We start from the raw sequence: 56794 nt of genomic DNA, 5'->3' as shown, positions 1-56794 counted from the left end.
GGGGTGTGCCGGCCGTCGTGACCACCCACCGGACCGGTGTTCCAGGTGCCGGTGTGACCGCCCTCGTCGTACAGCATCTGCAGCCCGTACTGGACGAGCCCGCGCATCTCCTCCGCCGTCTGGAACCGGTCGTCCGGCTCCTTGGCGAGGGAGCGCATCACCAGTCCGTCGAGCTCCGGCGGGCAGCCGTCGGAGGTCCGGGACGGCGGCACCGGCATGTCCTGCACGTGCTGGTAGACCACCGACAGCGGGGTCTCGCCGACGAACGGCGGGCGCAGCGCGAGGAGTTCGTAGAGCAGGCAGCCGGTGGCGTACAGGTCGGAGCGGTGGTCGACGGCCTTGCCGAGCGCCTGTTCCGGCGACAGGTACTGGGGAGTTCCCATGACCATGCCGGTCTGCGTCATCGTCGTGGACGCGCCGTGCAGCGCGCGGGCGATGCCGAAGTCCATGACCTTCACGGCGCCGTTGTGCGTGATGATGACGTTGGCCGGCTTGATGTCGCGGTGCACGATGCCGTGCTGGTGCGAGTAGGCCAGCGCCTCCAGGACCCCGGAGACGATGATGAGCGCCTGTTCGGGGCCGGGCGCCTCGGCGTTGAGCAGCAGGTCGCGGATGGTGCGGCCCTCGACCAGTTCCATCACGATGTACGGGACGGACTGGCCGCCGACGACGTCCTCGCCCGAGTCGTAAACAGCCACGATGGCATGGTGGTTGAGGCCGGCGACCGACTGGGCCTCACGCGTGAAGCGGGCCTTGGAGACCGGGTCCTCGGCGAGGTCGGCGCGCAGCAGTTTGACCGCGACCGTCCGGCCGAGCCGGACGTCCTCGGCCGCGAACACCTCCGCCATGCCGCCCCGGCCGAGCCGGTGGGTCAGCCGGTACCGGCCGTCGCCGACCAGACCGCCGTTGCCCCAGTTCTCCGGTGTCTCCGACATGCCGCCGCCACTCGCCTCGGGGTCGGACGGGCCCTGGGCGCGCTGCGTCTGTGCCATCAGTCCTCGCCGTCGTTTCTTCCCGCGGTCTGCGCGGTGGTTGTCACGGTCTTCCGTCGGGTCACGCTACAGGCTCCGCGCGAGGCGGCGGCCCCCCTTGGATTTCGAGTGGACCGGTCATGAAACCGGTCGCGGGTCCCTCCGTGCAAATTCCGTGTACCGGGGGTACGACACCGGTAACGCTTGCGCGACGCTTCTTTCGCGTAGGGTCACGGAACGGGCACCGAGCTTGACGTGTCGGTGCCCTGGGGCAGACTTGGCCGGGAATGAGCCAGTCGATCAGTAATCAGCCAGTCGCCCGGTCGGAAGCGCGCCGGTCGGAGGCGGGCGGGGAACGCGGGAGCGGGGCCCTGGTCGGCCGCCGCGACGCCGATGGGGGACGCAGAACATGAGCCAGGACGGCCAGAGCCGGTACGCGGGGCGATCGGTGGCCGGTGGCCGCTACCAGCTGCGTGATCTGCTCGGCGAGGGCGGCATGGCCTCGGTGCACCTCGCCTACGACTCCGTGCTCGACCGGCAGGTCGCCATCAAGACGCTGCACACCGAACTCGGCCGGGAACAGGCCTTCCGTGAGCGGTTCCGGCGCGAGGCGCAGGCCGTGGCGAAGCTCACGCACACCAACATCGTCTCCGTCTTCGACACCGGCGAGGACACCTCCCTCGGTGACGGCCCCGGCGGCACGGGCGCGCCCACGCCGTACATCGTCATGGAGTACGTCGAGGGCCGCCCCCTCGGCTCGGTCCTGGAGTCGGACATCCGGCAGTACGGCGCGATGCCTGCGGACCGGGCGCTGAAGGTCACCGCGGACGTGCTGGCGGCGCTGGAGATCAGCCACGAGATGGGGCTGGTGCACCGGGACATCAAGCCGGGCAACGTGATGGTGACCAAGCGCGGCGTGGTGAAGGTGATGGACTTCGGCATCGCCCGCGCCATGCAGTCCGGCGTGACGTCCATGACGCAGACCGGCATGGTCGTCGGCACCCCGCAGTACCTCTCGCCCGAACAGGCCCTCGGCCGTGGGGTGGACGCGCGCAGCGACCTGTACTCGGTCGGCATCATGCTCTTCCAACTGGTCACCGGGCGGCTGCCGTTCGACGCGGACTCACCGCTGGCGATCGCGTACGCGCATGTCCAGGAGGAGCCGGTGGCTCCCTCGTCGATCAACCGCTCGCTGCCGCCGGCGGTGGACGCGCTGGTCGCCCGCGCGCTGAAGAAGAATCCCAACGAGCGCTTCCCCAGCGCCGAGGCGATGCGCGACGAGTGCCTGCGGGTGGCGGCGGCGGTCAGCCAACCCGCGCCCAACATCGTCGCGGGCACGCAGGCGCAGTCCGGGGCGGGCGTCGGGGCCGCGGTGTTCCCGCCGGTCGACCGGTCGGCGCCGAACGGTCCGACGGGGCCGGTGCAGACGCCGTACCAGCCGATGCCCCCGTCGACGCCCCAGCCGAACCCGTACGGGGGCCCGGCGCCGGTGCCGGGCCCGCACTCCCCGGCGTACGGCTATCCGCAGCAGGGGGGCTACGGCACCCCGCCGCAGCAGGCCGGGTACGCGCCGCAGCAGGGCGCCTCGACGCCGCCGCCGTACACGCTCCAGCCGCAGGGTCCGGCGTCCGGGTCCGGTGGCGCCGGGGGCCCCAACGGTTCCGGCGGCTCGGGGACCAAGGGCAACCGGGGTGTGATCATCGGGTCGGTGGTCGTGGCGGTGGTCGCCGTCCTCGGCCTGGTGACCGCGCTGATCGTCTCCAACGACGACGGGAACGACAGCCGGGCCGACCGCGCCCGTGCCTCGGCCTCCCAGAAGGCTTCGCGGCAGTCCGGGCACAAGGGCCCGGACATGACGAAGACGATCGAGAAGACGAAGTGCACGGAGCCGGACACGTCGTACACCGACGCGGACCAGATCACCGTCCCGAGCTTCCAGTTCAAGAACCTCACGTCGGTGAAGGACTGCCTCCAGGCGGCCGGCTGGCAGTACGACGTCGTCCGCACCGACGAGAACACCTACGGCGAGGACACGGTCATGGACCAGTACCCCGCCGCCGACACGGACGTCGATCCCAAGAACATGCCCAAGATCAAGCTGACGGTCTCCACGGGCGACCCGGCGTAGCCGACGCGTCACGGCGGGGCCGCCCCGCGCAGCCCGACGCGTCACGGCGGGCCTGATTCGACCGTCGGCGTCACGGTGGGGCCTCGCACGGCCGACCCCCCGGGGCCTTGGGGCTCCCAGGGGGTCGGTGACAGAGGGGAAAGGGCGAAAGGGTCGACGGGGCAGAAAAAGCCGACGGGCGGATCAGAGGTACGGTCCGCCGGAGCGGCCGCCCTGTCGGGGGTCCTCCTCGCCCTCCCCGCCCATGCCCGGCGGCAACGCCCGCCGCATCTGCTCCAACTGCGCCCGCGCGGCCATCTGCTGTGCGAACAGCGTGGTCTGGATGCCGTGGAACAGCCCTTCCAGCCATCCCACCAACTGCGCCTGCGCGATGCGCAGTTCCGCGTCGCTCGGCGTCACCTGGTCCGTGAACGGCAGGGACAGCCGCTCCAGCTCCTCCACCAGTTCGGGGGCGAGCCCGTCCTCCAGCTCCTTCACCGAACTGGCGTGGATCTCCCGCAGCCGCTGCCTGCTGGCCTCGTCCAGAGGAGCCGCCCGCACCTCCTCCAGCAACTGCTTGATCATGCTCCCGATGCGCATGACCTTGGCCGGCTGCTCGACCATCTCCGTCACCGGGATCTCGCGGGAGTCGTCGTCCCCGGTGCCGCCGAGTGCCATGCCGTCCTGGCCGACAACCAGGATCGGGGGGTTCTCCGGCGACCGTTCGTTCCTCGGCATCTCCATGACGCCATTGTCTCGCACCTCGCCGTCACCCCATCGTGCCGCCCCCGGCTCCCGGCCCGCCCCGGCGGGACCGCTGCCCGAACGGGCGGCGCCGGCGTGCCGTACCGCACGGCCCGTGTGACGCTGAGGGCATCCGATCTTTCTGCCCGACGAGCACGGGAGGGGGCGGGGCGGGTGACTCCGTGGCCACACAGCCGGCCGGCATCTCGCGCACGGCAGCACTGCGGCCACTCTCCGCTCCGCGCCCTGCGCACGGCGGCTCTGCCTCTCGCCCTCACGACGGGCGCACTCCTCGCCGCGCAGCCCGCCTGCGCCACCCCGCCCGCACCCCACCAGCGCCACCAGCACACGGCCCCGCTCACCGCCACGCCCCGGGAACCCGGGCAGTCCGGCGAGTCAGGGGAGCCCGGGACGTCGGACGCCACTCCGCCCCGCCCGCGTCCCGGTCGCCAGGCCCCCGCCCGGCCCCGGCCCCCGGCACCGGAGCCCGCCGCCCCACCGGGTTCCGTGCCTCCCGGCCGGGCCGACCGCCCCGACCGGCCTGACCGACCCGACCGGCCGGCCGGTCACGACCGTCCGGACCGCCCCGGCGGACCGTCGCGGGACACGGACGGGCCCCGGCCCGGCGCCCCGGACGGGACCAGCGCCCCGGAGCCCTCCGCGCCCGGCCCCCGCCCCACCGGCTCCGCGAGCGCGGTCACCGGCTCACCGTCCCCCGGGACCCCCGCTTCTCCCGAGACCCCCGGCACGCGGGAGTCCGACGACGCCGCGGGCAAGGAGCGCCCCCCTCACACCGACGCCCCCGACGGCGTCGGCCCCGGCCTCGGCCCCGGCGATCAGGCCGCTGGTACCGGTGCCGGGGAACCGAGCCGCCCCGCCGGGACCGCCGCGACCGGCGAGACCGCTGCCGACGATCCGGCCCTCGCCGCCGAGCCGCCGCTCGCCGTGCCCCGACGGTCCACCGCCGCGCCCGTGACGCGGATCCTGCCGCTGGGCGGCGGACTGGTCCTCGTCGGCCTGGGCCTCGCCCTCGCCCTGCTCGCCCTCCGCGTCCGCCGTGCCCCGGCCTGAGTCACGGCGCCGGCGACCGAGTCACTGCGCCGGCGGCGTCACAACACCGGCCGCCTCACGGCGCCACCAGCAGCACCTTGCCGATGTGTCCGCTCTCCTCCAGCACCCGGTGCCCCTCGGCCGCGTCGTGCATCGGCAGCTCCCGGTCGACGACCGGCCGTACGTGGCCGTCGGCGATCAGCGGCCACACGTGCTCCCGTACGGCCGCCACGATCGCCGCCTTCTCGGCCGGCGGCCGGGCCCGCAGCGAGGTCGCGCTGACCGCGGCCCGCTTGCCGAGCAGCGTGCCGATGTTCAGCTCGCCCTTCGTGCCGCCCTGCATGCCGATGATCGCGAGCCGCCCGTTGACCGCGAGGGCGTCCACGTTGCGCGCCAGGTACTTGGCGCCCATGTTGTCGAGGATGACGTCGGCCCCGGCCCCGTCGGTGGCACCCCGTACCTCCTCGACGAAGTCCTGCTCGCGGTAGTTGATCAGTACGTCGGCGCCCAGGTCCGCGCAGAAGTCGAGCTTCTCCTTGGTGCCCGCGGTCACCGCGACCCGCGCGCCGACCGCCTTGGCGAGCTGGATCGCCATGGTGCCGATGCCGCTGGAGCCGCCGTGCACGAGCAGTGTCTCGCCGGGGCGCAGATGCGCCACCATGAACACGTTGGACCAGACGGTGCAGGTCACCTCGGGCAGCGCGGCCGCCTGCCGCAGCTCCAGGCCCTCGGGCACGGGCAGCAGCTGGCCGACCGGGACGGCGACCTTCTCGGCGTAGCCACCGCCCCCGAGCAGCGCGCACACCTCGTCGCCGACGGCCCGGCCGGACACGCCGGGGCCGAGCGCGGCGATCCGCCCCGCGCACTCCAGGCCCGGGTACGCGGGGGCACCGGGCGGCGGCGGGTAGAAACCCTGCCGCTGCATCAGGTCCGCGCGGTTGACGGCGGTGGCCACCACCTCGAGGAGGACTTCGCCCTCGCCGGGTACGGGATCGGGGACCTCCGCCCACACCAGCGCCTCGGGTCCACCGGGTTCGGGAATCGTGATCGCATGCATGGCGCCGACGCTACTCCGCGCGCCCCCGCCCGCATCCGCGCCCCGCGCCGTCCTCCCCCTCCACCGACCCGCAGGCCGCCCGCGCCGGCTCACCGGACGGGCGGTCCGTCCCGCGGACCACCGCCGTCGGTCAGGTCGACCTCGGTCCCGGGGCGCTCGTCCACGGGCGGTTCGTCGACCGGCTCAGCCGCGACGCGGGCCAGTGGCGGATCGCCCACCGGGCCGCCGTCCACGACTCCGCCACCTTCACCTGCCCCTACGGGTTCGTGCCGGTGGACGAAAACGTCGTCCACCGGTTTCCGCGCGAGTACGCCCCGCTGTCGGACGTGCTCGAGGTCAGTGGCTTCGAGACCGGGGAGTGCCCCACCCGGGCCTTGCAACCGCACGCACCGGACCCCGCTCGGGTCGGTCGAAGACGCACCGCGCCTCCCAGCCGGCCTGATCCAAAAAAACGAAAGACCCTAGTCCTGCGACATCCGGCGCAGGTCGGGGGCCACCCGGTTGCCGGAGGAGGAGGCCCGGACGATGGCGATCAGCCGGTCGGTGAGCTGGAGCGTGCCGATGGACGGGTCGTCGTAGCCGAGCACCCGGTGCCCGCGGATGACGCTCACCACCAGGTCGTCCGTCTCCCGCACCTTCCGGCCCACCTCGGCCTTTATGACGGGCCGTTCGATCATGTCCAGGCCGGTGCCCTGCTGGATGAGGTCCTCCATGACCACACCGGCGGCGGGGCTGAGCACCGAGAGCCCGAGCAGCCGGCCGGCGGCGCTGGCGCTGGTGATGACGGCGTCCGCCCCGGACTGGCGCAGCAGCGGCGCGTTCTCCTCCTCCCGCACCGCGGCCACGATCTTCGCGCCGCGGTTGATCTGGCGGGCGGTGAGCGCGACGAGGACGGCCGTGTCGTCGCGCTGCGTGGCGATGATGATCTGGCGGGCGCGGTGGGCCTCGGCCCGTCGCAGCACGTCGCTGCGGGTGGCGTCGCCGATCACGCCCGCGTAGCCGTCGGCGGTGGCCGCGTCGACGGCCTTGACGCTGGGATCGACCACGACGACCTGGTCCTTGCCCAGGCCCGTGGCGCACACGGTCTGGATCGCAGAGCGTCCTTTGGTGCCGAAGCCGATCACGACGGTGTGGTCCCTCAAGGCCGCCCTCCAGCGGTTCTGCCGGAACTCTTCCCGGGTGCGCTCGGTGAGCACCTCGAGAGTGGTGCCGACCAGGATGATCAGGAACAGCACGCGCAGCGGCGTGATGACGAGGATGTTGGCGAGCCGGGCCGCGTCGCCGGCCGGGGTGATGTCCCCGTAGCCGGTGGTGGAGAGGGTGACGGTGGCGTAGTAGAAGGAGTCGAGCAGATCTACGCCGTCCCCGACGTTGTCGTGGTAGCCGTCCCGATCGAGCCAGACGGTCAGCGCGGTGACGACGAGAACGAGCAGCGCCATCAGCAGCCGCTTGCCGACCTGGCGGATCGGGCGGTCCACGACCCGCCGCGGCAGCCGCACCCGTGCGGTCGCGAGATGCTCGTCCGGCTGGCGGGCGATGGCGTCCCGGCCCGGAAGTTTCACGTGAAACACTCCCCGTTCACTGCCCGTGAGGTGAGGTCCTCGGTCGGCCCGGGTCGGGCCTCAGGCGAGACATACCCCGATTCCCGCCAGCGCCCAGGGTAGATCCACCAGTTCGAGCTCCGCGCCCGGCCCCGTGCCACCGGGCGGTACGACCACCAGCGCGTCGGCGGCGGCGATGCCGCGCAGCATCGCCGGGCCGTTGAAGCGCAGCGGCACCGCGTACTCGCCGCGGACGGTGACGGGCACCAGACGGGTGTCGTGCGGGTGCCCTTGCACGGCCTCCCGGACGGGCAGCGTGTACGGCTCCGGGGCCGTCCGTCCGGCGAGGACCCGCAGCAACGGTTCGGCGAGCGTGCACAGGCCGGAGACCGCCGCGAGGGGGTTGCCGGGCAGGCCGACGAGGTGCCGTCCCTCGTCGAGGCGGGCCAGCAGCATCGGGTGGCCGGGTCGCACCCGGACGCCGTCGACGAGGAGTTCGGCGCCGATCGCGGCCAGGGTGGGGTGGACGTGGTCGACCGGGCCGGAGGCGGTGCCGCCGGTGGTGACGATCAGATCGGCGACGGAGCGGGTGACCGCCTTGCGCAACGCCTTCTCGTCGTCGGCGATCCGGCGCACGGCCACGATCTCGGCGCCGAGCGCGCGCAGCCAGGGCGGGAGCATGGGGCCGAGCGCGTCACGGATGAGCCCGTCCTTCGGCAGCCCCTCGGTGAGCAGTTCGTCGCCGAGAACGAGGACCTCGGCGCGCGGGGGCGGCAGCACGGCGAGGGTGTCGTACCCGGCCGCCGCGGCGAGGCCGAGCACGGCGGGGGTCACCACGGTGCCGGCCGGAAGCAGGTGGTCGCCGCTGCGGCACTCCTGGCCGCGCGAGCGGATGTCCTGTCCGTGGGCCGGGTCGCGGGAGGCGTGCAGGCGTCCCTTGTCGTCGAGGCGACCGTGCTCGCTGCGCAGGATCGCGGTGGTGTCCGGTGGGACGCGGGCGCCGGTCGCGATGCGGACCGCCTCGCCGTCGTCCAGCGGGCCGAGGCCCGCATGACCCGCGAGGACGCCCTCCTCCCGGACGTCCCAGGGGCCGGGGCCCGCGACCGCCCAGCCGTCCATGGCGGAGGTGTCGAAGGAGGGCAGGTCGGTGAGGGCGGGCAGCGGAGCGGCGAGGACAAGGCCGAGGGCGGCGTCCAGCGGCCTGGTGACGGGGGTCCGCGCGGGCACGGAGCGGGCGGCGCGTTCGGCCAGGGCGCGGGCGCGCGGCCAGGGGATCGCCTGGTGGTGGCGGTGCGCGGCGGGTGAACTCCCGGTGCCGGACGGGAAGCGGCGGGGGCCGGGGTCCGCGGGAGCGGCGGGCGACGAGGGCGACAGGGGTGAAGACGGTGACGAGGGTGACTGGTGGGACTCGTCACGGACGAGGGCAAGGGCCTCCTCGATGTCGGGGTCCTGCGGCAGGGCCGGACGGGTGCGGGCACCGCCGAGGCGGGCCTCGCCGTCGCCGCGTGCCATGGCCAAGGCCTCCTCCACGTACCGTTCGCCGCCGTTCCCGGTCCCCGGACCGCGCCCGGTCATCCGGCGTCCGGCCCGGTGCCGTCGCGGTCGCCGACCGGTCCGCCGCCCGTGGCCGCCCCGGGGGCCCCGGTGGCGGTGGGGGCGGTGTCGGCGGCGGTCGGGCCCGCGTCACCCGCGGCGGGCGCGGTTCCGGTGGCGGCGGGGACGCCGCCGGTGGCTGCGCCCGCGTCCTCGTCGACCCAGCGCAGGGCGAGGGCCGCGGCCTTGCGGGCCGCCTCGGCGACCGCCTCCGGGCCGCCACCGGCGCGTCCGGCCGCGTACCCCGCGAGGAAGGTGGTCAGCGGGGCCGCCGGCCGGGCCACGCCGTGCGCGGCGTCACGGGCGAGGTCGAGCAGGACGCCGGTGTCGACGTCGAGTTCGATGCCCAGTTCGTCCTTGACTGCGGTGATCCATTCATCCAACACGTGCCCATGCTCCCTGATCCGTGCTCTGGCGGCGGCGATGTCGTCCCAGGTGTCGCAGTCGAAGGACGCGACGGGGTCGCCGGCGCGGGTGAGGCGTAGCGCACCGGTCAGCCGGCGCAGCGACAGCCCGGCGAGAGCGCCGTGACCGCCGGGTTCGCCCGGCCCGCCGCGACCACCGGGGGGCTCGCCGTGACCGCCGGCGCCGTGCGGTCCGCCGTGGCCACCGCGGTCGGTGTGCTCGGTGTGCTCGGTGGCGAGCCGGTCGAGTGCGCGGCGCAGGGCGTCGGCACGGTACGCGGCCACCAGTGGCTGGTCGCGGCCCTCGGCATCGCTGAGCAGCGCGCCCTCGGCGCCGCTCGCGGCCAGGGCGGCCGTCAGCCGCCGTACCGTCGCCATGCCGAGGAACGGCAGGTCGGCGGAGAGGACGACGACGACCGGGGCCGTGGTGTGCCGCAGTCCCGCGTCGAGCGCGGCGACGGGGCCGCCGCCGGGCGGCTCCTCGCACGCCCAGCGCACCGGACGGGCGGTCGGGCGGGGGTCGGCCACCACCACGGTGACGGCCGCGTCGGCGCAGGCGGACAGTACGCGGTCGAGCAGCGCCCGACCGCCGACGCGGACGCCCGGCTTGTCGGCCCCGCCGAGCCGCCGGGCGGCGCCCCCGGCGAGCACGACGGCGTCGAAGGCGCCGGCAGCGTCCGCTGCGGGCTGCTGGTACGCGGTCACCCCAGGAGTATGGGCTCCCGCACCCCAGGTGGTGTCGCGGGGGCACTCGCTCGTACGCCCGTGTCCGCGCTCAGAGGGTGCGCAGAAGCACCGCGGGCTGCTCCACGCAGTCCGCCACGTACCGCAGGAAACCGCCCGCCGTGCCGCCGTCGCACACCCGGTGGTCGAAGGTGAACGAGAGCTGGACGACCTGCCGGACCGCCAGTTCGCCTTCGTGCACCCACGGTTTGGGGACGATGCGGCCGACGCCGAGCATCGCGGCCTCGGGATGGTTGATGATCGGCGTGGAGCCGTCGACACCGAACACGCCGTAGTTGTTCAGCGTGAAGGTGCCGCCGGTGAGGTCCGCGGGGGTCAGGGTGCCGGCCCGCGCGGCCTCCGTGAGCCGGGCGAACTCGGCGGTGAGCGACTCCGCGTCGCGCGCGTGCGCGTCCCGGACGACGGGGACGACGAGTCCGCGTTCGGTCTGCGCGGCGAACCCGAGGTGCACCTCGTCGAGCCGGACGACCTCCCTGGCCTCCAGGTCCACCGTCGAATTGAGGTCGGGGAACCGGGCGAGCGCCGCCGTGCAGATCCGCGCGAGCAGCGCGAGGAGGGAGATCTTCGGCCCCCCGGAGGCGTTCATCGCCGTACGGGCGCGCAGCAGTTCGGTGGCGTCGGCGTCCACCCAGCAGGTGGCGTCGGGGATCTCCCGGCGGCTCCGGGACAGCTTGTCCGCGACGACGCCGCGGACACCGCGCAGCGGGATCCGGGTGCCGTGCACGACGCCCTCGTCCGGCACGGGGGCGGGAACGGGTGCGGGTACGGGAGTGCGGCCGCGGGCGGCGTCCGCGCGGAGCGCGTCCTCGACGTCCACCCGCAGGATCAGCCCGTCGGGCCCGGACCCCGACAGCCTCCGCAGGTCCACCCCGTTCTCCCGGGCCAGCCGCCGCACGAGCGGCGAGATGACGGCGACGGGGCCGCTCTCGTCCCGGACGGGAGCGGCGGGGACGACGGAGGAAACGGAGTCGACGGGGGCGACGGGGGACCCAGCCTCCTCGCCGGATGCGGAGGCGTGACCGGCCCCGGCACCGACCCGCTCGGTCCGCTCGGCCTGCTCGGCCCGCTCGGCCCGCTCGGTCGGTGCATTCGCCGTATCCGACGCAGCCGACGCGTCTCGCCCAGTCGGCCCGGCGGCCGGGCGCACCCGGCGGCGCCGGGACGGTGCCTCGCTCGTGCCGTAGCCGACCAGGACGTTGCCCGAGGCCGACCCGTTGCCCGCCGAGGTCCCGGACTCGCCGACGGCGACCGTGATCAGCGGGGCGCCCACCGGCAGTTCCGTGCCCTCCTCGCCGAAGCGGGCGGTGACCACGCCGCCGTAGGGGCAGGGCACGTCGACCATCGCCTTGGCCGTCTCGACCTCGACGACGGGCTGGTCCACGGCGACGACGTCGCCGACCTCGACCAGCCAGCGGACGATCTCCGCCTCCGTCAGCCCCTCGCCGAGATCCGGCAACCGGAACTCCAGCACCTGCGCCATCAGTTCTCCGCCTCCCACTGCAGCCGCCCGACCGCGTCCAGGATCCGGTCGACGCCGGGCAGATGGTGCCGCTCCAGCATCGGCGGCGGATACGGGACGTCGAACCCGGCGACGCGCAGCACCGGCGCCTCCAGGTGGTGGAAGCAGCGCTCGGTCACCCGGGCCGCGATCTCCCCGCCGGGTCCGCCGAACCCGGTCGACTCGTGCACCACGACCGCGCGCCCGGTGCGCCGCACCGACGCGCAGACCGTCTCGTCGTCGAACGGCACCAGCGAGCGCAGGTCGACGACCTCCAGGTCCCACCCCTCCTCCCGGGCCGCCTCGGCCGCCTCCAGGCAGACGGGCAGCGACGGACCGTACGTCAGGAGCGTGGCGCTGCCGCCCCGGCGCCGCACCACCGCGCGTCCGACGGGTTCGACGGCCGGTGGGTCCTCCGGGTTCCAGGTGTCCTTGGACCAGTACAGCCGCTTGGGTTCGAGGAAGACGACGGGGTCGTCGGAGGCGATCGCCGCGCGCAGCATGCCGTAGGCGTCGGCGATCGTGGCGGGGGTGTACACGTGCAGTCCCGGGGTCGCCATGTAGTACGCCTCGGAGGAGTCGCTGTGGTGTTCGACGCCGCCGATCCCGCCGCCGTAGGGGATGCGGATGGTCAGCGGCATCGGCATCGCGCCGCGGGTGCGGTTGCGCATCTTGGCGACGTGGCTGACGAGCTGCTCGAACGAGGGGTAGGCGAACGCGTCGAACTGCATCTCCACCACCGGCCGCAGCCCGTACATGGCCATGCCGACGGCGGTGCCGAGGATGCCGGCCTCGGCCAGCGGGGTGTCCGTGCAGCGGTCCTCGCCGAACTCGGCGGCCAGTCCGTCGGTGATCCGGAAGACGCCGCCGAGCGTGCCCACGTCCTCCCCCATGACGTGCACAGCCGGATCGGCGGCCATCGCGTCGCGCAGCGCGCGCGTGAGCGCCTGCGCCATGGTGGCGGGCCGGGCGGCGACAGTGGTCATCGGCCGGCCTCTTCCGCCTCGGCCGCCAGCTCCGCCCGCAGCTGCTCCGCCTGCTCTCGCAGTTGGGCGGTGGACCCGGCGTGGACGTGGGCGAACAGGTCGTCCGGGCGCAGGGCGGGGTCCTCGTTCATGCGGGCGCGCAGGTCCGCCGCCATGGTCTCGGCCGCGTCCCGCGCGGCCGTCCTGGTGTCGTCGTCGAGCAGCCCGCGGTGCGTCAGTTCCTCCTCCAGGAGCGCGATCGGGTCGTGCGCGCGCCAGGTCTCGACCTCCGCGTCGGAGCGGTAGCGCCCGGCGTCGTCGGCGTTGGTGTGCGCGTCGACGCGGTAGGTGACCGCCTCCACCAGCGTGGGCCCGCCGCCCTCGCGCGCACGGCGCACGGCGCCGGAGAGGACCTCGTGCACGGCCGCCGCGTCGTTGCCGTCGACCAGGCGGCCCGGCATCCCGTACCCGACGGCCTTGTGGGCCAGGGACGGGGCGGCGGTCTGCTTGGCGAGCGGCACGGAGATCGCGAAGCCGTTGTTCTGCACGAGGAAGACCACCGGCGCCTGCCAGACGGCGGCGAAGTTCATCGCCTCGTGGAAGTCGCCCTCGCTGGTGCCGCCGTCGCCGACCAGGGCGAGCGCCACCACGTCGTCACCCTTGAGGCGGGCGGCGTGGGCGAGCCCGACCGCGTGCGGGAGCTGGGTCGCCAGCGGCGTGCTCAGCGGGGCGACACGGTGTTCGTAGGGGTCGTAGCCGGTGTGCCAGTCGCCGCGCAGCAGGGTCAGCGCCTGCACCGGGTCGACGCCGCGGGAGACGACGGCGAGCGTGTCCCGATAGCTGGGGAAGAGCCAGTCGCGGTCCTGAAGAACGGCCGCGGCCACCACCTCGCACGCCTCCTGTCCGGTGCTGGAGGGGTAGACGGCGAGCCGCCCCTGCTTGGTGAGCGCCGTCGCCTGCGCGTTGAAACGGCGGCCGGCGACGAGCCGCCGGTACAGGCGGAGCAGCAGGTCGGGATCGGCGCTCCCGGCCGCCTCGGTGCCCAGGACGCGGTACGGCCGCGCGTCGGGCAGCAGCGGCGCCGGGTCCGTACGGGGCTGCCAGGCGGGCGGCGGGGTCGGCCGGTAGGCCCCCCGCTGCTCCATGACCGTCATGACGGCACCTCCTCGTGGGAGTGGCTACGCGGCGCGCCACGGTTGTGACGCGCCTCACCTACCGATTGTTCGGTCGTCGGCACATTTTGGCTACAGGGGCCTTCAGGCTGTGGACAAACGGTTCTGCACAGCCTGTGATGGGGGCAGGACGTCCATCGCGGAGAGGCGGGGGTGCATGTCATCTGAACAAATGGCCGACGGGGCCGGCCTCCGGGCCGATCCGCAGGCCCTCTCCGAGGCGGCCGGGCCCGACCTGCCCGCCCGTCCGCTGGACGCGGTGGACCGCGACATCCTGCAGATCCTCCAGGCCGACGGCCGCGCCTCGATACGGTCGGTGGCCGAACGCGTGCACGTCTCGCGCGCCAACGCCTACGCGCGCATCAACCGGCTCCTCGACGACGGCGTGATCCGCGGCTTCGGGGCGCGCGTCGACCACGAACGCGCCGGGCACGGGACGTCCGCCTACATCACGCTGCGGATCGTGCAGAACTCCTGGCGCACGGTCCGCGAGCAGTTGCGGCTGCTGCCGGGCGCCTCGCACATCGCCCTGGTGGGCGGGGACTTCGACGTCCTGCTCCTCGTCCACACCTCCGACAACCGGGCGCTGCGCGAGCTGGTGCTGACCCGGCTGCAGGCGATCCCGGAGGTGCTCGGCACGCGCACCCTGCTGGTGTTCGAGGAGGAGGACCTGGAACCGCAGAGCTGAGGGCCGTGCGCGCCGCACACGAGGACCGGCCCGCCCGCCGCCTCAGCCCTTGCCGTCCCGGCCCCGCCTCAGCCCTGCCTCAGCCCCGCGAACGCCATCCGGACCACCGCGTCGACGATCTCCCGCTCGGCGGCGCCGCTGCCGCGCCCGTCCGGCCGGTACCACTCGACGATCGAGTTGATCATCCCGAAGAGCAGCCGCGTCGCCAGCCGTACCTCCACGTCCCCGCGCACGTCCCCGTCGGCCGCCGCCGCCCTGAGCAGCTCGGCCACCCGGTGGTCGAACTCGCGCCGGCGCTCCAGCGCCCACCGCTCGGTGCCGGTGTTGCCACGCACCCTCAGCAGCAGTGTCACGTACGGCAGTTCGGTGGTGAGCACCACCACCGTGCGCCGCACCACGTACTCCAGACGCTCCACCGCGCGCCCCTCGCACGCGGGGGGCTCGTCGAGGATCCCGAAGAGGCCGTCCAGCGCCCGGCTCACGGCCCGGCGCAGCAGCTCCTCCTTGCCGCTGACGTGGTGGTATATCGACGACTTGGAGATACCGGCCGCCTTGGAGAGGTGTTCCATGGAGGTGCCGTCGTAGCCGCGCTCGTTGAAGACCCGCACGGCCACCGAGAGCAGGCTCTGCGGGGTGTACGTGTCGCGCCGGGCCGTGGTCATGAGGTGCCCTCCCGCTTCTCGGAGGCGTACGCGTGGCGGTAGAGCGCGAGGGACGGCGCGTAACGACCGGAGGGGTCGCGCAGATGCAGGTCGTCGAGGAGGGCGTACGCCCAGTTGCGGCCGAGCCGACGGCTCCATTCGAAGGGCCCGAGCGGATAGTTGACGCCCAGGCGCATCGCGGTGTCGATGTCCTCCTCGGTGGCCACGCCCTTGGCGACGGCGTCGTGCGCGAGGTCGACGATCCGCGCCACCGTACGGGCGACGATCATGCCGGGGGCGTCCCCGATGACGCTGACGTCCTTGCCGAGCGCCTGGAAGAGCCCGGTGGCGCCGGCGAGCGTGGCCCGGGCGGTGTCCTGGGAGGCGGACAGGGCGATGCGGCCGGCCTTGCGGTAGTCCAGGGCGAGGTCGAAGTAGACGACGTCCCGGAACTCCACGGAGGTCTGCCCGTCGGCCAGGGCGAGCTGGCCGCCGCCGGGCAGCACGATCCGGCTGCCCTGGTCCTCGTCCTCCTCGCGCACCGGGATGCCCGCCTCGCGGATCAGCGTGAGCAACTCGGCGGCGGGGCCCAGGTCGCCCTCGACCACGACGTACGCGGGCGGCTCCGCCTTCTCCGCGGTGTGCGGTTCGGGGCGTTCGGCGGCGCCGGTCCCGTCGGAGTAGTCGTACCAGCCGTGACCGCTCTTGCGGCCGAGCCTGCCGGACTCCACCAGCCGCCGCTGGGCGAGGGACGGCGTGAAGCGCACGTCCCGGAAGAAGGACCGCCACACGGAGTGCGTCACCGACTCGTTGACGTCCTGGCCGATGAGGTCGGTCAGTTCGAACGCGCCCATCCGGAAGCCGCCGCACTCGCGCAGCACCGCGTCGATCGTGGCCGGGTCGGCCGCCTGGGACTCCAGGACGGCGAACGCCTCGGCGTAGAAGGGGCGCGCGATGCGGTTGACGATGAAGCCGGGGGTGTCGGCGCAGGCCACCGGCGTCTTGCCCCAGGCGCGCGCGATCCCGTACGCCCGCGTGGCCGAGGTGACGTCGGTGGCGTACCCGGAGACGACCTCGACCAGGGGCAGCAGCGGGGCCGGGTTGAAGAAGTGCAGCCCGACGAGGCGGCCGGGGTGGCGCAGGGCGCCGCCGACGGCCGTGACGGAGAGGGAGGAGGTGTTGGTGGCCAGCAGGCACTCGTCGTCGACGACGTCCTCGAGGGCGCGGAACAGCTCCTGCTTGGCCTCCAGACGCTCCACCACCGCCTCGACGACGAGGGAGCAGTCGGCGAGTTCGGCCGGTCCGGCGGCGGGCCGCAGCCGGGCGACGGCCGCGTCCCGGTCGGCGGCGGACATCCGTTCCTTCGCCACGAGCCGGTCCAGCCGGGCGGCGAGCGCGGCGGCCGCCTCCTCGGCCCGGCCCGGGAGTGCGTCGTACAGCCGTACGACATGGCCCGCGACCAGCGCCACCTGGGCGATGCCCTGGCCCATGGTGCCGGTGCCGACGACGGCCACGGGGCTGCTGAGGTCGAGTCCTGTCATGCGCGCGATCCTCCCGCACGGGGTTGTCCACAGATGCGGCGGACCCCCTTGTCCCGACCGATCGTTCGGTTACTCTAGCCGTGTCCCCCCGTTCCTGCCCAGGTGAGGAGTTGATTCCCCGATGGCCGCCGAACCCGTCGCGCACCGGCTGATCACACAGCACCGTCCCACGCTCGACAAGGCGCTCGAAGCGATCCGCACCCGCGCGTACTGGTCCCCGCACCCCGAGCACCCCAAGGCCTACGGGGAGAACGGCAGCCTGGACGCGGCGGCGGGCAGGGCCGCCTTCGACGCCCTGCGCGGCACCCGGCTCGACCTCGGCCAGCCCGGCACGGACGACTGGGTCGGCGGCGAGGTCTCCCCCTACGGCATCGAGCTGGGCGTGACGTACCCGCACCCGGACGTGGACGTGCTGCTGCCCGCCATGCGGGCGGGACAGCGGGCCTGGCGGGACGCGGGTCCGGAGGTCCGCGCGGTGGTCTGCCTGGAGATCCTCAAGCGGATCAGCGACCGCACCCACGCGTTCGCGCACGCGGTCATGCACACCTCCGGGCAGGCGTATCTGATGGCGCTCCAGGCGGGCGGCCCGCACGCCCAGGACCGGGGCCTGGAGGCGGTCGCGTACGCCTACGCGGAGCAGACCCGCACCCCGGACAGCGCGGAGTGGACCAAGCCCCAGGGCAAGCGGGACCCGCTGGTGCTCACCAAGACGTTCCGGGCCGTGCCGCGCGGCATCGCCCTGGTCATCGGCTGCAACACCTTCCCCACCTGGAACGGCTACCCGGGCCTGTTCGCCTCCCTGGCCACCGGCAACGCGGTGCTGGTCAAGCCGCACCCGCGCGCGGTGCTGCCGCTGGCGCTGACCGTCCAGGCCGCCCGCGAGGCGCTCGCCGAGGCCGGTTTCGACCCCAACCTGGTCGCGCTGGCCGCCGAGCGCCCCGGCGAGGGCCTGGCGAAGACGCTCGCCACCCGCCCCGAGGTCAGGATCATCGACTACACCGGATCGACGTCCTTCGGCGACTGGCTTGAGACCCACGCCCGCCAGGCGCAGGTCTACACGGAGAAGGCCGGCGTCAACACGGTCCTCGTGCACTCCACCGACGACTACCGGGGCATGCTCGCCAACCTGGCGTTCTCGCTGTCCCTGTACAGCGGCCAGATGTGCACCACCCCGCAGAACCTGCTGATCCCCCGCGAGGGCATCACCACCGACGCCGGGCCGAAGACGTACGACGAGGTCGCCGCGGACGTGGCGAAGGCGGTCGAGGGCCTGCTGGGCGACGACACCCGGGCGAACGCGCTGCTCGGCGCGCTCGTCAACCCCGACGTCAGGGCCCGGCTGGAGGCCGCCCCCGGCCTCGGCGAGGTCGCCCTCGCCTCGCGCGAGGTGGCCCACCCCGACTTCCCCGACGCGGTGGTCCGCACCCCGGTGCTGGTCAAGCTGGACGGCGCCAAGCCGGACGCCGAGGCCGCGTACCTCAGCGAGTGCTTCGGCCCGGTCTCCTTCGCCGTCGCCGTCGACTCCACGGCCGACGCGCTCGAACTGCTGCGGCGCACGATCCGCGACAAGGGCGCGATGACGGTCGGCGCGTACACCACGTCACCGGAGGTCGAGGAGGCCGTCGAGGAGGTCTGTCTGGAGGAGTGCGCCCAGCTCTCCCTCAACCTGACCGGCGGCGTCTACGTCAACCAGACCGCCGCGTTCTCCGACTTCCACGGCTCCGGCGGCAACCCGGCGGCCAACGCGGCCCTGTGCGACGCGGCGTTCGTCGCGAACCGGTTCCGGGTGGTGGAGGTCCGGCGCCCCGCTTGAGAGGCGCGGGGAACCGCGCGGCAAGCCACGACGAACCCGCACCCGCCGACGAACGCCGAACCCCCCGAGCTGAACGGCGCCCGGGGGGGCAAAGGGGCCCAGCCCCTGAAGGCCGGGAAGGGAAGGGGCGGCGGGGGCGACCGAAAGCCCCCGCCGCCCCCACCTCACTCGCCCCCTTCGCCCCCCGCACTCCAGTGGAACAACGCCATCCCCACACTGGTCGCGAGGTTGTAACTCGACACCTGCGCCCGCATCGGCAACGCCACCAACCGGTCCGCCCGCGCTCGCAGCACCTCCGAGAGCCCGCTGCGCTCGGAGCCGAACGCGAGCAACGCGTCGTCCGGCAGCGTCACCCGACGGATGTCCTCCCCCTCGGGATCCAGCGCGTACACCGGCCCCGCCGGCAGCTCCGCGACGTCCATCCGCTCCACGGCCGTCGCGAAGTGCAGCCCCGCCCCGCCCCGCACCACCGCCGGATGCCAGGGGTCCAACGTGCCGGTCGTGACGACCCCGGTCGCCCCGAACCCCGCCGCGAGCCGGATGACGGCGCCGGCGTTCCCGAGGTTGCGCGGATCGTCGAGCACGACGACCGGCGCCCGCCGCGGGGCGTGCGCCAGCGCCCGCAGATTCGCCTCGCGCGCCGGGCGGTCCGCGAGAGCGGCCACCCCCGTGGGATGCGGCCGGGCGACGAGCGCCCGGTAGGCCGGCTCCGGCACCTCGGTCAGCAGCGCCGCCAGCGTCTCCCGTACGTCCGGCGCCAGTTCGTCGGCGAGCGCGAGGGCCGCCGCCCGGTCGACGGCGACCGCCACGGGCACGCGGGCGCCGAAACGCAGCGCGTGCTTGAGCGCGTGGAAGCCGTCGAGCAGCACGGCGCCGTCGGCACCCCGGCGCCAGAGCCGCACGGCCTCCTCGGCACCGTACGGCGCGGCGGCCGCCCCAAAACCGTACGACGGACCGCTTGACGAGGCCGCAGCCTCGGGGTGGTTCATGCCGTCGAGCCTACGTGCGTCTCGGCACCCTGCTCCGCCGCGCGCTGCCGGGGCACGGCCGCCCCGGCCTCCCTGCGGCCGAGGCGGGCGGACAGCGCCCACCGCCCCCGCAGCGCCCACCCGCCGACGCGCCGCAGGAAGGACGTCGGCAGGAACACCGCGTCCGCGGCGATCATCGCCAGCGAGAAGAACGGCAGCCCGAGCAGCACGGCGATCGCCGCGTGCTCGGTCATCATGAGCACCAGCAGCCCGTTCTTGACCCGCCGGTCGAGCAGGGTGAACGGGAACGCGACCTGGGCGATCACCGTGCCGTAGGTCACCAGCATGACCATCACCCCGCCGGCCGCCAGTACCTGCGAGAGCTCGGGCCAGGGCGAGAAGTAGTCCAGGTGCAGCGGGTAGTAGACGGCGGTGCCGTCCTGCCAGCGCGAGCCCTGGATCTTGTACCAGCCGGCGGTCGAGTAGATCAGACACGCCTCGACCATGATCACGAGCAGCGCGGCGTTGTGCGCGAGGTTGGCGACGACGTCCAGCAGGATGCGCGGCTCGCCGTGCGGCGCCCGGCGGCCGACGTACCACCACAGTCCCTGTACGGCCCACAGCCCCCAGAACACGACCGCCCAGCCGACGGTGAGCTTCCCGGCAGCGCTCGCCACGGCGAGCGCGAGACCCAGTACGGCCCACAGGGCGGGGCCGGCCCGGTCCGCCGCCGGTGCCTCGCCCCGCGCGCGGGCGGCGCGGGCCCGCCGCTCCCGGCGCGCGTCCAGGGACCACACCTGGGCGCACCGCGTGAACACCAGGTAGATCGACATGAGGTGGACGACGTTGTCGCCGCCGTCGCCCATGAAAACGCTGCGGTTCTGCAGCGACAGCACGCCCACCATGAACAGCACGGACGCCGCGCGGGTGCGCAGGCCCAGCAGCAGGGCGACGCTGGACAGCGCGGCCAGCGCGTAGACGAGCTCGAACCAGGCGCGGCCGTCGGCCCAGATCAGCACGGTGAAGGCATGGTTCTGCGCGATCAGCCGCTCGGCCAGCTCCTGGCTCCAGGGCCCGTCGGGCCCGTACAGCTCGTCCCGGTGCGGGAACTCGCGCAGCAGGAACAGCAGCCAGGTGAAGGAGAACCCGATCCGGACGACCGCGCTCTGGTACGGGCCGAACGAGGTCGCGGTGGTCCGGGCGATCCCCCGCGCGAGGGAGGCGGACAGCCGGCGCCCCGGCGCGGGCGCACCGTGCACGGTGCCGGGCGCCCTGTCCTGCTCGCGGCTCACGGTCTCGCGGGCCGTTCCGTGGCCGGCCGTGTCGTCGCGGGCCATCAGGCGTCCGCCCCCGTCCCGACGTCGTTTCGTTCCTGGACAGCGTCCACCAGGGGAGCACCCGGTAGACCGGGGCGTCGGAGACCTTCTCCGCACTCCACGAGGGCGGCTGGACGTTGCTCGTACTGGACCGCAACTGGACACGCTCGACGGTGCCCTCGCGGACCTCCGCCGACAACCGGTCCACGCGGCGCGCGACGATACGGCGCAGATAGCTCTCGGAGAGCTCGCCGCGCAGACCGGACGGGCGGTTCGCGTTGTCGTGCGAGGAGGAGTAGAAGTCCCAGGCCCGCCGCAGTTCGTTCTGCTGGGTGTGGCTCGGCAGCGGATTGTGGCGGATGTCGGCTCCGTCGAGCGCGGAGAGGTCGTACCAGCCGGTGGTGCGCACGCCGCCCTCGCCGGTACGGAGGTCGACGCGGACCTGGACGTCGATGTTCTGCTGCAGCGGGTTGGGCGCGAACAGCTTCCAGTTCTGCTCGAACTCGGGGTAGATCCAGTCGTCCACGGCCCGGCCGTGCTGCTTGGTCAGCGTGTTGGAGGGCGCGACGTGCAGGAACACCATGCCCAGGTGCACGAGCGCACCGACCGCGACGACGGCGAGCGCGAGCGCGGCGGCTATCTGGTAGCGCAACGAGAGCGCGGTGATCCCGGCGGGGGCGTGGTCGGGGACGTCGGAAGCGCCGACGGGCGGACCGTCCGCCGACGGAGGCGTCCCGTCAGGGGCATCGGCCGACGGAGGCGGGCCCTCGGAAGCGCCCCCCGACGGAGGCGGGCCGTCGGAGGCGTCGGAGCCATCGGAGGCGTCGGCCGACGGGAGTGGATGGTCGTCGGGGGTGGCCGCCGCCCGCCGTGGGTGCGCGCCCTCGTCGTACCTGTCCATTCCGCCCCGTCTCCCCAGCAGTCGTGTCCCGCCGGGCGCCGGTGCCACCGGCGCCCGCCCGTTCGCACCGGAACGGTACTCAGCCCCACCCGTCCCGCACAGCTCCGGGGACTGGGCGGTCACCGCGGGCGACGCCGGGAGCGTCCGCGGGAAGGTTCCGGTCGGTCTACAGCACGAAGCCCGGCTCACCCTTGTCGTCCACGACCGGGCGGCCGCCCGCCGCCCACGCCTGCATGCCGCCGTCGACGTTGACCGCGTCCACGCCCTGCTGGGCGAGGTACATGGTGACCTGGGCCGAGCGTCCGCCCGAGCGGCAGATCACGTGGATCCGGCCGTCCTGCGGCGCGGCCTCGGTGAGTTCGCCGTAGCGGGCCACGAAGTCGCTGAGGGGGATGTGCAGCGCCCCGGCGGCATGACCCGCCTGCCACTCGTCGTCCTCGCGGACGTCCAGCAGGAAGTCGTCGTCCTTGAGGTCCGCGACCTCGACCGTGGGTACACCAGATCCGAAAGGCATGGCCCCGACGCTACCGGACCGGTCCGCCGGGCGTACGGCGTCCCCCGAGGGGCGCCGTACGGGCTCAGTCGCGCCAGCGGGCCAGTTCGGTCTCGCGCTCGGCGACCTGGGCCAGGAGCTGTTCGGCGACCTCGTCGAGGAGGCGGTCGGGGTCGTCGGGGGCGATCTTCAGCATCGACCCGATCGCGCTCTCCTCCAGCTCGCGCGCGACCACCGTGAGCAGCTCCTTGCGCTGGGCGAGCCACTCCAGCCGGGCGTACAGCTCCTCGCTGCGGCTCGGTCCGCGCTCCGCGGGGGCCGGGCCGGCCGCCCACTCCTCGGCGAGCTCCCGCAGCTGTGCCTCGTCGCCGCGGGCGTACGCGGCGTTGACCCGGGTGAGGAACTCCTCGCGGCGCTTGCGCTCGTCGTCCTCCTGGGCGAGGTCGGGGTGCGCCTTGCGGGCGAGTTCGCGGTACCGCCGGCGGGCCTCCTCGCTGGGGCGGACCCGCTCGGGCGGCCGTACGGGCTGGTCGGTGAGCATCGCGGCGGCCTCGGGGAAGAGGCCGTCGCCGTCCATCCAGCCGTGGAACAGTTCCTCGACGCCGGGCATGGGCATGACCCGGGCGCGTGCCTCGTCGGCGGCGCGACGGTCCTCGGGGTCACCGGTGCGGGCCGCCTTGGCCTCGGCGATCTCGGCGTCGAGTTCGTCGAGGCGGGTGTACATCGGGCCGAGCTTCTGGTGGTGCAGCCGGGAGAAGTTCTCGACCTCGATGCGGAAGGTGTCGACGGCGATCTCGTACTCGATCAGGGCGTTCTCCGCCGCCCTGACGGCCCGCTCGAGCCGGTCCTCCGGGCGCGGTTCGGACGAACCGTCAGCCGACGGTTCGGATGCGGTGGGCTCGGCTTCGGGCGTCGTCACCCACCCAGCGTAAGACACGACCGGCCCCGGCCCGCCAAAAGAACGGCACCCACGCGGCGGGGCCACACATCGGCACCGCCCCGCGCGCCCGGAAGGGGCGCGGGGAACTGCGCGACCAGCCACGACGTACCCGCGCCCGCCACGCGGCCGGCGTTCCCGAGCCCTCGGGCGCCAGGGCGCGGCCCCGCGCCGGCGACGGGCGGCTCCGCACCTGTCCTCGCCGGGGATCACGGGAGAGACCTCAGGGCGGGAAACCGCGCGAAACGGGGCGGAGCCCCGCCGGGTCAGACACCCCGCTCCGCCGGCACGCGGCCGGCTGCCACCGCCGCCACCAGTGCCGCGTGGCCCCGTTCCACCCCGTCCGCGTAGGCGACGGCGAACGCGGCCAGCGCCTCGTCCAGTTCCTCGTTCTTGCCGCAGTACCCCGCGATCAGCCGCGGGTCCGCGCTGTGCGTGTGGGCGCGGGCCAGCAGCGCGCCGGTCATCCGTCCGTAGTCGTCGAGCTGGTCCGCGGCGAGCGCCGCGGGATCCACGCTGCCCTTGCGGTTGCGGAACTGCCGCACCTGGAACGGCCGCCCCTCCACCGTCGTCCAGCCCAGCAGAATGTCGCTGACGACCTGCATCCGCTTCTGCCCGAGCACCACCCGCCGCCCCTCGTGCGGCACCTCCGGCACGGCGTGCCCGGCCGCCGTCAGGTGCGGCAGGAGCACCGAGGGGCGCGCCTCCTTCACCTGGAGCACCAGCGGCTCGCCCCGGTGGTCCAGGAGCAGCACGACGTAGGACCGCGTGCCCACGCTGCCCGTACCGACGACGCGGAACGCCACGTCGTGGACCGCGTACCGGGCGAGCAGCGGCAGCCGGTCCTCCGGCAGCGTCGTCAGGTACTCCGCCAGCGACGCCGCCACGGCCGCCGCCTCCGCGTCGGGCACCCGGCGCAGCACCGGCAGCGCCTCGGTGAAGCGCCGGCCGCCGTCCCCGTCGTCCTCGGTGGACTTCGCGGCGAACCGGCCGCTGGTGTTGGCGCGGGCCTTCTTCGCGACCCGTTCCAGGGTGCCGAGCAGGTCGTGCGCGTCGGTGTGGGAGACGAGCTCCTCGTCGGCGATGGCGTTCCAGGCGTCCAGCACCGGCATCTTCGCCAGCAGCCGCATGGTGCGCCGGTAGGCGACCGCCGCGTCCCGCGCGGCCGCGGCGCACGCGTCCTCGTCGGCGCCGGCCTCGCGTCCGGCGAGCACCAGCGAGGTGACGAGCCGCTTGAGGTCCCACTCCCAGGGGCCGAACGCCGTCTCGTCGAAGTCGTTGAGGTCGATGACGAGTCCGCCGCGCGCGTCGGCGTACAGGCCGAAGTTGGCCGCGTGGGCGTCGCCGCAGATCTGGGCGCCGATGCCGGTGGCCGGGGTGCGGGCGAGGTCGTGGGCCATCAGACCCGCCGAGCCGCGCAGGAAGGCGAACGGCGACGCCGTCATCCTGCCGACCCGTATCGGGGTGAGCTCGGGAATCCGGTCGCGCCCCGACTCCTCCACGGCGCTCACCGCGTCCGGCCGGTCCGGGTGGGCCTCGTACGCGGCGTGGGCGGCGCGCGGCACCCGGTCGCGCAGCGCCTTGCCCTCCTTCTTGGGCGACCCCGGCGCGGACCGCGGGGCGAACCCGCGCACCGAGGGGATCCGAACCGACCCGGCCGGCGCAGCCGTCACGCCGGCCTCGGCCGCCCCGGCCTCCGCGCCCGCCGTCTCCACTTCACTACCGGTCATCCCGACCGCCTCCACCACGAACACCGAATCGACGCGGCGACCGTACAACCGGGGTCACGCTCCCGCGTCACGCCCGCGCTCGAGATCCCCGCCCGCCGCCGTCCACCACGGCTTGCTGCTGAGACATTACTCACAGCACCCGCCCGACCCACCCCCGGGACCGCGCACTCGCGCACTCGCCGCACCGGAGAAGGTGCGGACACGACGAAGCGGGCGGCATCCTGAGGATGCCGCCCGCTTCGTATGGTGCGCGAGGGGGGAGTTGAACCCCCACGCCCTTTCGGGCACTGGAACCTGAATCCAGCGCGTCTGCCTATTCCGCCACCCGCGCATTGGGTGTTGCCTTCGGGCTGCGGCCTTTTCGTGGCGCCGCGCCGTCCGACATGCAGAAGATTAGCACGCCGTCGAGGGTGCGTTCACCTCGCTTTCCCCGCCCCCGAAGGCCTCTGGCGGACGCCCCCGGGAGCCCGCCCCGCACCCGTTCGGGACGCCCCCGCGCCGTCCCGGCGGGCCCGTTCCGCGCCGCCGTGTCCGGTCCGTCCCGGCTCCCCTCCGCCCGCTTCCGTGTCAACGCGTCCCGTTTCACGTATCAACCTCGTACCGGTCCCGCGCATCTCCACAGAAGCCGGGCGAGCTCCACAGCCGGGTGCGGGACACTGGTCTCCGGCCGCCTCTACGATCCCCCTGCGGGACACCGCCCGTGAGGAGTTCGAAGAGGGGCCGTACCGGGAATCCGGTCCACCGGGACCTCGGACGTCGCGACATCCTTCGACCGGGCCGACAGGGGGAACCAGCCGATTTCCCGGCGCGTGGATACGATCAGTAAGCAGTACGAGCAACACGGGCGGCGCGAGCCGCACCGGCGGTACCCGGCAGCACAGAGCGGCAACGACGGAGGAGGTGCCCCATGGGAGTCCTGAAGAAGTTCGAGCAGCGTCTCGAAGGTCTGGTCAACGGCACCTTCGCCAAGGTGTTCAAGTCGGAGGTCCAGCCGGTCGAGATCGCGGGCGCGCTGCAGCGCGAGTGCGACAACAACGCGACCATCTGGAACCGCGACCGCACGGTCGTCCCCAACGACTTCATCGTGGAGCTGAGCGCGCCGGACTACGAGCGCCTCAGCCCCTACTCGGGCCAGCTCGGCGACGAGCTGGCCGGCATGGTCCGCGACTACGCCAAGCAGCAGCGCTACACCTTCATGGGCACGATCAAGGTGCACCTGGAGAAGGCCGAGGACCTGGACACCGGTCTGTACCGGGTCCGCAGCCGCACCCTCGCCTCCTCCACCGACCAGCAGGCCCCCGGCGGCGGACCCGCCCCGGCCGCACGGCCGGGCGGCGCCCCGGGCGGCGGCTACGGCTATCCGCCGGCCGTCGCGCCCGCCGCGGCACCCCCGATGCCGTCCGCGCCGCCGCCCGGCGGCCGTCCCGGCGCCGCGCCCTACGGCTCCCGGCCGCCGTCCGCTCCCGCGGGCGGCGGGCGGACCCGCCACTGGATCGAGATCAACGGCACCCGCCATCAGATCTCCCGCCCGACGCTGGTGCTGGGCCGCAGCACCGACGCCGACGTGCGGATCGACGACCCCGGCGTGTCCCGCCGGCACTGCGAGATCCGGACCGGAACGCCCTCGACGATCCAGGATCTCGGGTCCACCAACGGCATCGTGGTGGACGGACAGCACACCACCCGCGCTACGCTCCGCGACGGCTCGCGGATCGTCGTGGGCAGCACCACCATCATTTACCGGCAAGCCGAAGGGTGAAGCGGGGGCAATGTCAGAGCTGACCCTCACGGTCATGCGGCTGGGTTTCCTGGCCGTACTGTGGCTGTTCGTGATCGTGGCCGTGCAGGTCATCCGCAGCGACCTGTTCGGTACGCGCGTCACCCAGCGGGGGTCGCGCCGGGAGGCCGGGCGCCAGCCGCAGCAACAGGCCCAGCGCCAGGCGGCGGCACCTCCGCCGCAGCGCCAGCAGTCGGGCGGCGGCGGCCGACAGCGCCGCGGCGCCCCGACCAAGCTGGTCGTCTCCGAGGGCACCCTCACGGGCACCACGGTCGCCCTCCAGGGGCAGACCATCACCCTCGGCCGGGCACACGACTCCACGATCGTGCTGGACGACGACTACGCCTCCAGCCGGCACGCGAGGATCTACCCGGACCGGGACGGCCAGTGGATCGTCGAGGACCTGGGCTCCACCAACGGCACCTATCTCGACCGGACCCGGCTGACGACTCCCACACCGATTCCGCTGGGCGCGCCGATCCGCATCGGCAAGACCGTCATCGAGCTGCGGAAGTAGTGCTACGTCATGAATGAGCGCGAGCCGAGCGAGCGTGCGGGGGCGGGCCGCGAACCGGTCCCCGGCGCGCTCCCGACCGGAGGGTGGGCACAGTGCGGATGTACCCGGAGCCGACGGGTGAGGTGCGCATGAGTCTGTCACTGCGCTTCGCCGCCGGATCGCACAAGGGCATGATCCGGGAGGGCAACGAGGACTCCGGATACGCCGGTCCCCGCCTGCTCGCCATCGCGGACGGCATGGGCGGCCAGGCCGCCGGCGAGGTCGCCTCCTCCGAGGTGATCTCCACCATCGTCGCCCTGGACGACGACGTCCCCGGCTCGGACATCCTCACCTCGCTGGGCACCTATGTGCAGCGCGCCAACGACCAGCTGCGCGCCATGGTCGAGGAGGACCCCCAGCTCGAGGGCATGGGCACCACGCTGACCGCGCTGCTGTGGACCGGGCAGCGGCTCGGCATGGTGCACGTCGGCGACTCCCGCGCCTACCTGCTGCGCGACGGCGTGCTGACCCAGATCACGCAGGACCACACCTGGGTGCAGCGCCTGGTCGACGAGGGCCGCATCACCGAGGAGGAGGCGACCACGCACCCGCAGCGGTCGCTGCTGATGCGTGCGCTGGGCAGCAGCGAGCACGTCGAGCCGGACCTGTCCGTCCGTGAGGTGCGGGCCGGCGACCGCTATCTGATCTGCTCCGACGGGCTGTCCGGCGTCGTCTCGCACCAGACGATGGAGGACACCCTCGCCAGCTACCAGGGCCCTCAGGAGACCGTGCAGGAGCTGATCCAGCTCGCGCTGCGCGGCGGCGGCCCCGACAACATCACCGTGATCATCGCCGACGTCCTCGACCTGGACGCGGGCGACACCCTCGCCGGGCAGCTCTCGGACACGCCGGTCGTGGTCGGCGCCGTCGCCGAGAACCAGGCCAACGCGCAGGACAACGGCATGATGCAGACCCCCGCCGGCCGCGCCGCCGGTCTGGGCAGGCAGGGCAGGGGCCAGGGCGGCGGCGAGTTCGGCCCGCCCGGCAGCGGCGACACCACCGGCTACGTGCCCGCGGGCAGCTTCGGCGACTACAGCGACGAGGACTTCGAGAAGCCCCGCAAGGGCCGCAGGTGGCTCAAGCGGAGCGTCTACTCCCTGCTGGTGCTCGCCGTGCTCGGCGGCAGCGCGTACGGCGGCTACCGCTGGACGCAGACGCAGTACTACGTCGGCGCCAACGGCGACCACGTGGCGCTGTACCGCGGCATCAGCCAGGACCTCGCCTGGGTGAACCTGTCCAAGGTGAACAAGGACCACCCCGAGATCGAACTCAAGTACCTGCCGCCGTACCAGCAGACGCAGGTGAAGGCGACGATCGCCGAAGGCGGTCTGTCGGACGCCCGTTCGAAGATCGACGAGCTGGCGGTCCAGGCCACGGCGTGCGAGAAGCAGGCCGCGCGCGAGGACGCCGAGAGCAAGAACAAGACCAAGCCCGACAGCGACAAGGGAACCGACGGCAGCAAGGGAACCAGCACGCACTCTCCGGCGTCCAACGCCTCGCCCGATCCGTCGAGCACCGCGTCGTCGGACAAGTCCAAGACCACACCCACTGCCAACCCCGGCCCCAGCCTCTCGGCGGAGGAGCAGAAGGTCGTCTCGCTGTGCGGTAAGCAGTAGGCAAGCCGTGAGGGGCCCTGTCACACGATGAGCAGTACTACCAACACGTCGACGCACCACACGTCCACGATCGGCTCGATCGGCACGCCGAGCCGCCGCAACACCGAACTGGCGCTGCTGCTGTTCGCGGTCGCCATCCCGGTGTTCGCCTACGCCAACGTCGGTCTCGCCATCAACGACCAGGTGCCGCCCGGCCTGCTCGCCTACGGCCTCGGCCTCGGTCTGCTGGCCGGCGTCGGCCATCTGGCGGTGCGCAAGTTCGCCCCGTACGCGGACCCGCTGATGCTGCCGGTGGCCACGCTCCTCAACGGGCTCGGCCTGGTCGTCATCTGGCGTCTGGACCAGTCCAAGCGGCTGCAGGCACTGCCCACCTTCGTGTCCGCGGCCCCCAGACAGCTCCTCTACACGGCCCTGGGCATCGCCCTGTTCGTGGCCGTGCTGGTCTTCCTCAAGGACCACCGCGTCCTGCAGCGCTACACCTACATCTCCATGGTGGGCGCGCTGGTCCTGCTGGTGCTGCCGCTCGTCCCGGGCCTCGGCGCCAACGTCTACGGCGCGAAGATCTGGATCTCCATCCCGGGCCTGGGCACCCTCCAGCCCGGCGAGTTCGCCAAGATCGTGCTGTCGATCTTCTTCGCCGGCTACCTGATGGTGAAGCGGGACGCGCTCGCCCTGGCCAGCCGCCGTTTCATGGGCCTGTACCTGCCCCGCGGCCGTGACCTCGGCCCGATCGTCGTCGTCTGGATCATCTCCATCCTGGTCCTGGTCTTCGAGACCGACCTCGGTTCCTCGCTGCTGTTCTTCGGCATGTTCGTCGTCATGCTGTACGTGGCCACCGAGCGCACCAGCTGGATCGTCTTCGGCCTGCTGATGTCCGCCGTCGGCGCGGTCGGCGTCGCCTCCTTCGAGCCGCACGTCCAGCAGCGCGTCCAGGCCTGGCTGAACCCGCTGCACGAGTACAAGCTCAGCCAGCAGGGCGTGGTCGGCCACTCCGAGCAGTCCATGGAGGCCCTGTGGGCCTTCGGCTCCGGCGGCACGCTGGGCACCGGGCTCGGCCAGGGCAACTCGGACCTGATCAAGTTCGCCGCCAACTCCGACTTCATCCTCGCCACCTTCGGCGAGGAGATGGGGCTGGCCGGCCTCATGGCGATCCTGCTGCTCTACGGGCTGATCGTGGAGCGCGGCGTGCGGACCGCCCTGGCCGCCCGCGACCCGTTCGGCAAGCTGCTCGCCGTCGGCCTGTCCGGCGCCTTCGCGCTGCAGGTCTTCGTCGTCGCCGGCGGTGTCATGGGGCTCATCCCGCTGACCGGTATGACGATGCCCTTCCTGGCCTACGGAGGTTCCTCCGTCATCGCCAACTGGGCCCTGATCGGCATCCTGCTGCGCATCAGCGACACCGCGCGCCGCCCGGCCCCGGCCCCCGCCCCCAACCCCGACGCCGAGATGACCCAGGTGGTCCGCCCGTGAACAAGCCCCTGCGCCGTATCGCGATCTTCTGCGGGTTGCTGATCCTCACGCTGCTTCTCCGCGACAACTGGCTCCAGTACGTCAAGGCCGACAGCCTCAAGGACGACACCCTCAACCGCCGGGTGGCCATTGCCCGGTACGCCACCCCGCGCGGCAACATCATCGTCGGGGGCTCCCCGATCACCGGGTCGGCCAAGACCTCGGGGGACAGCTACAACGACTTCGAGTACAAGCGCACGTACAAGAACGGCGCCATGTGGTCGCCCGTGACCGGCTTCGCCTCGCAGGCGTTCGGCGCCACGCAGCTGGAGTCCATCGACGACGACTGGCTCACCGGCGACGACGACCGGCTCTTCTTCCGCAACACGCTCGACATGATCACGGGCAAGAAGAAGCAGGGCGGCAACGTCGTCACCACCCTCAACGCCGCCGCGCAGAAGGCCGCCTACCAGGGCCTCTCGAAGGTCGGCGGCAAGGGCGCCGCCGTCGCCCTGGACCCGGAGACCGGCGCGATCCTCGCCCTGGCGTCCTACCCGTCGTACGACCCCTCGTCCTTCGCCGGCAACCGCGACTCCGACAGCAAGGCGTGGAGCAAGCTGCTGAAGAAGAACAACCCGGCCGAGCCGATGCTCAACCGGGCGCTGCGCGAGACCTACCCGCCGGGTTCGACCTTCAAGGTGGTCACCGCCGCCGCCGCGCTGGAGAACGGGCTGTACGACTCCGCGGACCAGAAGACCGACTCGCCGCTGCCGTACACCCTGCCGGACACCAGGACCGAGCTGAAGAACGAGGGCAGCATCCCCTGCAAGGACGCCACCATGCGCGTCGCGCTGCAGTACTCCTGCAACACCGTCTTCGGCAAGATCGGTGTCGACCTCGGCAAGGACAAGATGGCGAGCGAGGCCGAGAAGTTCGGCTTCAACGAGGAGCAGTTCACGCCGACCCGCTCCAACGCCTCCGTCTTCCCCACCAAGATGGACCGGCCGCAGACCGCGCTCAGCTCGATCGGCCAGTTCGAGACGGCCGCGACCCCGCTGCAGATGGCCATGGTCGCCTCCGCGGTCGCCAACGACGGCAAGCTGATGAAGCCGTACATGGTCGACAAGCTGCAGGCGCCCAACCTGGACGTGATGTCGCAGACCGACCCGGAGGAGATGAGCCGGCCGCTCAGCGAGAAGAACGCCCAGGTCCTGCAGTCGATGATGGAGACCGTCGTCGAGAAGGGCACCGGCACCAACGCGAAGATCGACGGCGCCACCGTCGGCGGCAAGACCGGTACCGCGCAGCACGGCGTCGACAACAGCGAGAAGCCGTACGCCTGGTTCATCTCGTACGCCAAGATGCCCGACGGCAGCAAGCCGGTCGCCGTGGCCGTCGTGGTCGAGGACGAGGACGCCAACCGTGACGACATCTCCGGTGGCGGTCTGGCCGCGCCGATCGCGAAGAATGTGATGCAGGCGGTCATCAACAGCAAGAAGTGACCCCCGTCACGTCCCCTTCACATCGGCGCACGTTGCGATACCGGTCCGGTATCGGGTGCCGGGAGTGGCCAGGTCACACAGAGCGAGCCGGGTACCGTAGGCCCGGCAGCACACCGCCTCACCGCACGCGGGTGTGGTCGGGACCGACGGAGAGGGCTGGTAGGTAACCATGGAAGAGCCGCGTCGCCTCGGCGGCCGGTACGAGCTGGGCCAGGTGCTCGGCCGTGGTGGCATGGCCGAGGTCTACCTCGCGCACGACACCCGGCTCGGCCGCACCGTGGCGGTGAAGACGCTGCGGGCGGACCTCGCGCGCGATCCGTCGTTCCAGGCCCGGTTCCGCCGGGAGGCCCAGTCGGCCGCCTCGCTCAACCATCCCGCGATCGTCGCGGTCTACGACACGGGCGAGGACTACGTCGACCAGGTCTCGATCCCGTACATCGTCATGGAGTACGTCGACGGTTCGACCCTGCGTGAACTGCTGCACAGCGGGCGCAAGCTGCTGCCCGAGCGGTCCATGGAGATGACCATCGGCATCCTCCAGGGCCTGGAGTACGCCCACCGCAACGGCATCGTGCACCGCGACATCAAGCCCGCCAACGTCATGCTCACCCGGACCGGCCAGGTCAAGGTGATGGACTTCGGCATCGCCCGCGCGATGGGCGACTCCGGCATGACGATGACGCAGACCGCGGCCGTCATCGGCACCGCCCAGTACCTCTCCCCGGAGCAGGCCAAGGGCGAGCAGGTCGACGCGCGCTCCGACCTGTACTCCACCGGCTGTCTGCTCTACGAGCTGCTCACGGTCCGTCCGCCGTTCGTCGGCGACTCCCCGGTCGCGGTCGCCTACCAGCACGTGCGCGAGGAGCCGCAGGCGCCGAGCGTCTTCGACCCCGAGATCACGCCCGAGATGGACGCGATCGTGCTGCGGGCCCTGATGAAGGACCCCGACTACCGCTACCAGTCGGCCGACGAGATGCGCGCCGACATCGAGGCCTGCCTCGACGGCCAGCCCGTCGCGGCCACCGCCACGATGGGCTCGGTCGGCTACGCCGGCTACGGCGACGACCAGGCCACCACCGCCCTGCGCACGGACCAGGCCCCCGCGACGACGATGCTGCCGCCGGTCAACCCGGACGACGGCGGCTACGGCTACGACGACCGCCCCGACCGGCGCCGCCAGAAGAAGTCGAACACCTCGACGATCCTGCTGGTCGTGGCCGGTGTGCTGGTGCTGATCGGCGCGATCCTCATCGGCAAGTACCTGTTCACCGGTGACGGCGCGAACGACGACAGCGTGACCGTTCCGAACTTCGTCGGGCAGACGCTCGGTGACGCCCGGCGGCAGGCCGACAACACCGATCTGAAGCTGGCCACCACCAAGAAACCCTGCGACGACCAGCCCAAGGGCAACATCTGCTCGCAGAGCCCGGACCCCAAGTCGGACGCCAAGAAGGGCGACACCATCGACGTGGTGGTCTCCACGGGCGCGCCCAAGGTGGCGGTGCCGAGCGTGGTCGGCGACGACCTCGACGAGGCCACGACGAAGCTCGAGGGCGACAAGTACCAGTTCAACGTGAAGACGAAGACCAAGGAGTCCTCCGAGCAGCCGAACACGGTCCTCGACCAGGACCCGGCCCTCGGCACCGAGGTGCAGAAGGGCTCCACGATCACCCTGACGGTCGCCAAGGCCGAGTCGAAGTCCACGGTCCCGGACGTCACCGGCCAGAGCTGTGACGCGGCCAAGCAGCAGCTCCAGGACAACGACCTCACCGGCAACTGCACCGAGGTCGATACCGACGACCCCTCGAAGGTCGGCAAGGTGATCCAGACCTCGCCGCAGGCGGGTTCGCAGGCCGACAAGGGGTCGACGGTCACCGTCCAGATCGGCAAGGCGAAGAAGCAGGAACAGGTCCAGGTGCCGAACATCCTGGGGAAGAAGCTGAGGGACGCCAAGGCGGCTCTGCAGGGCGCCGGTCTGACGGTGGGGACGGTCACCGGCTCCCAGGACGACAACTCGTTCGTGTTCCAGTCCGACCCCGGCCAGGGCAACACCGTCGACAAGGGCTCGGTCGTCAACCTGACCACCGCCGGAGGCGGCGGGGGCGGGGGCAACAACGGCGGCGGTGACAACGGCGGCGGGAACGGCGGCTTCTTCGGCGGAGCCACCGGCACGGCGTTCCGCACGGAGGACTGACCTCCCTCCGGCTCCGCACCACGAGGAAGGCCCTGGCACCCGCTCCCGGGTGCCAGGGCCTTCCTGTGTCGCCTGTTGCCGGAGGCCGGTGGAGGTGGCTCAGCTCAGTCGAGTTCCTTCGGCGGGGTGCGGTCGGCGTCGACCTTGTCCACGCGGATCAGCTTGCCCCAGACCACGTAGCGGTACCGGGAGGTGTAGACCGGGGTGCAGGTGGTCAGCGTGATGTAGTGGCCCGGCTTTTTCACGCCCGCCTGCTCCGGCACGGAGCCGAGGACCTTGACGTTGTACTTCGACGTCTCGGGCAGGATCGCGAAGACCTTGTAGACGTACCAGTCGTCCTTCGTCTCGAAGACGACCGGGTCGCCCTTCTCCACCTTGTCTATGTTGTGGAACTTCGCCCCGTGCCCGTCCCGGTGCGCGGCCAGCGTGAAGTTGCCGGTCTTGTCGGTGGTCGGCAGGGTCGCCTTGACGGGGTCCGTGTAGTAGCCGGCCACACCGCCGTTGAGGATGTCCGTGGCCGTGCCCCTGCGGACCAGCACCTCGCCGTTCTTCATCGACGGCACGTGCAGGAACCCGATGCCGTCCCCGGTGTCCAGGGCGCCCGGTCCCTTGCCGCCGGGCTCGGAGGCCTCCCAGTTGTGGCGGACCTTGTCGGCACGCCTGTCCGCCTGACGGTCCGCTATCACATTGGTCCACCACAGCGAGTAGACGACGAACAGGCCGAGCACCAGGCCGCCGGTGATGAGGAGTTCACCGAACACGCCGACCGCGGTGGCGATCGGTCCGCCCCCGCGCCGGCGGCGCCGGTCACCGCCCCCCGTACCGGAGTTCGCGTCCGGGGCCGGGTCCGGTCCGGTTGACGGCACGTCGGTCCCCTCGTCGCGGCCGGTCGTCGTTCCCACTGCATCCGCCCCGTCTGTTCCGTCTGTTCCGTCTGCGTACGTCCTGCTGGCGCGCACACGCTACTGGACGGGCCGCCGCCGACGGACGAGCCGACCGACGAACTACTGCACGAGCGCGTCCGGCTTGCCGTCGCCGCGCGGCCGTTCCTCGACCATCTTTCCCCAGACCACCAGGCGGTACTTGCTGGTGAACTCCGGTGTGCACGTGGTCAGTGTGATGTAGCGGCCCGGCCCGGTGAAACCCGAACCCGCGGGGACGGGGTCGAGGACCGCGGTGTTCGAGGGGGAGGTCACCGGGAGCACCGAGGCCATCTTGTACACGAAGTAGGTGTCCTGCGTCTCCACCACGATCGGGTCGCCCGGCTTGAGGCGGTTGATGTAGCGGAACGGTTCACCGTGGGTGTTGCGGTGGGCGGCGAGCCCGAAGTTGCCGGTCTTCGCGTCGGGCATCGCGGTCTTCAGCGTGCCCTCGCCGTAGTGGCCGACCATGCCCTTGTCCAGCACGTTCGTCTTGCTGGTGCCCTCGGCGATGGGGGCGACGACGTCCAGCCTGGGGATGTGCAGGATGGCGAAGCCCTGGCCGGGCTCGAACTCGCCGGGGGCGCGCTTGCCGCTGGCCCAGTCCTGCTGGAGGTGTTTCGCGGCGCTGCCCGCCTCCTTGTGCGCGCGCACGTTCGACCACCAGAGCTGGTAGGTGACGAACAGCAGCATCAGCACGCCGGCGGTGATGAACAGCTCGCCCACGGCCCGGCTCACCACCACGGCCGGTCCCGGCCGCCGTGCCCGCGCGGCGCGGCGCGACTCGACCCGGGAGCGCGGTGCGGCACCCTCGCCCTCGCCTCCGCCGTCGCGGCTCGCGACCGGCTGCCCGGCGGTGCCGTGCCCCGGGCGTCGGCCGTGCCGCTTCGCCGCCTTGCGCCGCTCCGCCCGGGTTCCGACGGGGGTACCGCCGACCACGGCGGCCCTGCGTCGCGCCTCGGCGACGGCGGAGGGCCCCAACGCCATGGTCTCGTCGCTTCCACCGGCCGTCCGGAGGCTCTCCCCGGCCGCCGTCGACGTCCCCGCCGTCCCAGGGGCCTCGGGAGCCCCCGGCGTCCCGTCCGGTGCCCGCACGTGGGCGTTCACGGGCGACTCCGGCGGGCCGTCCACCGGCCGCCCGTGCCGCGCGGGGCGACTGCGCGGGGCGCCCCCGGCCGCGGGACCACCCCGCCGGGCCCCGTACGCGGCATCGGCGGCTCCGGGGACGCCGTGTGCGCCGTAGGCGGCCGACGTGTCGTAGGCGGCCGACGGATCGAAGGGCATCGCGTTTCCGGGGGCGCCGGGCGCGCCGCCTGGGGAGACGGCCTGCTGCTCGGCGGGCAGCGGGCCGCCGTACGCGGCCGGGGCGTCCCGGCGCGGCGAGCCTCCGTGGCCGGCGCCGGTGTACCCCGCCGGGTCCGGATACTCGGCGGCCCTGCCGTGCGCGGCCGGCCCCGGGACGCCGGATCCGGGCCCGCCGTACGGCGGGCCACCGGCGGAACCGGGCGGCGTGCCGTACGGCGGCAGCGGGGCCGTTCCGTCGGCGGCGTACGGAGGCAGGAGCGCCGTGCTGTCCGTGCTGCCCGTGTTGTCTTGGGCGTACGGCGGCAGCACCGCCGTATCGTCGGCGTACGGCGGCAGCACCGCCGTGCCGTCGTGGGCCCCCTGGGCCGCCCCGTCCCCGTACCACCGCTGCTGCTGCCCCGCCCCGTACGGGGAACCCTGCGGACCGGCGCCGCTCGCGGCGCCGGTGTCCCGCTCGGGGCGCAGCGCGGTCACGCCGTGGCCCTGCCCACCACCGGGGCGAGCCCCGCCGACCTCGCCACGGCCGCCCCGTCCCCGCACTCCGCCAGCCAGTTGGCCAGCATCCGGTGGCCGTGCTCGGTGAGCACCGACTCCGGGTGGAACTGCACGCCCTCGACGGGGAGTTCGCGGTGCCGCAGGCCCATCACGATGCCGTCCTGGGTGCGGGCGGTGACCTCCAGCACGGCCGGGACCGTCGTCGGCTCGGCGGCCAGCGAGTGGTAGCGCGTCGCGGTGAACGGCGACGGCAGCCCCGCGAAGACCCCCGTGCCGCCGTGCTCGACCTGCGAGGTCTTGCCGTGCAGGAGTTCCGGCGCGCGGTCCACCACACCGCCGTACGCGACCTGCATCGACTGCATGCCGAGACAGACCCCGAAGACCGGCACCCCGGTCGCTGCGCAGTGCCGGACCATGTCCACGCACACCCCGGCCTCCTCGGGCCTGCCGGGGCCGGGCGAGAGCAGCACGCCGTCGAAGCCGTCCTGCGCGTGCGCGGTGGACACCTCGTCGTTGCGCAGCACCTCGCACTCCGCGCCGAGCTGGTACAGGTACTGCACGAGGTTGAAGACGAAGCTGTCGTAGTTGTCGACGACGAGAATCCGCGCGCTCACTGGTTGTCCACCGTCACATCGTTGAAGGGCAGCAGCGGCTCGGCCCAGGGGAAGACGTACTGGAACAGGACGTAGACCACGGCCAGGATCAGTACGAGTGAGAGGAACGCCCGCACCCACGCGTTTCCCGGCAGATGCCGCCAGATCCAGCCGTACATGCCGTCCCTTCCCTCGTATCACGGCACCGGACTCACGCCGCACGGCACCAGACTAACGGCGCGGGGCTCCGGGTTTCCGGGCCTCGGGATCACTTCACCGCCGCCGGGCACGGTTTTTACGGCGCCGGTGTCACTCCACTGGCCGGGCGTAGTGCAGGTCCACCGTGCCCGTGTAGCCGGGCAGCGTGACGGTTCCGTCCTCGGTCACCTTCCAGCCGAGCCCGTAGACGTTGACGTAGACCATGTAGTTCTGGATGGCGGGGGAGGCGGCGAGAGCGTCCTGGAGCTTCTCCGGGTCGCCGACCGCGCTGATCTTGTAGGGGGGCGAGTAGACGCGGCCCTGGAGGATCAGCGTGTTGCCCACGCAGCGCACCGCGCTGGTGCCGATCAGCCGCTGGTCCATGACCTTGATCCCCTTGGCCCCGCCCTTCCACAGCGCGTTGACGACGGCCTGGAGGTCCTGCTGGTGGATGACCAGGTAGTCGGGCTGCGGCTCGGGGTAGCCGGGCAGCTTGGCCGTGGCGTTGGGCGGGGCGTCGTCGAGGGTGACGGTGACGGCGCCGCCCTTGAGCGGGCGGGTGCCGGCGTTCTTCTCCAGCGCGGACAACCGGGCCGTGTCCGCCTCAAAGTCGCCGCCGGCGGTGCGCTTGGCAAGGGACTCGACGTCGTCGCGGAGCCGGCCGTTGGACTCGTCGAGGCGTCCGTTCTTCTGGCTGCGCTCCTGGATGAGGTCGGAGAGCTTCAGCAGCGAGGCGTCGGTGCGGATGTTGGTGCCCTTGGCCGTGTTGAAGCTGGTGAAGAAGAGGAGCCCGGCGAGCGCGAAGACGCCCACCGTGAGCACGCGGACCGGGGGGAAACGGCGCGGGCGGGGGGAGGGGGACGAACCGGTGGGGCCGGGAGGGGGAGCATCGGAGGGCGCGGAGGGGCCCGTTCCGGGGGTGCCGGAACCGGATTCGGGAGAGTCGGCCGAATTGCTCAACGTACCCTTATCTCCTTGGACGCCGTGGAAGCACTACGCTAACGGACGCCTGGGGGAGCGTTGGGGTGACCTTGTACGTCCCCTTGTACGCTGCTCCGGGCCTGCCCCAGTTTCCCTGCGCGGCCACGCAGCGCATCGACAGGAGAGACCCTCGTGCCGAAGTCACGTATCCGCAAGAAGGCCGACTACACGCCGCCCCCGTCGTCGAGGCAGGCGGCCAGCATCAAGCTGACCAACCGCAGTTGGGTCGCACCCGTCATGCTGGCCATGTTCGTCATCGGCCTGGCGTGGATCGTCGTCTTCTACGTCACCGACGGGTCCCTGCCGATCGACGCGCTCGACAACTGGAACATCGTGGTCGGCTTCGGGTTCATCGCCGCCGGGTTCGGCGTCTCCACCCAGTGGAAGTGACGTTGTCCACAGAGTTTTCCACAGGTTCGGCGACCAGTGGAAAAAGAACGACGATCTGTGGATAACTCATCGGCCGTTGACGCCGGTGTGACAGACACACCGGAAGTCGGAAACTTGTTCGCCCCCTGGCTCACCTGCGGAAACTCCGTTCGGTGACAGGGGTCGCGGTTGTTCTCCACGGACCGCACAGGATTCGCCACTCGCTGTGGACAAGGCTGGGTACAACCCGGCCCCCGTCACCCGGTCCGCCCGCCCCCCGGGGTCCGGCCGCCGGGGCGCGACAGCTCAGGTGAGCTGCGCGGTTCTGACCACCGTCATGACGATCACGACCGCCAGCACCAGCGCGCACGTGCCGTACTGGATCGACGCGCGGCGCTCACGCGGTGCATGCACCATGGCGTAACCGATCACGACACCGGCCACGAGACCGCCGATGTGCGCCTGCCAGGCGATGCCGGGCCAGGCGAACGTGATGATCAGGTTGATCGTCAGCAGGGCGAGCACCGGGCGCATGTCGTAGTTGAGCCGGCGCACGAGGACCGCGATGGCGCCGAACAGGCCGAAGATCGCGCCGGAGGCGCCCAGCGAGGGCTGGGTGGGTGCTGCGGTCAGATAACTGAGCGCGCTGCCGGCCAGCCCCGAGACCAGGTAGAGCGCGAGGAAGCGGGAGCGGCCGAGGGCCTTCTCCAGCGGGGCACCGAGCCACCACAGGGACAGCATGTTGAAGATGACGTGCGTGTAGCCGCCGTGCAGGAACATCGCGGTCAGCAGCCGGTAGTACTGGCCCTCCGCGATCCCTTCGAGCGGGCTGTAGCCGGTGTACGAGGCCCGGCCGAGCAGTTCGAAGCGGTGGGTGAAGTCGTCGCCGAGGCTCTGCTGGACCAGGAAGAGGGCGAGGTTGAGCCCGATCAGCACCTTGGTGACCAGGTTCGGGTCGGCGGTGACCGTGCCGCCCGCGAGGGTGCGGGGGCGGGCGGCCGAGTGCGGGTGTCCGGTGCCGGAACCGCGGTTGGCGCAGTCCGGGCACTGGAAGCCGACGGAGGCGTCGACCATGCACTCGGGGCAGATGGGGCGCTCGCAGCGGGTGCAGCGGATCCCCGTCTCGCGGGCGGGGTGCCGGTAACAGACGGGCAGCTCCGAGGAACCGTGCGGGTTCTCCTCGCGCGGCCCCTGCGGGCTGCCTGGCGCGTGGTCCATGCCGGTCCCCTTCTTCTTCCTCCGTACGACGGCGTACCCCGCCCCCGCGGCCTCGCTGTCACCGCTACCCCGGCGACGTCCGCGGACCCGCGATCCTACGGACTCTACGGACGGGCGGGGCGCTTGGTTCCCCGATGTTCACGGCCGGTGTCCACCGGCCTGTTCACGCCGGTTGTCCGCGCGGCCGGTACCGAGAGGGTCGATGTCGGGAAGGCCCGGTGCCGAGAGGGGCTGGTACTGGAAGGGGCCGGTGTGGAAAGGGTACCGACGGTCTCAGGACGGGCGGGTCTCGACGACGACGGTCTCCAGGACGATGTCGTCGACCGGACGGTTGGTGCGGGGGTTCACCGGGGTGAGGGCGATGGCGTCCACGACCTTCTGTCCGGCCGGATCGACGACCTCGCCGAAGATGGTGTGCTTGCGGGTCAGCCAGGTCGTCGGGGACACGGTGATGAAGAACTGGGACCCGTTGGTGTTCGGCCCGGCATTCGCCATGGCCATCAGATACGGCTTGTTGAACGACAGGTCCGGGTGGAACTCGTCGTCGAACTGGTACCCGGGATCGCCGGTGCCGTTGCCCAGGGGGTCACCGCCCTGGATCATGAATCCGCTCATCACACGGTGGAAGACCGTGCCGTCGTAGAGCCGGTCCGCCGACTTCTCGCCGGTGACGGGGTTGGTCCACTCGCGCTCCCCCGTGGCGAGCTCGACGAAGTTCCGCACCGTCCGGGGCGCGTGGTTCGGCAGCAGCCGGACCTCGATGTCGCCGAGGCTGGTCTTCAAGGTGGCGTAGAGCTGCTCGGCCACGATGTGCCTTCCGTCGTCTTCCTGTGCGCGTCCGATCCTCGCACGTCCGGTGCCCCGCGTACGCCGCCCCCGGCCGTCTTCCGCCCGTCTTCCGCTTGTCCGACGGCCGTCCAACGTGACCCGGATGCCCGCCTTCGCATGCCTGGCTGCCTCCGCACAGGCATGATCCGTAAAAGGGTGGAAAGTCGAATTACCGTACGCCACCGAGGAGGAGGAACCCGTGACCCGCATCGACAGCGTGCGCGCCGCGACCGGTTCGGCGAAGGACAGCGTGCTGCACGCCGCGGAAGTGGTGGCGCCCTACGCCGACACGGCCAAGGTGAAGGCCGCGCACTACACGACCGAGGCCCGCGTACGGCTCGCGCCGAAGGTCTCCCGCGCCGCCGAACAGGCCCGTCATCAGTACAAGGCCCAGCTCGCGCCGCGTCTCGAACAGGCTCTCACCCATGTGCCGCCGAAGGTCGACCAGGCGGCGCAGGAGGCGGCCGTGCGTACCCGCAAGGCCGCCCGGCAGGCCGCCGACTACTCGCGGCCGCGCATCGAGCAGGCGATGGCCGCGACCGGCCCCGTGCGCGAGGAGGCCGCGGCCCGCTCCGCCGCGGTCCTGGCCGCCCTGCGCGGCCAGGTGTCGTCCCAGGAGCTCCAGCGGCTGATCCGCAGGCAGCAGCGGCGCTCCCGGGCCGGCCGGGTGGCCAAGGGTCTGCTGGTGGCGGGCGTCCTGGCCGGCGGCGCGGTCGCCGCCTGGAAGTGGTGGGACAAGCAGGCCAACCCCGACTGGCTGGTCGAGCCGCCCGCCGCGACCGAGGTGCCGGCCGGTGGTCCGCTGACGGCGGTCGACGGCAGCGGCAAGTCCGTGCTCGACCCGGAGGTCCAGGCCAAGCAGGCGGAGGAGGAGGCTTCGGACCGCGACGACCGCGCGTGAACCGGCCCCGGCCGCTCCTTCGACAGGGGTGTGGGGCGGAGACTTCCTGGTCTCCGCCCCACACCCCTGTCGCTGTTCCACGTGGGACCACGCCCCGCGCACGGACCGTTTACGCCTCTCCTGCGCGATGACGTTTGCAACGCCCCAAGTGCGAGAGTTCCACACCGGCTCCACTAACGGAGTGCTCCCTTCTGGTTACGCGCCCGACGTCGATCCAGCTCACACAGCGTGAGCCGAACCCCGCCGCGACCCAGGTACGGCGACGCTCCGGCCGGACCGACCGGTCGGCCCCCGTCGACACCCCATCCCTTTGCGCAAATAAAGCAAACCGTGCTCGCGGGACGTGACGGGGAGGGCACGAAAAAACCGGCCGGCTGCCCGAAAGGGCAGCCGGCCGGTACCGGATGTGGAGCCTAGGGGAGTCGAACCCCTGACATCTGCCATGCAAAGACAGCGCTCTACCAACTGAGCTAAGGCCCCGGAGGGGTGGCGACCGGCCGCCGGATCACACCTGCCGACGGGCGCCGGGGACCAGAGTACCGGGTCACCCCGGGTATCCCGCAAAAAAGAGGGGGGTCCCCGGAAACGACCACGCTCCGTAAGATGCTCGGCGAGGTTCGCTGTAGCGAACCGCAGTCCTTGGGGAAGCGCGATGGGGAGACGCAATGGACGCCGCACAACAAGAAGCCACCGCCAGAGCGCGGGAGCTTCAGCGGAACTGGTACGGGGAGCCGTTGGGGGCGCTCTTCCGTAGGCTCATCGACGATCTCGGCCTCAATCAGGCACGGCTCGCGGGCGTACTGGGCCTGTCCGCACCGATGCTGTCGCAGCTGATGAGCGGTCAGCGGGCCAAGATCGGCAATCCGGCGGTGGTCCAGCGGGTGCAGCTGCTGCAGGACCTGGCGGGGCAGGTCGTGGACGGCAGTGTGAGCGCCGCGGAGGCGACCGAACGGATGGAGGAGATCAAGAAATCACAAGGGGGCTCCGTGCTCAGCAACACCGCGCAGTCGACGAGCGGTTCCGGTGCTCCCACGGTCAAGCGGGTGGTGCGCGAGATCCAGTCGCTGCTGCGCTCGGTGGCCGCCGCGGGCGACATCATAGAAGCGGCCGACACCCTCGCCCCGACCCACCCCGAGCTGGCAGAGTTCCTCCGGGTGTACGGCGCCGGACGCACCTCCGACGCGGTCGCCCACTACCAGTCCCATCAGAACTGACGCCGTCGGCCCGGCCGCCACGCCGACGGCGGGCCGGGCCGAAGGGAGCGCGTCGCGCAGTCATGGGTGAGGTCTTCGCCGGACGGTACGAACTGGCCGACCCGATCGGTCGCGGGGGAGTCGGCGCGGTCTGGCGCGCCTGGGACCACCGGCGACGCCGGTACGTGGCCGCCAAGGTGCTGCAGCAGCGCGACGCCCACGCGCTGCTGCGCTTCGTGCGGGAGCAGGCACTGCGCATCGACCACCCGCACGTGCTCGCGCCGGCGAGCTGGGCCGCGGACGACGACAAGGTCCTGTTCACCATGGACCTCGTCGCCGGCGGCTCCCTCGTCCACCTCGTGGGCGACTACGGCCCGCTGCCGCCCGCGTTCGTCTGCACGCTCCTCGACCAGCTGCTGTCCGGGCTGGCCGCGGTGCACGCCGAGCACGTCATCCACCGTGACATCAAGCCCGCCAACGTGCTGCTGGAGGCGACCGGCACCGGCCGCCCCCGGCTGCGGCTGTCCGACTTCGGCATCGCGATGCGGCTCGGCGAGCCGCGGCTGACGGAGGCGGACTACGTCGTCGGGACCCCGGGCTACCTCGCGCCCGAGCAGGTGCTGGGCAGCGAACCGGACTTCCCCGCCGACCTGTTCGCCGTGGGCCTGGTCGCGCTGTATCTCCTCCAGGGCGCCAGACCCGACGCCCAGGCGCTCGTGGAGCACTTCATCGCGCACGGCACACCGAGCGCCCCCCGAGGCGTCCCCGACCCGCTGTGGCAGGTCGTGGCGGGCCTCCTCCAGCCCGACCCCTCGGCACGGTTCCGTACGGCCACAGGGGCACGCAAGGCCCTCGCGGCGGCGGTGGAGCTGCTGCCCGCGCCGGGCGACGACGGCCCCGACGAGCAGATCGAGATCTTCGACCAACTGGGACCGCTGCCGGACGGGTTCGGCCCGCAGGGACCGACGGGCGGAGCGGGACGGCGCGGCAGGACGACGCCGACGGGCGGGGCGGAACGCCTCAGCGGGAGGACGCCTGCGGGCGGGGGCAGTGGCTCGGGGGCCCTGGGCGCAGGGGCTGGAGGGTCCGCCGGCTCGGGCCCGGGGTCCACCGCGAGCGCGCCGGCGCCCGCCCGCCCCCTCGTGCCGCCGTTGCCGCCCCTGCCGCCGCCCCGGCTGCCCGTCCCCGGGGCGGCGGACGTGACCGCTCCACCGGCGGCGACGCCGGACCCGGCGGCGCGGCAGGTGCCACCGCCTCCCGCCGAGGCGCCCGACCCGACTCTCCCGCCCCCGTCGCGGCCCCCGCGGGCGAGCGGCATGTCCGACACCGGCAGCTTCCACCTCCCTCCCCCGCAACCCCGGCCGCACGTACCGGAACCGGCGCCCAGGGCCCCGGAGCCGACGTACGTCCCCACGCCCGGGAGCACGCCGCCCGCGCCGACGGCCGGAGCGGGCGGCACGGCCGGCGTGACAGGTGCGGGGACCGTGCACCAGGCGTACGGCGTCGTGGTGGGCGCCCCCAGCGCCGTACTGGCCCCGCCGGCCGAGCGGCCTCCGGCGGGCAGGGGCCCCGTACGGCACGGCCGGCGGGCGGCCCGTCGCCCCGGCCCGCCCGCCCGGATAACCGTGCCGGTGCTGTTCCTCGCGCTCGTCTGCTACGCGGTCGGCTTCTGGGCCCTGGCACGCATCTGATCCGCGTCCGACCCATGTCCGACCCATGTCCGACCCGTACGAGAACCGGACGCGGGGCGGGCGGACCGGGGAAAGGGGAACGGGGTTCAGCCCGTCCGACGAGGACGACGACGACGGCTCAGCAGGGTCCACAGGCCGAGCCACAGGACCAGCAGACTGCCCGTGCCCAGTCCCCCCGCGGCGACCAGTTTCATCGCGCCGCTCCCCGGGCCGCCGCCACCGCCACTGCCGTCGCCCGGACCCCCGCCCGTCCCGGCCACCGCCTCCCGCCGCGTCCCCGCGGTGACCTCGAAGACTCCGCCCGGCGCGGACCGCCCCATGTACACCGGCCCCGAGCGGGCGGTGCCGCTCACCCGTATCCGCAGCGTCAGCCCGAACGGCCCGTCGCCGAACCGGTCCGCGACCGGGGTGCCGAGGTGCACCGCCAGGTAGTACCAGCCCGCGAACCTCATCGCGCCGATCCGGTCCTCGGAGGCGTACCGGTTCTCGTACGCCACCGGCGGCAGCGGTCGCAGGGAGGTCGTGGACCGCTCACCGCCGTAGCCGGTCTCCGCGTCGTCGACCCGGCCGCGCACCGGGTTGTACAGGGACATCGTGAGCGCGGTGCCGACGAAGCCGCCGCCGTCGCCGCCGTCGTCGCCGCCGCCCGTGCCGTCGGCGAGTTCGGCGGTGGCGTAGAGCTGCTGCCCCCAGTCGACGGGCACCTTGTAGAAGCGCGTCTGCCCGGGCCGTACGTCGTCCTCCCAGACCCCCTGTTCGAGGGCGCGGGCGGCGGCGAACCCGGCGCCGCCGACCCGCCGTACCGGATCGCCGGACAGAGGTTCGGGGGCGGCGGAGTTCCAGGTCCCGGGCGCGGTGTCGCCGGTTCCCCGGGGCCCGGGCTCGGTCACGTAGTCGAGTTCCAGGTCCCAGTCGCCGGAGGAGGACGAGGCGCCGGACACACCGGCTGCCCCGCGCCGCTCGACGAGCGCGTAGTACGTCCCGGCCCCCCGGCACAGGTACGAGCCGCCCTCACCGGTCTCCCGCCCGGCCCAGGCGGCGACGGGGTGGGCGCTGCGGGTGGGGCCGAAGTGCACGGTGCCGGTGGAGCAGAGGTGCCCGTCGGCGTCCTGCACGGAGACCCGCAGACCGTCCGCGGAGGCGACCCGGGCGCCCGGCCGGGGGGCGGCGGTGGCGGAGACGTAGGCGTTCGTGGTGGCGTCGAGGTCGAGGCGGTAGAGGAGCGTGGCGCCGTCGGGCAGGGTGCCGCGGTAGGTGCCACCGGGGTCCAGGCGGGCGGCGTCCCCGGCAACGGAGGCGCCCTTGATCTCCCGGTCGTCCTCCCCGAAGGCATACGGGTACGAGCCGTCCGCAGCTCCCGGCACCACGTCAACAGCGCTTGTCGATACACCTGTTGCGGAGGCATCCGCGGCGGAGTAAGGGCCCGCCGCGCACAGGGCGACGGTCACGACCGTGCAGAGGGCGGCCGACACCCCGGGGCGCCGGCGGACCGGGGGCCGCCCGGGCAGCCCCGTCTCCGTACGCCGCCGCATCCCACGCCCCCTCGTCGTCGCGCCCCGCCGTGGCCCCGGACCGCCGCCCATCCTGCCCCGCGCGGCCGCCGGTCACTCCCGCATTTCGCACAAGCGGCCGAAACGCTCCCCCGGGGTGCCGCCCGCCCACACACAAAACCCCGACCGCGTCGGCGGTCGGGGCCTGTTCACGACTGCTGTCCGTCGTACGACTGCTGCGGGTCAGTACTGGGTACTGCTCCTCACGAACCCGTGGGCACGGAGTCGGTCGCCTCCGTCCACAGATCCTGCTCGGCGCGATCCGCCTGGATCTGGCGGTACACGAGGAGCCCGCCGATGGCGGCCAGTGCGACCAGGAGAAGCTTCTTCACCGCGCGACCTCGTCTTTCCTTGACGTAGGGGACCTCTGGCGCCCGACTATACACACCGACCGATATCGATCGGTGACCTGCATCGGCCGCCCATATCCGGTCTCTTTCCGGCCTTTCGAGGAACATTCCGGTCCCCGCGCCGCCGAACGGGTGGTGTTCATCCGACGATCAACGCGCCACGGGCGTCGGTCCCCCACTTCGCGATCCGCATACACATCATGAGCAAAGTACGCAAATCGCCCGACCCGAAAGTGAGGGGCCATGGCCCGCACCACGGTCATGAAGCTGTGGACCGCCGTCGTCACCGCCTTCCTGGCGCTGTGCACGACCCTCGGACTGATCACGACGACCGCCGCCGCGTCCGTACCCCGCAGCGAGCCGGCGCGCAACACCGGCGCCACGACGGCGGTCGCCCCGGCACCGCAGCCGGCGCTCCCACCCAAAACCTGGGACAGGTCCCTGCCCCCCACGATGAAGCAACGCATCCGCGCCGAGGCGCACGGTTCCTCCCCGTCCTGCCGCCGCCACCGCCCCACCGACGCCACGGCCTTCGACGCCCCCGCCTGCGACACCGCCACGGCCCATGCCTCCACCGCTCTCCGCTCCGCCGAGCCCCCCGCCGCACACGCGACCCCACCGGCTGCCGCCGCCCCGCCCGTCCGCCCCCGCCACCCCCTGCAGCGCTGAGCAACCCGCTCGACCGCCGCCCACGACCCGACAGCACCACCCGCCCCACCAGCCACCCACGGACCGCACAGCCCCGCGAAGACCCCGACCACACCGGTCGGGGGTCTTCGCGTTCCGTTTTCCGCCAGGGCACTGCCCTGATGCGGTTGATCAGGTCGACGACCACGCCCAGGACCAGCGACCAGCCGAAGCAGAGGTACAGCCGGCCCCTAGCCGCTTGCTCCTGCTGGCAGCCGCTTGCTCCTGCTGGACGGCGCTTCGGGGAGCAGGACATCGCCCACCCGCACTGGCCTGTCCGGGCCGGCGACGCCGCGCCCTGTACGGCGCCGGTGACGACCGACCACGATGAGCGCCACTGCCACGCCGGACAGAAGGCCGCCGCCCGGAAGTACGTCTCGGATGACGACAGTTGCGCCGCCATGTACCGATGCACCGGGTGCTGCCCCCTCGAAGATCCGAACGCGCGAGTGATTCCCCACGGACCACGGCGGCATGCCAACCGGCTCGGCAGGGCGATCGGGGGGCGCCCGCGATGTCAGCCGTATCGACGTCACACGTGAACGCTGTCATCCAGAACGCGGAAGACCCCCAGCCGTTACCGACTGGGGGTCTTCTCGCTGGTGGGGCTAACAGGATCTGAACCTGTGGCCTCATCCTTATCAGGTCGATCGCAGGGGTTTGCCAACGTCGTCCAATCGCCCCCGTGCCTCGGCCGATCGTTCAGTGGGGTTCGGTTTCGACCGCTGCCGTTCGCGCTTGTTGGTGTCAGCCGCCGCAGTCGGTCTTGACAAGGGCTTGTCTCGTCCGGCAAGACCAGTTCTGATCTGGGCTGCGATTTACAACCCAAAGGGTCCGATGGTCTGACCGGGAGTGCTCACTGTGCCCAGCCCTCGTGCGAATTCATGGCTTGCAGCCCCACGCTCCAGTGCCCCGCGCTCTCCCGTGCCGCCTCTACGCCGAAGCGCGATCAAGCAGCCACCGATCACGGCTGCGAACACAACCGCCAAGGAAACAATGGCGCTCATGAGGCCCCCATTCATGACGGAGCCATCCTGTGGCCCCCTTTGATCTACACAGTCTGCGGGGCTGCTGCCTCGAAGGCAACGTGGTCCACCCAACCCCTGGCCGGAGACCTTCTCCTCCGGTCTTAACCAACCATCCTCCCCAGCTCCCACCCCGTCCGCCGTCGACCCACACACCGTGGAGCAGGCGTGGTTCATGGCGTCCAGGTGGAGCGCGCCACTGTACGAACGACCTGGACGCCATGTGCCGTGTCTGCTCGGCTCCGCCTGGGTCGACGGTGGACGGGATGGGAGCCCACTACGCACGCCACCCACGGACCCGCAGTCGGCGGCGGTGCCCCCTCCATCCTGGTGCCGGCCGATCCCCCGCATGAGGTAGAGAAACCTGTAACAGCTCCCGCCCTCGCCCGGGTCAAGCCGAAGGCACATCGGTGGTCACGAGTCGGCTCGTGAAGCCTGCTTGGCGTAGGCGCTCGTACGCCTCGATGATGTCGGCAGGTACTGGCTGGCTGATCATGAATCCCTGCTCCGGGTAGACCATCAGCCGTTGCACCGCACCGACAAGCATGTCGATCACTAGGCGGGCGTCACCGATGGAGTCGGCGTACTGCTCGAACGTCATCGGGGCGGAAGCGCTGATGACCTCGACTTCGGGCCAGAGCTTGCGTGCGGTTGCGTACGCTCGGCGCTCCTCGTACGGCTTGCTGATCAGGAGTACCGAGGACACCTTGACGCCGGCCTTCTCCAACAGCTCTCGTGAGAACCGGATGTTCTCGCCTGTGTTGCGGGCGCGCGGCTCTACGAGAATGGCCGTGCCCGGAACACCGAGTTCGAGCGCTCGTTCCCGGTAGTGGACGGCTTCCCCGCGGGGCATGCGTTCCCGCGTCGTGGGGCTGGTGGCGCCGGTGAACAGGAGCAGGGGGGCCATGCCGCGCTTGTAGAAGTCCACCGCCGTGTCGGCCACGCCCAGGTCGTGGCTGCCGAGTCCGATGGCAACCGAGCACGGGCGGGGTGAGTGGCCCATCTGGTGGTAGTCCCACACGCGCCGGGCGTCTGCCCAATCCTGTGTCGAGATCACTGCCGGTCTTCCTTGTCCTTCGCCGAGTCGGGCACCTTGAAGTCGTACTCCCACGCGAAGCGCGATGCCGCGTGTACCCCGATGGCGAACTCCACCACAGTGCCAGCCGCCGTGTAGGTCGTCCGATGCAGCTCGACGCCCGGTTCACCCGGTGGCAGCTGGAGCTTCTTCGCCTCGTCCGACGTGGCGGCACGGGCCCGGCGCAGATTCGCGCCTTCATGGCGACGCTGAGGCGGGAGGAAGTCGGCGCCTCGGCCCGCTTCGAGGTCCTCCGCGTCCTGCGCAACGCACTCAACCGGGCCATGCGCGAGGAGCTGGTCACGCGCAACGTCGCGCTGCTGGTCGACATGCCCAAGGTCACCAAGGACAAGGGCACGGCGTGGAACGCCAGGGAGGCCATCGCGTTCCTGCGGTCGGTCCGCGCCCACCGGCTCCACGCGGCCTGCGTCCTCGTCCTGGTCCTCGGGCTCCGCCGCAGCGAGGTGCTCGGCCTGCGCCGGCAGGACATCGACTTCGAGGCCGGCCACTTCACCCCGGTCAAGCAGGTGCAGCGAGAGAAGGGCGTCGGCCTGGTCCTCAAGGACCTCAAGACCGAGTCCTCACAGGCCGTGCTCCCGCTCCCCGAGTTCTGCGCCCGCGTCCTGGGCGAGCGCCGGGAGCTGCAAGAGTTGGAACGGAAGATCGCCGGTGGGCACTGGTGCAGGATCCGGGGCATGACCTGGTCTTCTCCTCGGAGCACGGCGGCATGATCGATCCGGTGGGCTTCTCCCGCACCTTCGATCGCCTCGTGAAGCGGGCCGGCGTCCGCCGGATCACGGTCCGCCTCGCCCGGCACACGTGCGGGACCCTGCTCGCCTTCCTCAAAGTGCATCCCAAAGTGGCTCAAGCGATCCTCCGGCACAGTCAGATCAGCATGACCATGGACGTGTACACGCACGTCGTAGGCGACAGCGAGCGCGAAGCGGTGGGCATGCTCGCCGAGCTTCTGGAAGACCCGCTCATCGGCTGATCGCCGCCGTTGGTGTCAAGCATGGGTGTCAAAAGACCCCCGGCCCTATTGGACCGGGGGTCTTCTCGCTGGTGGGGCTAACAGGATTTGAACCTGTGGCCTCATCCTTATCAGGGATGCGCTCTAACCAACTGAGCTATAGCCCCGCCGCGCTCTGCGGTGGTGTGCCGCGCGCTGACTCCTGAAGATTAGCGCACGACGCGGGCAGTCCCAAAATCCGTTGTCCAGGGCCGCCCCCGCCGCGGATGTGCGGGTACGTCCCGCCTACTCGTCCTCCGCCAGCGTCAGCTCGATGCCGCCGACGAACCCCGCCGAGAGGTTGTAGATGAAGGCGCCCAGCGTGGCGAGCGCCGTCGCGAGGACGACGTCGATGACCGCGATGATCGCCGCGAACAGCAGGACGTGCGGGAGGGACAGATAGGCCTGGAGGTCGAACCCGTTCGACTCGTTGGAGCCGGTGGCCTCGGAGATCGTGCCGCCGACCGTGGAGAAGACGCCCATCGCGTCCATGACCATCCACAGCACCGCCGAGGCGACGATCGTGCAGACGCCCAGCGCGATGGAGAGCAGGAAGCTGACCTTCATCACCGACCAGGGGTCGGCCCTCGACACGCGCAGCCGCGCCTTGCGGGTGCGCGGCGTGGTGCTCGCACCGGTGCGCGGGCGGCGCACGGCGCCCGCGGGGGGCGTCTGGTAGGCCTGCGGGGGGTGGTAGGGGCCGTCGGCGCCTTGCTGCGGCTGCCGTTCCCCCGGCAGCGGCGAGCCGGGAGCGGGCTGCTCCACGGAGCCGCCGGCGCCCGCGGACCGGCCCGCGCCCTTCCCCTTGCCGGCGGCGCCGACACCGGCTCCGGCGGCGCCGGACTGTCCCGCCCGCCCGCCGCCCGTCGCGTACGGCTGGGTCCCCGGACCCCGGGTCTCCGTCACAGTTCCCCCCTGGGGTCCATGAGTCTCATGGGAGTCGGCCGCATCCGCGGCGGAGCCACGGCCGCCGCCGTCCGTTTCCGTACCCGTAGGGGTACCGGTCGAGCCGGCGCCCGTGGCTCCGCTCACGATGACTCACTCCTCGTGCTACTCGGCCGGGGGCGCCTCGCCCTCGTCCGTGCCGGTGGTCGCGGCACCCTCGGCGGTCTCGTCGACGGCCACATCGCCGTCGACCTCCTCCGCCTCACGTCCCGCCTCGGCGTTGCGAGCGATGCCGACGACGGCATCGCGCTTGCCCAGGTTGATCAGTTGGACACCCATGGTGTCACGGCCCGTCTCCCTGACCCCGCTGACTCGCGTGCGAATCACACCGCCGGACAGCGTGATGGCGAGGATCTCGTCGGTCTCCTCGACCACCAGCGCGCCGACGAGCTCCCCCCGGTCCTCGACGATCTTGGCAGCCTTGATGCCGAGACCGCCGCGGCCCTGGACGCGGTACTCGTCCACGGCGGTCCGCTTCGCGTACCCGCCGTCCGTGGCAGTGAACACGAACGTACCGGGTCGAACAACATTCATCGAGAGGAGCTCGTCGCTCTCGCGGAAGCTCATTCCCTTGACACCGGAGGTCGCCCGGCCCATGGGCCGCAGCGACTCGTCGGTGGCGGTGAACCTGATCGACTGGGCCTTCTTGCTGATCAGCAGCAGATCGTCGTCGGAAGAGACGAGTTCGGCTCCGATCAGTTCGTCGTCGCTCCCGTCCTCCCGCTCGCGCAGATTGATCGCGATGACGCCACCGGAACGCGGCGAATCGTAATCCTTCAGAGGCGTCTTCTTGACCAGACCGCCCTTGGTGGCGAGCACCAGGTACGGCGTGGCGTCGTAGTCCCGGATGGCGAGGATCTCGGCGATCGCCTCGTCCGGCTGGAAGGCGAGCAGGTTCGCCACGTGCTGGCCGCGCGCGTCGCGCCCGGCGTCGGGCAGCTCGTAGGCCTTGGCCCGGTACACGCGGCCCTTGTTGGTGAAGAACAGCAGCCAGTGGTGCGTGGTGGAGACGAAGAAGTGGTCGACGATGTCGTCCTCCTTCAGCTTCGCCCCGCGCACCCCCTTGCCGCCGCGCTTCTGGGCCCGGTAGTCGTCGGCCTTGGTCCGCTTGACGTAGCCGCCGCGGGTGACCGTGACGACGATGTCCTCCTCGGCGATCAGGTCCTCGATGGACATGTCGCCGTCGTAGGGCACCAGCTTGGTCTGCCGGTCGTCGCCGTACTTCTCGACGATCGCGGCGAGTTCCGCGCTGACGATGCCGCGCTGGCGGACCGGCGAGGCGAGGATCTCGTTGTACTCGGTGATCTTGGCCTGGAGCTCGTCGTGCTCCTGGACGATCTTCTGGCGCTCCAGGGCGGCCAGCCGGCGGAGCTGCATCTCCAGGATGGCGTTGGCCTGGATCTCGTCGATCTCCAGGAGGCCCATCAGGCCGCCACGCGCGATCTCGACGGTGTCGCTGCGCCGGATCAACGCGATGACCTCGTCGATCGCGTCCAGCGCCTTGAGCAGACCGCGCAGGATGTGCGCCCGCTCCTCGGCCTTGCGCAGCCGGAAGCGGGTCCGGCGGACGACGACCTCGATCTGGTGCGTCACCCAGTGGCGGATGAACGCGTCCAGGGAGAGCGTGCGCGGCACACCGTCGACCAGGGCCAGCATGTTGGCGCCGAAGTTGGTCTGCAGATCGGTGTGCTTGTACAGGTTGTTCAGGACGACCTTGGCGACCGCGTCCCGCTTGAGGACGATCACCAGGCGCTGGCCGGTGCGCGAGGACGTCTCGTCGCGGACGTCGGCGATGCCGCCGACCTTGCCGTCCTTCACCAGGTCGGCGATCTTCTGCGCGAGGTTGTCCGGGTTGGTCTGGTAGGGCAGCTCGGTGACCACCAGGCACTGGCGGTTCTGGATCTCCTCGACCGCGACCACCGCGCGCATGGTGATCGAGCCGCGGCCCGTGCGGTACGCCTCCTCGATGCCCTTGCGGCCCACCACCAGGGCGCCGGTCGGGAAGTCGGGGCCCTTGATGCGCTCGATCAGCGCCTCCAGGAGCTCCTCCTGGGGGGCCTCCGGGTGCTCCAGGCACCACTGGGCGCCGGCCGCGACCTCGCGCAGGTTGTGCGGCGGGATGTTGGTGGCCATGCCGACCGCGATGCCCGCCGAGCCGTTGATCAGCAGGTTCGGGAAGCGGGAGGGCAGGACGGTCGGCTCCTGGGAGCGGCCGTCGTAGTTGTCCGTGAAGTCGACGGTCTCCTCGTCGATGTCGCGGACCATCTCCATCGACAGCGGCGCCATCTTGCACTCGGTGTACCGCATGGCCGCCGCCGGGTCGTTGCCCGGGGAGCCGAAGTTACCGTTGGAGTCCACCAGCGGCATCCGCATCGACCACGGCTGCGCGAGGCGGACCAGCGCGTCGTAGATCGAGGAGTCGCCGTGCGGGTGGTAGTTGCCCATGACGTCGCCGACGACGCGGGCGCACTTGTAGAAGCCGCGCTCGGGGCGGTAGCCGCCGTCGTACATCGCGTACAGCACGCGGCGGTGGACGGGCTTGAGCCCGTCCCGCACGTCGGGCAGCGCACGCGAGACGATGACGGACATCGCGTAGTCGAGATACGAGCGCTGCATCTCCGTCTCGAGCCCTACGGGCTCGACACGCTGGGCGATGACGCCGCCCTCTTCAGGAGTGACGGGAGTGTTCTCGTCGGCCATTGCTGGTGAAGATCCTTCCTTGTGCGGTCAGCTGAGACCGACTCAGATGTCGAGGAAGCGGACGTCCTTGGCGTTGCGCTGGATGAACGCGCGACGGGCCTCGACGTCCTCGCCCATGAGGACGGAGAAGAGGTCGTCCGCCTGGGCGGCGTCGTCGAGGGTGACCTGGCCGAGGACGCGGTGGTCGACGTCCATGGTGGTGATCCGCAGTTCCTCGGCGTTCATCTCGCCCAGGCCCTTGAAGCGCTGGATCGAGTCGTCGCGCACGCGCTTGCCATTGTTGCGGCCGAGCTCGATCAGCGCGTCGCGCTCGCGGTCCGAGTAGGCGTACTCGAAGTCGTCCCGGCCCCACTTGATCTTGAACAGCGGGGGACGGGAGAGGAACACGTGTCCGGCCTCGACGAGCGGCCGCATGAAGCGGAACAGGAAGGTCAGCAGCAGGGTGTTGATGTGCTGGCCGTCGACGTCGGCGTCCGCCATCAGAATGATCTTGTGATAGCGGAGCTTCTCGATGTCGAAGTCCTCGTGCACACCCGTGCCGAAGGCGGAGATCAGTGCCTGGATCTCCTGGTTCTGCAGGATCTTGTCGATCCGCGCCTTCTCGACGTTGAGGATCTTGCCGCGGATCGGGAGGATCGCCTGGTACTCCGGGTTCCGGCCGGACTTGGCCGAGCCGCCGGCGGAGTCGCCCTCGACGATGAAGATCTCGCACTTGGTCGGGTCGTTGGACTGGCAGTCCGACAGCTTGCCCGGCAGGGACGCCGATTCGAGCAGTCCCTTGCGGCGGGTCAGGTCGCGCGCCTTGCGGGCCGCCACGCGGGCGGTGGCCGCCTGGATGGACTTGCGGATGATGTCCGCGGCCTCGTTGGGGTTACGGTCCAGCCAGTCGGTCAGGTGTTCGTGCACGACCTTCTGCACGAACGTCTTCGCCTCGGTGTTGCCCAGCTTCGTCTTCGTCTGGCCCTCGAACTGGGGCTCGCCCAGCTTGACCGAGATGATCGCGGTGAGACCCTCGCGGATGTCGTCGCCCGTGAGGTTGTCGTCCTTCTCGCGCAGCAGCTTCTTGTCGCGCGCGTACCGGTTGATCAGAGCGGTGAGCGCCGCACGGAAGCCCTCCTCGTGCGTACCGCCCTCATGGGTGTGGATGGTGTTGGCGAAGGAGTACACGCCCTCGCTGTAGCCGTTGTTCCACTGCATCGCGACCTCGACGGACAGCATCCTGTCCTTGTCCTCGGCCTCGATGTCGATCACGGAGGGGTGGACGATGTCGCCCTTGCGCGCGTTCAGGTACTTCACGAAGTCGACGATGCCGCCCTCGTAGTGGTACGTGACGGACTTGACCTCATCCTTCTCGTCGGCGCCCGCCTCGTCCGCCCCGGCCGTGGCCTTGGCCGACTCGCGCTCGTCCGTGAGACGGATCGTCAGACCCTTGTTGAGGAACGCCATCTCCTGGAAGCGGCGCGACAGCGTCTCGAACGAGTACTCGGTCGTCTCGAAGATGTCGCCGTCGGCCCAGAAGGTGACCGCGGTGCCGGTCTCCTCGGTCGCCTCGTTCTTGACGAGCGGCGCCGTCGGCACACCCAGCTTGTAGTCCTGTGTCCAGCGGTGACCGTCCGTCCTGACCTCGACGGCGACCTTGGTGGACAGCGCGTTCACCACGGAGACGCCCACACCGTGCAGACCGCCGGAAACCGCGTAGCCGCCCCCGCCGAACTTCCCGCCCGCGTGAAGGACCGTCAGCACGACCTCCAGGGCCGGCTTGCCCTCGGAGGGGACGATGCCCACGGGGATGCCACGGCCGTTGTCGACGACCCGGACGCCGCCGTCGGCGAGGATCGTGACGTCGATGGTGTCCGCGTGACCGGCCAGCGCCTCGTCCACGGAGTTGTCCACGACCTCGTACACCAGGTGGTGCAGACCGCGCTCACCGGTCGAACCGATGTACATGCCAGGTCGCTTGCGGACCGCGTCGAGACCTTCGAGGACGGTGATGGCGCTGGCGTCGTACGCGGGCGACACCTCGCTGCCGGAGGAGATCGGACCCGGGTCGTGCGCGCCGGCGTCGGTGGACGGGATGTTCTCGTTGGGGTTGCCGGAATCGGCCACGAAGCGCCCTTTCTGGCACAGCACAAGCCAAACTCGCGGCGGGTGACCGGAGCGGCTGCGGCATGTTGCGTTGGTAAGCCTTGCTCAGCGTTGCTCGGTGTGCTCGGTGTGTGTCCCACAAGTGGGGCGGGATTGCTTCCAGTCTACCGGTAGCGCCGACACTGATGGGGGTTTGCCGGTACCTGGGTTCGCATGTGCCGCCCTCAACCGGGCTCGGACTACTCCCCATATTCGGAGCGGGGCCCCAAGAGGCTCACAGCGGCACTCAGCGCTTCCGGGTGTCAACCCTCCGCAAGAGGGCGCGCAGAGCGTCGTTCGCAGCCGCGTGCGCTCCGCCATACCTGCTCTGACGTGCACTTATGCCACTTCGGTGGGGGGTTGTGGAGGACGCGTGGCAGCCGGTGCGCGCCCGCGGACCGCTCCGCCGACGCAGGGCGCCCGAGCGGGCGTGCGAAAAGCGGGCGGAAGCGCGACGCACACCCGCTCGGGAAGACGTGACGCAGCTCACCCGTAGGTGTCGCCGGGGCCGGTGCTCCCGGGGGCCCTGAGCGGCCCGTAACGGCGTGCGGGACCGCCCGGGCCCTGCACCTTGATCAGCCGGACTGCGCCCTGGCCGAGGTCCTGGTTGAGGCGGGCCACCAGCTGAGGGGCGAGCAACCGCAGGTTGGTCGCCCACGCCGTGGAGTCGCA

At 72.0% G+C, this 56794-nt stretch carries 48 protein-coding genes, 3 tRNA genes and 2 pseudogenes (2 of these 53 only partly in view); 17 read left to right on the top strand and 36 right to left on the bottom strand.

Going from position 1 to position 56794, the window contains the following annotated elements; translation table 11 throughout:
• Positions 1–992, bottom strand: the 5' portion of a protein-coding gene (locus QFZ64_RS18140; protein WP_307066992.1) for a protein kinase. The gene continues 622 nt to the left of window position 1, outside the view; only the first 992 of its 1614 coding nucleotides appear in the window; it begins with the start codon at positions 990–992; its stop codon lies beyond the left edge, outside the window.
• A 388-nt stretch (positions 993–1380) separates the two neighbouring features.
• Between QFZ64_RS18140 and QFZ64_RS18135 the strand changes: the two genes are divergently transcribed.
• On the top strand, positions 1381–3099 hold the full coding sequence (locus QFZ64_RS18135; protein WP_307066990.1) for a Stk1 family PASTA domain-containing Ser/Thr kinase: 1719 nt from the start codon (positions 1381–1383) through the stop codon (positions 3097–3099).
• Positions 3100–3282: 183 nt separating this feature from the next.
• Here QFZ64_RS18135 and QFZ64_RS18130 read toward each other — a convergent pair whose 3' ends face one another.
• Positions 3283–3822 (bottom strand): bacterial proteasome activator family protein, encoded by a 540-nt coding sequence (locus QFZ64_RS18130; protein WP_307066988.1) that lies wholly within the window; start codon positions 3820–3822, stop codon positions 3283–3285.
• A gap of 507 nt (positions 3823–4329) precedes the next feature.
• Here QFZ64_RS18130 and QFZ64_RS18125 point away from each other — a divergent pair.
• On the top strand, positions 4330–4893 hold the full coding sequence (locus tag QFZ64_RS18125) for a hypothetical protein (protein ID WP_307066986.1): 564 nt from the start codon (positions 4330–4332) through the stop codon (positions 4891–4893).
• Between the two features lie 55 nt (positions 4894–4948).
• Here QFZ64_RS18125 and QFZ64_RS18120 read toward each other — a convergent pair whose 3' ends face one another.
• From QFZ64_RS18120 to pdhA, 8 genes are all read right to left on the bottom strand, one after another.
• On the bottom strand, positions 4949–5929 hold the full coding sequence (locus QFZ64_RS18120; protein ID WP_307066984.1) for an NAD(P)H-quinone oxidoreductase: 981 nt from the start codon (positions 5927–5929) through the stop codon (positions 4949–4951).
• 89 nt (positions 5930–6018) lie between these two features.
• A complete protein-coding gene (locus QFZ64_RS18115; protein ID WP_307066982.1) occupies positions 6019–6162 on the bottom strand; it encodes a hypothetical protein in 144 nt (47 codons plus the stop codon).
• A 228-nt stretch (positions 6163–6390) separates the two neighbouring features.
• On the bottom strand, positions 6391–7491 hold the full coding sequence (locus QFZ64_RS18110; protein WP_307066980.1) for a TrkA family potassium uptake protein: 1101 nt from the start codon (positions 7489–7491) through the stop codon (positions 6391–6393).
• A 60-nt stretch (positions 7492–7551) separates the two neighbouring features.
• The gene (locus QFZ64_RS18105) at positions 7552–8982 is read right to left on the bottom strand and encodes a molybdopterin molybdotransferase MoeA (RefSeq protein WP_307066979.1); all 1431 of its coding nucleotides are present in this window, start codon (positions 8980–8982) and stop codon (positions 7552–7554) included.
• 59 nt (positions 8983–9041) lie between these two features.
• Complete coding sequence (locus tag QFZ64_RS18100) at positions 9042–10172, bottom strand: NTP transferase domain-containing protein (protein WP_307066977.1); 1131 nt, start codon at positions 10170–10172, stop codon at positions 9042–9044.
• 70 nt (positions 10173–10242) lie between these two features.
• Positions 10243–11691 (bottom strand): dihydrolipoamide acetyltransferase family protein, encoded by a 1449-nt coding sequence (locus tag QFZ64_RS18095; RefSeq protein ID WP_307066974.1) that lies wholly within the window; start codon positions 11689–11691, stop codon positions 10243–10245.
• Positions 11691–12695 (bottom strand): alpha-ketoacid dehydrogenase subunit beta, encoded by a 1005-nt coding sequence (locus tag QFZ64_RS18090; protein WP_307066972.1) that lies wholly within the window; start codon positions 12693–12695, stop codon positions 11691–11693. The genes QFZ64_RS18095 and QFZ64_RS18090 overlap by 1 nt, the downstream gene beginning before the upstream one ends.
• The gene (gene pdhA, locus QFZ64_RS18085; protein ID WP_307066970.1) at positions 12692–13828 is read right to left on the bottom strand and encodes a pyruvate dehydrogenase (acetyl-transferring) E1 component subunit alpha; all 1137 of its coding nucleotides are present in this window, start codon (positions 13826–13828) and stop codon (positions 12692–12694) included. Before pdhA ends, QFZ64_RS18090 begins: the two co-directional genes overlap by 4 nt.
• 175 nt (positions 13829–14003) lie before the next feature.
• Between pdhA and QFZ64_RS18080 the strand changes: the two genes are divergently transcribed.
• Positions 14004–14534, top strand: a complete 531-nt coding sequence (locus tag QFZ64_RS18080; protein ID WP_307066968.1) for an Lrp/AsnC family transcriptional regulator — start codon at positions 14004–14006, stop codon at positions 14532–14534.
• A gap of 68 nt (positions 14535–14602) precedes the next feature.
• Here QFZ64_RS18080 and QFZ64_RS18075 read toward each other — a convergent pair whose 3' ends face one another.
• Together QFZ64_RS18075 and QFZ64_RS18070 are read right to left on the bottom strand one after the other, a co-directional pair.
• Positions 14603–15196: a TetR/AcrR family transcriptional regulator gene (locus tag QFZ64_RS18075; RefSeq protein ID WP_307066966.1), complete on the bottom strand. Its 594-nt coding sequence runs from the start codon at positions 15194–15196 to the stop codon at positions 14603–14605.
• A complete protein-coding gene (locus tag QFZ64_RS18070; protein WP_307066964.1) occupies positions 15193–16716 on the bottom strand; it encodes a 3-hydroxyacyl-CoA dehydrogenase in 1524 nt (507 codons plus the stop codon). The genes QFZ64_RS18075 and QFZ64_RS18070 overlap by 4 nt, the downstream gene beginning before the upstream one ends.
• A gap of 121 nt (positions 16717–16837) precedes the next feature.
• Here QFZ64_RS18070 and paaN point away from each other — a divergent pair, with 121 nt between their 5' ends.
• Positions 16838–18529, top strand: a complete 1692-nt coding sequence (gene paaN, locus QFZ64_RS18065) for a phenylacetic acid degradation protein PaaN (protein WP_307066962.1) — start codon at positions 16838–16840, stop codon at positions 18527–18529.
• A 164-nt stretch (positions 18530–18693) separates the two neighbouring features.
• Here the strand turns inward: paaN and QFZ64_RS18060 are convergent, their stop codons facing one another.
• The 7 genes and pseudogenes from QFZ64_RS18060 to QFZ64_RS18030 form a co-directional block, all read right to left on the bottom strand.
• Entirely contained in the window at positions 18694–19518 is an 825-nt protein-coding gene (locus QFZ64_RS18060) for an RNA methyltransferase (protein ID WP_307071753.1), read from the bottom strand.
• The gene (locus QFZ64_RS18055) at positions 19515–20834 is read right to left on the bottom strand and encodes an HTTM domain-containing protein (RefSeq protein ID WP_307066960.1); all 1320 of its coding nucleotides are present in this window, start codon (positions 20832–20834) and stop codon (positions 19515–19517) included. The genes QFZ64_RS18060 and QFZ64_RS18055 overlap by 4 nt, the downstream gene beginning before the upstream one ends.
• A 55-nt stretch (positions 20835–20889) precedes the next feature.
• Positions 20890–21396 (bottom strand): annotated as a pseudogene (locus QFZ64_RS35380) (DUF5819 family protein); the annotation flags it as partial.
• Between the two features lie 484 nt (positions 21397–21880).
• On the bottom strand, positions 21881–22228 hold the full coding sequence (locus QFZ64_RS18045; protein WP_307066958.1) for a rhodanese-like domain-containing protein: 348 nt from the start codon (positions 22226–22228) through the stop codon (positions 21881–21883).
• 64 nt (positions 22229–22292) lie between these two features.
• On the bottom strand, positions 22293–23126 hold the full coding sequence (locus QFZ64_RS18040) for a hypothetical protein (protein WP_307066956.1): 834 nt from the start codon (positions 23124–23126) through the stop codon (positions 22293–22295).
• Positions 23127–23410: 284 nt separating this feature from the next.
• On the bottom strand, positions 23411–24874 hold the full coding sequence (locus QFZ64_RS18035; RefSeq protein WP_307066954.1) for a DUF2252 domain-containing protein: 1464 nt from the start codon (positions 24872–24874) through the stop codon (positions 23411–23413).
• Between the two features lie 244 nt (positions 24875–25118).
• Positions 25119–25205, bottom strand: a tRNA-Leu gene (locus tag QFZ64_RS18030).
• A 576-nt stretch (positions 25206–25781) separates the two neighbouring features.
• Between QFZ64_RS18030 and QFZ64_RS18025 the strand changes: the two genes are divergently transcribed.
• The 6 genes from QFZ64_RS18025 (at position 25782) to pknB (ending at position 33965) form a co-directional block, all read left to right on the top strand.
• On the top strand, positions 25782–26633 hold the full coding sequence (locus tag QFZ64_RS18025) for a DUF3662 and FHA domain-containing protein (protein ID WP_307066951.1): 852 nt from the start codon (positions 25782–25784) through the stop codon (positions 26631–26633).
• Positions 26634–26643: 10 nt separating this feature from the next.
• Positions 26644–27168, top strand: coding sequence for an FHA domain-containing protein (locus tag QFZ64_RS18020; protein ID WP_030376905.1), 525 nt, complete (start codon positions 26644–26646; stop codon positions 27166–27168).
• A gap of 128 nt (positions 27169–27296) precedes the next feature.
• Positions 27297–28823 (top strand): Stp1/IreP family PP2C-type Ser/Thr phosphatase, encoded by a 1527-nt coding sequence (locus tag QFZ64_RS18015; protein ID WP_307066949.1) that lies wholly within the window; start codon positions 27297–27299, stop codon positions 28821–28823.
• Between the two features lie 27 nt (positions 28824–28850).
• Complete coding sequence (locus tag QFZ64_RS18010; RefSeq protein ID WP_307066947.1) at positions 28851–30290, top strand: FtsW/RodA/SpoVE family cell cycle protein; 1440 nt, start codon at positions 28851–28853, stop codon at positions 30288–30290.
• Positions 30287–31771: a penicillin-binding protein 2 gene (locus QFZ64_RS18005; RefSeq protein ID WP_307066944.1), complete on the top strand. Its 1485-nt coding sequence runs from the start codon at positions 30287–30289 to the stop codon at positions 31769–31771. Before QFZ64_RS18010 ends, QFZ64_RS18005 begins: the two co-directional genes overlap by 4 nt.
• A gap of 169 nt (positions 31772–31940) precedes the next feature.
• Complete coding sequence (gene pknB / locus QFZ64_RS18000; RefSeq protein ID WP_307066942.1) at positions 31941–33965, top strand: Stk1 family PASTA domain-containing Ser/Thr kinase; 2025 nt, start codon at positions 31941–31943, stop codon at positions 33963–33965.
• A 104-nt stretch (positions 33966–34069) separates the two neighbouring features.
• Here the strand turns inward: pknB and QFZ64_RS17995 are convergent, their stop codons facing one another.
• The 5 genes from QFZ64_RS17995 to QFZ64_RS17975 all read right to left on the bottom strand — a co-directional run bounded on the left by QFZ64_RS17995 (position 34070) and on the right by QFZ64_RS17975 (position 38436).
• Positions 34070–34831, bottom strand: coding sequence for a class E sortase (locus QFZ64_RS17995; RefSeq protein ID WP_373430625.1), 762 nt, complete (start codon positions 34829–34831; stop codon positions 34070–34072).
• Positions 34832–34969: 138 nt separating this feature from the next.
• Entirely contained in the window at positions 34970–36169 is a 1200-nt protein-coding gene (locus tag QFZ64_RS17990) for a class E sortase (RefSeq protein ID WP_307071750.1), read from the bottom strand.
• Positions 36170–36660: 491 nt separating this feature from the next.
• On the bottom strand, positions 36661–37299 hold the full coding sequence (locus QFZ64_RS17985; RefSeq protein ID WP_307066940.1) for an aminodeoxychorismate/anthranilate synthase component II: 639 nt from the start codon (positions 37297–37299) through the stop codon (positions 36661–36663).
• The gene (locus QFZ64_RS17980; RefSeq protein ID WP_006141276.1) at positions 37296–37457 is read right to left on the bottom strand and encodes a hypothetical protein; all 162 of its coding nucleotides are present in this window, start codon (positions 37455–37457) and stop codon (positions 37296–37298) included. The genes QFZ64_RS17985 and QFZ64_RS17980 overlap by 4 nt, the downstream gene beginning before the upstream one ends.
• A gap of 130 nt (positions 37458–37587) precedes the next feature.
• Complete coding sequence (locus QFZ64_RS17975; protein WP_307066937.1) at positions 37588–38436, bottom strand: DUF881 domain-containing protein; 849 nt, start codon at positions 38434–38436, stop codon at positions 37588–37590.
• 153 nt (positions 38437–38589) lie between these two features.
• On the opposite strand from QFZ64_RS17975, the gene crgA reads away from it, so the two are divergent.
• Positions 38590–38847: a cell division protein CrgA gene (gene crgA, locus QFZ64_RS17970; protein ID WP_307066936.1), complete on the top strand. Its 258-nt coding sequence runs from the start codon at positions 38590–38592 to the stop codon at positions 38845–38847.
• 285 nt (positions 38848–39132) lie between these two features.
• On the opposite strand, the gene QFZ64_RS17965 is transcribed toward crgA, so the two are convergent.
• Positions 39133–40044 (bottom strand): rhomboid family intramembrane serine protease, encoded by a 912-nt coding sequence (locus tag QFZ64_RS17965; protein WP_307066935.1) that lies wholly within the window; start codon positions 40042–40044, stop codon positions 39133–39135.
• Positions 40045–40317: 273 nt separating this feature from the next.
• A complete protein-coding gene (locus QFZ64_RS17960) occupies positions 40318–40851 on the bottom strand; it encodes a peptidylprolyl isomerase (protein WP_307066934.1) in 534 nt (177 codons plus the stop codon).
• Between the two features lie 220 nt (positions 40852–41071).
• Here QFZ64_RS17960 and QFZ64_RS17955 point away from each other — a divergent pair, with 220 nt between their 5' ends.
• Positions 41072–41773 carry a DUF5324 family protein gene (locus QFZ64_RS17955; RefSeq protein ID WP_307066933.1) on the top strand — a complete coding sequence of 234 codons (702 nt, stop codon included), beginning with the start codon at positions 41072–41074 and terminating at the stop codon, positions 41771–41773.
• Positions 41774–42180: 407 nt separating this feature from the next.
• On the opposite strand, the gene QFZ64_RS17950 is transcribed toward QFZ64_RS17955, so the two are convergent.
• Positions 42181–42253, bottom strand: a tRNA-Ala gene (locus QFZ64_RS17950).
• A gap of 185 nt (positions 42254–42438) precedes the next feature.
• On the opposite strand from QFZ64_RS17950, the gene QFZ64_RS17945 reads away from it, so the two are divergent.
• Together QFZ64_RS17945 and QFZ64_RS17940 are read left to right on the top strand one after the other, a co-directional pair.
• Positions 42439–42987, top strand: a complete 549-nt coding sequence (locus QFZ64_RS17945) for a DNA-binding protein (RefSeq protein ID WP_307066932.1) — start codon at positions 42439–42441, stop codon at positions 42985–42987.
• A 62-nt stretch (positions 42988–43049) separates the two neighbouring features.
• On the top strand, positions 43050–44657 hold the full coding sequence (locus tag QFZ64_RS17940) for a serine/threonine-protein kinase (RefSeq protein WP_307066930.1): 1608 nt from the start codon (positions 43050–43052) through the stop codon (positions 44655–44657).
• Between the two features lie 86 nt (positions 44658–44743).
• Here the strand turns inward: QFZ64_RS17940 and QFZ64_RS17935 are convergent, their stop codons facing one another.
• Both QFZ64_RS17935 and QFZ64_RS17930 read right to left on the bottom strand, forming a co-directional pair.
• Positions 44744–46024 (bottom strand): hypothetical protein, encoded by a 1281-nt coding sequence (locus QFZ64_RS17935; RefSeq protein ID WP_307066928.1) that lies wholly within the window; start codon positions 46022–46024, stop codon positions 44744–44746.
• Positions 46025–46410: 386 nt separating this feature from the next.
• Positions 46411–46539 carry a DLW-39 family protein gene (locus QFZ64_RS17930; RefSeq protein WP_003999697.1) on the bottom strand — a complete coding sequence of 43 codons (129 nt, stop codon included), beginning with the start codon at positions 46537–46539 and terminating at the stop codon, positions 46411–46413.
• Positions 46540–46800: 261 nt separating this feature from the next.
• Here QFZ64_RS17930 and QFZ64_RS17925 point away from each other — a divergent pair, with 261 nt between their 5' ends.
• A complete protein-coding gene (locus tag QFZ64_RS17925) occupies positions 46801–47226 on the top strand; it encodes a DUF6344 domain-containing protein (RefSeq protein ID WP_307066926.1) in 426 nt (141 codons plus the stop codon).
• 1434 nt (positions 47227–48660) lie between these two features.
• Here the strand turns inward: QFZ64_RS17925 and QFZ64_RS17920 are convergent.
• Positions 48661–49326, bottom strand: coding sequence for a YdcF family protein (locus QFZ64_RS17920; RefSeq protein WP_307066924.1), 666 nt, complete (start codon positions 49324–49326; stop codon positions 48661–48663).
• Positions 49323–49523: pseudogene (locus QFZ64_RS17915) on the bottom strand (UTRA domain-containing protein); the annotation flags it as partial. The gene QFZ64_RS17920 and the pseudogene QFZ64_RS17915, both read right to left, overlap by 4 nt.
• Here QFZ64_RS17915 and QFZ64_RS17910 point away from each other — a divergent pair.
• Together QFZ64_RS17910 and QFZ64_RS17905 are read left to right on the top strand one after the other, a co-directional pair.
• Positions 49452–50075: a hypothetical protein gene (locus QFZ64_RS17910; protein WP_307071981.1), complete on the top strand. Its 624-nt coding sequence runs from the start codon at positions 49452–49454 to the stop codon at positions 50073–50075. The pseudogene QFZ64_RS17915 and the gene QFZ64_RS17910 overlap by 72 nt on opposite strands.
• Complete coding sequence (locus tag QFZ64_RS17905) at positions 50072–50335, top strand: tyrosine-type recombinase/integrase (protein ID WP_307066922.1); 264 nt, start codon at positions 50072–50074, stop codon at positions 50333–50335. Before QFZ64_RS17910 ends, QFZ64_RS17905 begins: the two co-directional genes overlap by 4 nt.
• A 69-nt stretch (positions 50336–50404) precedes the next feature.
• Here QFZ64_RS17905 and QFZ64_RS17900 read toward each other — a convergent pair.
• The 5 genes from QFZ64_RS17900 to QFZ64_RS17880 all read right to left on the bottom strand — a co-directional run.
• Positions 50405–50481, bottom strand: a tRNA-Ile gene (locus QFZ64_RS17900).
• A 118-nt stretch (positions 50482–50599) separates the two neighbouring features.
• Positions 50600–51385 carry a DUF3566 domain-containing protein gene (locus tag QFZ64_RS17895; RefSeq protein WP_307066920.1) on the bottom strand — a complete coding sequence of 262 codons (786 nt, stop codon included), beginning with the start codon at positions 51383–51385 and terminating at the stop codon, positions 50600–50602.
• A gap of 18 nt (positions 51386–51403) precedes the next feature.
• Positions 51404–53998, bottom strand: coding sequence for a DNA gyrase subunit A (gene gyrA / locus QFZ64_RS17890; protein ID WP_307066918.1), 2595 nt, complete (start codon positions 53996–53998; stop codon positions 51404–51406).
• A gap of 42 nt (positions 53999–54040) precedes the next feature.
• Positions 54041–56128, bottom strand: a complete 2088-nt coding sequence (gene gyrB / locus QFZ64_RS17885) for a DNA topoisomerase (ATP-hydrolyzing) subunit B (protein ID WP_307066916.1) — start codon at positions 56126–56128, stop codon at positions 54041–54043.
• A gap of 480 nt (positions 56129–56608) precedes the next feature.
• Positions 56609–56794, bottom strand: the final stretch of a protein-coding gene (locus tag QFZ64_RS17880) for a DUF721 domain-containing protein (RefSeq protein WP_307066913.1). The gene runs 438 nt beyond the window's last position; 186 of the gene's 624 nt are visible here — the last part of the coding sequence; its start codon lies beyond the right edge, outside the window; it ends in the stop codon at positions 56609–56611.

It is taken from the genome of Streptomyces sp. B3I8, from assembly GCF_030816915.1.
GTDB lineage: Bacteria > Actinomycetota > Actinomycetes > Streptomycetales > Streptomycetaceae > Streptomyces.
Note: the sequence above shows the minus strand (reverse complement) of the source record. Positions and strands in the feature narration are given on the sequence as shown.

Excerpts from the sequence above, each read along its gene's own strand:
- QFZ64_RS18135 (WP_307066990.1), top strand. The coding sequence starts at position 1,381 with ATGAGCCAGGACGGCCAGAGCCGGTACGCGGGGCGATCGGTGGCCGGT.
- QFZ64_RS18130 (WP_307066988.1), bottom strand. The coding sequence starts at position 3,822 with ATGGAGATGCCGAGGAACGAACGGTCGCCGGAGAACCCCCCGATCCTG.
- QFZ64_RS18120 (WP_307066984.1), bottom strand. The coding sequence starts at position 5,929 with ATGCATGCGATCACGATTCCCGAACCCGGTGGACCCGAGGCGCTGGTG.
- QFZ64_RS18105 (WP_307066979.1), bottom strand. The coding sequence starts at position 8,982 with ATGGCACGCGGCGACGGCGAGGCCCGCCTCGGCGGTGCCCGCACCCGT.
- QFZ64_RS18095 (WP_307066974.1), bottom strand. The coding sequence starts at position 11,691 with ATGGCGCAGGTGCTGGAGTTCCGGTTGCCGGATCTCGGCGAGGGGCTG.
- QFZ64_RS18090 (WP_307066972.1), bottom strand. The coding sequence starts at position 12,695 with ATGACCACTGTCGCCGCCCGGCCCGCCACCATGGCGCAGGCGCTCACG.
- pdhA (WP_307066970.1), bottom strand. The coding sequence starts at position 13,828 with ATGACGGTCATGGAGCAGCGGGGGGCCTACCGGCCGACCCCGCCGCCC.
- QFZ64_RS18080 (WP_307066968.1), top strand. The coding sequence starts at position 14,004 with ATGTCATCTGAACAAATGGCCGACGGGGCCGGCCTCCGGGCCGATCCG.
- QFZ64_RS18075 (WP_307066966.1), bottom strand. The coding sequence starts at position 15,196 with ATGACCACGGCCCGGCGCGACACGTACACCCCGCAGAGCCTGCTCTCG.
- QFZ64_RS18070 (WP_307066964.1), bottom strand. The coding sequence starts at position 16,716 with ATGACAGGACTCGACCTCAGCAGCCCCGTGGCCGTCGTCGGCACCGGC.
- paaN (WP_307066962.1), top strand. The coding sequence starts at position 16,838 with ATGGCCGCCGAACCCGTCGCGCACCGGCTGATCACACAGCACCGTCCC.
- QFZ64_RS18060 (WP_307071753.1), bottom strand. The coding sequence starts at position 19,518 with ATGAACCACCCCGAGGCTGCGGCCTCGTCAAGCGGTCCGTCGTACGGT.
- QFZ64_RS18055 (WP_307066960.1), bottom strand. The coding sequence starts at position 20,834 with ATGGCCCGCGACGACACGGCCGGCCACGGAACGGCCCGCGAGACCGTG.
- QFZ64_RS18045 (WP_307066958.1), bottom strand. The coding sequence starts at position 22,228 with ATGCCTTTCGGATCTGGTGTACCCACGGTCGAGGTCGCGGACCTCAAG.
- QFZ64_RS18035 (WP_307066954.1), bottom strand. The coding sequence starts at position 24,874 with ATGACCGGTAGTGAAGTGGAGACGGCGGGCGCGGAGGCCGGGGCGGCC.
- QFZ64_RS18025 (WP_307066951.1), top strand. The coding sequence starts at position 25,782 with ATGGGAGTCCTGAAGAAGTTCGAGCAGCGTCTCGAAGGTCTGGTCAAC.
- QFZ64_RS18020 (WP_030376905.1), top strand. The coding sequence starts at position 26,644 with ATGTCAGAGCTGACCCTCACGGTCATGCGGCTGGGTTTCCTGGCCGTA.
- QFZ64_RS18015 (WP_307066949.1), top strand. The coding sequence starts at position 27,297 with ATGAGTCTGTCACTGCGCTTCGCCGCCGGATCGCACAAGGGCATGATC.
- QFZ64_RS18010 (WP_307066947.1), top strand. The coding sequence starts at position 28,851 with ATGAGCAGTACTACCAACACGTCGACGCACCACACGTCCACGATCGGC.
- pknB (WP_307066942.1), top strand. The coding sequence starts at position 31,941 with ATGGAAGAGCCGCGTCGCCTCGGCGGCCGGTACGAGCTGGGCCAGGTG.
- QFZ64_RS17990 (WP_307071750.1), bottom strand. The coding sequence starts at position 36,169 with ATGCCCTTCGATCCGTCGGCCGCCTACGACACGTCGGCCGCCTACGGC.
- QFZ64_RS17980 (WP_006141276.1), bottom strand. The coding sequence starts at position 37,457 with ATGTACGGCTGGATCTGGCGGCATCTGCCGGGAAACGCGTGGGTGCGG.
- QFZ64_RS17965 (WP_307066935.1), bottom strand. The coding sequence starts at position 40,044 with ATGGACCACGCGCCAGGCAGCCCGCAGGGGCCGCGCGAGGAGAACCCG.
- QFZ64_RS17945 (WP_307066932.1), top strand. The coding sequence starts at position 42,439 with ATGGACGCCGCACAACAAGAAGCCACCGCCAGAGCGCGGGAGCTTCAG.
- QFZ64_RS17940 (WP_307066930.1), top strand. The coding sequence starts at position 43,050 with ATGGGTGAGGTCTTCGCCGGACGGTACGAACTGGCCGACCCGATCGGT.
- QFZ64_RS17925 (WP_307066926.1), top strand. The coding sequence starts at position 46,801 with ATGGCCCGCACCACGGTCATGAAGCTGTGGACCGCCGTCGTCACCGCC.
- QFZ64_RS17910 (WP_307071981.1), top strand. The coding sequence starts at position 49,452 with ATGCAGCTCGACGCCCGGTTCACCCGGTGGCAGCTGGAGCTTCTTCGC.
- QFZ64_RS17905 (WP_307066922.1), top strand. The coding sequence starts at position 50,072 with ATGATCGATCCGGTGGGCTTCTCCCGCACCTTCGATCGCCTCGTGAAG.
- gyrA (WP_307066918.1), bottom strand. The coding sequence starts at position 53,998 with ATGGCCGACGAGAACACTCCCGTCACTCCTGAAGAGGGCGGCGTCATC.